Genomic DNA, 57,671 nt, shown 5'->3' with positions numbered 1-57,671 from the left:
GCTGGCGCCGCTGCTGATGGGCTTCGACCCCAATGTCGCCATCCTGATGAGCGGCATCGGCACGCTGATCTTCTTCCTGATGGTGGGTGGCCGGGTGCCCAGCTATCTGGGATCGAGCTTTGCTTTCATCGGTGTGGTGATCGCCGCCACCGGCTACACCGGCGCGGGACCTAACGCGAATATCGGACTGGCTCTGGGCGGCATCATCGCCTGCGGCGCGGTCTACTTTGCGATCGGCGCTTTGGTGTCCTGGCTGGGCACGGGCTGGATCGAGCGACTGATGCCGCCGGTGGTGACCGGCGCCGTGGTGGCCGTGATCGGCCTGAACCTGGCCGCCATCCCGATCAAGAACATGGCCCCCACCGGCTTCGATGCCTGGATGCAAGGCGCCACCTTTTTGAGCGTGGCCCTGGTCGCGGTGTACAGCCGCGGCATGGCCCAGCGCCTGCTGATCTTGCTGGGCCTGCTGGCCGCCAGCCTGCTCTACGCACTGCTGACCAATGGCCTGGGCCTGGGCAAGCCGATCGACCTTTCGGGTGTGGCCAGCGCTGCCTGGGTGGGCCTGCCGCGTTTTGCCAGCCCGGTCTTCGAGCCCCAGGCTTTGCTGCTGATCGTGCCCGTGGTGGTGGTGCTGGTGGCCGAGAACCTCGGTCACCTGAAAGCTGTCAGCGCCATGACCGGCCGCAACCTCGACGCCGACATGGGCCGTGCCTTCATGGGCGATGGCCTGGCCACCATGGTCAGCGGCGCCGCCGGCGGCACCGGCGTGACCACCTATGCCGAGAACATCGGCGTCATGGCCGCCACCCGCATCTACTCCACCGCCATCTTCGTGATCGCCGGCCTGCTGGGCGTGCTGCTGGGTTTCAGCCCCAAGTTCGGGGCGCTGATCCAGGCGATTCCGCTGGCCGTGATGGGCGGGGTCAGCATCGTGGTCTTCGGCCTGATCACGGTGGCCGGCGCCAAGATCTGGGTGGACAAGCGGGTGGACTTCAGCGACAGCCGCAATCTGCTGGTGGTCGCCATCACGCTGGTGCTGGGCACGGGCGACTACACCTTGAAGCTGGGTAGTTTTGCGCTGGGTGGCATCGGAACGGCCACCTTCGGCGCCATCCTGCTCTATGCACTTCTCTCTTTTGGTCGCAAGGACTGAGTTTCTTCAGGCTGCCGCCGCACGCTTGTCGAGGTAGACGCCCAGGCCCTGGGCGTTGAGCTCGATGTCCATCTCCAGCAAGCCCAGCTGCGCCACCAGGCTTTGCGTGCAGCCATGGGCATGCAGGCGCGGCAGGTAGATGGCCTCCAGCCCGGTTTTCAGAAAAGCGTGGCGCTCGGGGCTGGCGCCGGCCGGGGCGGCATGGGCCAGGGCCACCATCTCGTCGATCTGCTCGCGCAGCAGCTGGCCCAGGCGCTGCACCTCGGCCACGCTGCCGCCGACGCGGCTGTAGTGGGTCAGGAACAGCTGGGTGGGTTGCAAAGCCAGCAGGCGATCCATCGAGGCTTTCAGGGCCTCGGGCTCGAACTGCACCGGCGTGCTGGTCGGCAAGGCCCAGGCGCCTTGCGCGGTGTCGAACTCGCGGTAGCTCAGGCCGAAGGTGTCGCCGGTGAAGCAGCCGCGGCTGTGCGCGTCCCAGATGCAGTGGTGGTGGCGCGCATGGCCAGGGGTGTCCAGCAGCAGCAGGGACCGGCCGGCCAGATGCAGGGTTTCGCCATCGCTGCTGGCCTGGGCTCGCTCGGCCGGCACCGGCACGAGGCGGCCGTAGGAGCGCTGCATCTCGGCCTCGCCGTAGACCGCCTTGGCGCCCATGTAGAGCGCGGTCGGGTCGATCAGATGGCGCAGGCCACGCGGGTGCACGACCAGGCGCGCCTGGGGCAGGGACTGCATCAGCAGGCCCACGCCGCCGGCATGGTCCAGATGCACATGGGTGGGGATCACCCAGTCCACCGCTTCCGGGCCCAAGCCCAAGTCGCCCAGCGCCGCCAGCAGGCGCGGCACGGCGTGGTTGGTGCCGGTGTCGATGAAGGCGGCACGGCCGGCCTCCACCATCAGGTAGGCGGCGTCGAACTGTGGGCGCTGAAAGCCGGTGTCGATGGCATAGATGCCATGGCCGAGGGGCTGGACAAAGTCGTGCATGGCGGGTGTGTCTCCAGGCTCACTTCTAGAATCCGCCCACCTTAACTGATCTCAAACCTGAGCGACGCTGCCATGGCCGTGCATGAAATCCTGAAGATGGGTGACCCGCGCCTGCTGCGCGTGGCCCAGCCGGTCACCAACTTCGGCACGCCCGAGCTGCGCAGCCTGATCGCCGACATGTTTGAGACGATGAAGGCGGCCAACGGCGCCGGCCTGGCCGCGCCGCAGATCGGTGTGGACCTGCGCCTGGTGATCTTTGGCTACCAGAGCAATGTGCGCTATCCGGACGCGCCGCCCGTGCCGCCCACCGTGCTGATCAACCCCGAGATCGAGCTGCTCGGCGCGGCCGATGAAGAGGGCTGGGAAGGCTGCCTCTCGGTGCCGGGTCTGCGCGGCGTGGTGCCGCGCCACGCACGCCTGCGCTACCGCGGCTTTGACGCCGAAGGCCAGGCCTTTGAGCGCGAGGCCGAGGGCTTCCATGCCCGCGTGGTCCAGCATGAATGCGACCATCTCGACGGCATCCTCTACCCGATGCGCGTCAAGGATTTCAGCCGCTTTGGCTTCACCTCGGTGCTGTTCCCGGAGCTGGACCCGGCGGCAGACGACTGAGACGCTCCTTTCGGGCGCGTGGCCTGCACCTCGCGCCCGGCGTGGTGATTCTTTGTAAAGACGGTCCTCCGCCGCGCCCGGTGGCGCGTTGAACGCAGGTCACAGGAGCTTGTCATGAGAATCACTGCTGCCCGAAATTTCTCACCCGCCTCTGCGCTGCTCGGGGCCTGGCGCCAGGGTTTGTGTCTGGCCGTGGCGGTGCTGGGCCTGATCGGCGGGCCCGCGGCCCAGGCCGAGCCGGCCAACGCCGGCGATCCGCCCACGCGGGCCGGCCGGGTCTCCGAGGTGATCGGCGAGGCCTGGCTGTTCGATGCCGAGGCCAAGGAATGGACGCGGGTGACGCGCAACCAGACCATTTCCGAGGGCGACCGCCTGCGCACCGACGATCGTTCGCGCGTCAGCCTGCGCGTCGGCTCCACCAGCTTCTGGCTCGATGAACGCAGCGATCTGGAGATCAGCCAGCTCGACGAGGGCCGCGTGCTGCTGCTCCTGGCCAAGGGCGATCTGGGCCTTCGCCTGCGCTCGCAGGAGGCCGTCAACGAGTACAAGGTGCAGACCCGCGAAGGCCTGTTCTTCGCCGAGCGCGAGGGCCTGTACCGCGTCGAGCAGCTGGATCGCGGCAGCCGCGGCTTTGCCCTGCAAGGCCGCTTGCGCTTTGAATCGGGCAAGGGCGAAAACGTGCTGCCGGTCTGGCTGCAAGACGGCGAGCAGGCGGAATTCTGGTGGGCCGGTGGCCCGCGCGCCGAGCGCCAGCGCCTGCAGGGTGATGGCTTCATCGACTGGCTCAGCGCGCAAAGCCGGTCAGAGGGGGACAGCGTCAACCTGGGCCTGAGCCAGCGCTATGTCTCGCCCGAGATGACCGGCGCCGAAGACCTGGACCGCCATGGCCGCTGGGAGCAGTCGCCCGAGCATGGCGCGGTCTGGATTCCCACCGTGGTGGTGGCCGATTGGGCGCCGTACCGCTACGGCCGCTGGGTCTGGACCCGCCACTGGGGCTGGAGCTGGGTCGATGACGCGCCCTGGGGTTTTGCGCCATTCCACTATGGCCGCTGGGTCAGTTGGGGTGGCCGCTGGTGCTGGTCGCCGGGCCGCTATGTCGCGCGCCCGGTCTATGCCCCGGCCCTGGTCGCCTGGGTTGGTGGGCCGGCCGTGTCGGTGGGCATCAGCATCGGCGGCGGCGTGCGCCCGCCGCGCCCGCACTACGGCTGGTACCCCCTGGCCCCGCGAGAGGTCTATGTGCCCGGCTTCCGCCACAGCCCCGGCTATGTGGCGCGGCTGAACAACCATTTCGACCGCGACCCGGTCACGGTGAACAAGCCGCGCAGCAACCGCGAGATCGGCGGCGCCATCAGCTATCTGCCCGGCTCAGGCGGCCCGGTGCGGGCCATGCCGGTGGCCGAGGCCGGCCCGGTGCGCAGCTTGCCGGCACCGCCCGCCCGCCAGGACCTGGCCGCCGTGCTGCCGCAGCGCCCGAACCCGGCACCGGGCCTGGACTCGGCCCAAGGCCGCAACCCGGCCGAGGTGCCCTGGCGCAACGACAACCTCGGCCAGCGCCGCCGCGAGATCCAGCGCGAGGCAGGGGCTGATCTGCCGGCCCGTGAGCCACGTGAGCCCCGTGAAGCAAGGGAAGGGCGTTTCAACGGCCCGCAGCGCAACGAGATGGGCAGCAGCCTGCCCAGCCGCGAGCCGGTGCCTGGTCAGAACGGCCCGGTGCAAGCCAACCCTTCGCCCTCGGCCGCGCCCGAGCTGCCCTGGCGCGGTGGTGCGGCGCGTGTGGAACGTGTGGAGCGTGAACGCGAGCGTGAACGAGCCAACCCCTCGCTTCCTCAGGTTCAGCCCGCTCAGTCGCCGGCCGCGCCCATGCCGCAGGCGCAGGTGCAGGGGCAAAGCGAGCCCGCGCCGCGGCCCTGGGCCGATCGCATCGGTGAGCGCGGGGACCGTGGCGATCGCGGTGAGCGTGCCGGCCCGCCAAGGCCCGAGCGCATGCCCGAGCGCCAGATCGAGCGCCCCCCGGAGCGCCCGATGGAACGCCAGATCGAGCGTCCCCGCTCGGCCGAGCCTGCGGCTCTGCCGCAGCGTGCGCCGCAGGCCGCACCGCCGCAGCCGGCCCCGCGCAGCGAGCCGCAAGGCCCGCAGCGTGGCCATCAGGACGGACCGCCGCGCCGCAACGGCGATCGCCGCGATATGGAGCGCTGAGCGCCACCAACCTCCGCCGTCTCAGCCCAAGCGCTGCCGCCTTCCCGGGCGCAGCGCTTTTTTTCTTCGTTTCAGCGGGCGTTCAGAGCAGGGGCAGCAACACCGGCCAGACCTGGTCCAGCATCAGCGGATGGGCCTTGGCCAGGGGGTGGATGCGGTCGGGCTGGAACCAGCTTTCGGCATCGGCCTTTTCGGCGAAACCGGCCAGCAGGAAGGGCGTCAAGGCGATCTTCTCGGCCTTGGCCACCTCGGGGAACAGGCTCGCAAATTCGCGCGCATAGCTGGCGCCGTAATTGGGCGGCACCTGCATGCCCACCAGCTGCACCTTGGCGCCGGCGGCCTTGCCGGCGCGCACCATGGCCAGCAGGTTCTCGCGGCTGCTGGCCAGGGGCAGTCCGCGCAGGGCGTCGTTGCCGCCCAGCTCGATGATCAGCACGGCCGGCTTGTGCAGCTTGAGCAAGGGCTCCAGGCGCGCGCGGCCGCCGGCCGTGGTTTCGCCGCTGATGCTGGCATTGACGACTTGGTAGCGCCGGCCTTGCGGCAGCTTGTGGCCGGCCAGCTTCTGCTCCAGCAGGGCCACCCAGCCCTGACCGCGGGCCAGGCCGTATTCGGCCGAGAGGCTGTCGCCCAGCACCAGCAGCTTGCGCTCGGAAGTCGCCGTGGCTTGGGTCTGGGCGATCGCCGACCCTGCGAAAGCCAGGCCAAGGATGCAGGCGCTACAGTGCAGGGCTTGCTTCAGCACGCTGCGCCGTGCGGGGGCCGCGGGCGTCTTCGTCCAGTCCTTTGTCATTCCTTGGGGTTCTTCCGTCATGTCCGAAATTCTTGTGGAAGTCGATCACATCAACAAACGGGTGCGTGATGCGACCGGTGAGCTGGGCATTCTGCATGACATCAGCTTTTCGCTCCGGGCGAGGGAATCGGTGGCCATCGTCGGTGCCTCGGGCTCAGGCAAGAGCACCTTGCTGGCCATCCTGGCCGGCCTGGACACGCCCAGCAGCGGCACGGTGCGTTTGCGTGGCCAGGACCTGTTTGTGCTGGACGAAGACCAGCGCGCCGCGGTGCGCGGCGCCGAGCTCGGCTTTGTGTTCCAGAGCTTCCAGCTCCTGCCGAACCTGACGGCGCTGGAGAACGTGATGCTGCCGCTGGAGCTGCGGGGCGATCCGCAGGCGCGCAGTCTGGCCACGCAGATGCTGGGTCGGGTGGGGCTGTCCGAGCGATTGGGGCATTACCCGCGCGTGCTCTCGGGCGGTGAGCAGCAGCGCGTGGCGCTGGCGCGCGCCTTTGTGCAGCGGCCAGCCCTGCTGCTGGCCGACGAGCCCACCGGCAGCCTCGATTTCGCGACCGGCGCGGCGGTGATGGAGCTGATGTTCGAGCTGAACCGGGAAGCCGGCACCACCCTGGTGCTCGTCACCCACGATCTGGCGATTGCGCAGCGCTGCCAGCGGCAGTTGCGCATCGAAGCCGGCCGCTTGCTCGAGCAGACCGGTCAGCATGCGGCAGAACCTGCAGCAGCAGCCGTTTAGCGGCGGTTGCGCGCACGCTGGCGCAGCCGCCGCCAGCGTTCGCCGCGGATCACGGCCCACCAGCCGATGTACACGATGAAATAGGCCGCAGCTCCGAGCGTGAGTCCGGCCAGGGGCAGGCCGATCAGCAGCGGCTCTCCCAGGGCCTGCACCCAGGCCCAAGCCGAGGGCAGCCAGCTGGAAGGCTCGCTCCAGGTGATGGCCAGCATCTCCGGCGTGGCGATCGGCCCGTTGTGCCCCGAGGCCAGGCGGCCCAGCGCGATGGCCAGGCTCCAGATCGGCACCAAGGTGAAGGGATTGGTCAGCCAGGTGGCCGCAATGGCTGCGGCCACATTGGCGCGGCAGATGATGGCCAGCACAGCCGCGAGCACCATCTGGGTTGGCAAGGGGATGACGCCGATGGCCAGGCCCACGGCCACGCCGAGGGCCACGCGGCGTCGGTGTGCGACCCACAGCCAGGGACGTGGTGCTAGGTAGTGGCCCAGCCAGCGCAGACCCGGCGTGTCGGCCAGGGTGTCCGGGTGGGGCAGGATGCGGCGGGCGAGGCGGGAGGCAGGCAAGCGAGAACCTCGGCGGGCGGGCAGGGTGGGTGGCGTCTTTCGCTCATGAAAAACCCGCGGACGCCGAAGGGCGTTGCGCGGGTTCTGATCCTGCAGGTCTTGGTGCGGACCTCAGGCGCTGCGGGCCGAGAAGCCGCCGCCCAAACTCAGGGTTTGAGCGCGCGGCCGCGGGCGCGCAGCGCAATGGCACATCAGTTGGCGAACTTGTAGTCGGTCTTGGCCTTGCTCTTCAGCTCTTGCTGGAAGGCGCCGACCTTCTGCTGTTGCAGGCGCTGCAGGATCTGAGCCTTGACGTCGTCGAAGGCCGGGAACTGGGCTTCGCGGGTGTCTTCGACCTTGATGATGTGGAAACCGTACTGGGTCTTGACCGGCGCGTCGGTCATTTCGCCCTTCTTCAGCTTGGTGATGGCTTCGGCGAACTCAGGGACATAGCTGCTGGGCTTGGCGAAGTCCAGGTCGCCACCATTGGCGGCCGAGCCGGTGTCCTTGGAGTTCTTGCTGGCCAGCTCTTCGAACTTGGCGCCACCCTTGATCTGGGCGATCAGGGCCTTGGCGTCGTCTTCCTTCTCGACCAGGATGTGGCGGGCGCGCACTTCTTCGCCGCTGTTCTGGGCCTTGAACTTCTCGTACTCGGCCTTGGCGTCGGCTTCGGTGACGGGGTTCTTCTTGGCGTAGTCGGCGAACAGTTCGCGGATCAGGATGCTCTGACGGGCCAGTTCCATCTGGGCCTTGTAGTCGGCGCTGGCCGGGATGCCGCGCTTCTCGGCTTCCTGCATGAAGATCTCGCGCAGCACGACTTCATCCTTGACCTGGGTTTCCAGCTCCGGCGTGCGGGGCTGTTGGCCGCTCTTGGTGACTTGGCCGATCAGCTGCTCGGCGCGTGCCTTGGGCACGGCTTTGCCGTTCACGATGGCGAGGTTCTGCGCGCTGGCCGACATGGGCAGGAGCGCAGCGGACAGGGCCGCGACGGAGGCGGCAAGCACAAACTTCTTCATGGGTAGGGCTTTAGGCTAAAAAAATGCGCCGTATCGGCGCTGATCGATTGTGTGAAGAATCAGTTTTCTTGGGGTGTGCTGGCGTCGATCGCCAGCGCATGGATGCCTTGCTGCATCAACTCACCCAACGAATGATATACGAGCCGATGGCGCGCCACGCGGCCCAGGCCGGCGAAGCGGCTGCTGCAGATGCGCACGGAGTAATGCCCACCTTCCCGGGCACCGGCGTGGCCGGCATGGAGGTGGCTGTCATCTTGCACCTCGAGCGATTCGGGACTGAGGGCGGCTTGCAGCCGGGCATGGATTTCCTGGCTCAGGGCGGGGTGACTCATGCCTGGGGTCCTTGGGCTTCCTGGGCCGTGGGCTTCTCGTCGGCCTTGTCTTCGGCCGGCGGCTCGGGCAGGTGGCGGCTCAGATAGACGCCCTGGGCGACGGTGAACACCAGGATCAATCCGGTGACGCCGAAGACCTTGAAGTCGGCCCAGGTCGAGGTCGAGAAGTTGTAGGCCACGTAGAGATTGGCAATACCGAGGGTGGCGAAGAACAGCACCCAGGCACGGTTCAGGTTCTGCCAGACAAAGGCGGGCAGCTCCAGCTCGGCGCCCAGCATCTTCTGGATCAGGTTCTTCTTGAAGAACTGGGCCGAGCCCCAGAACACCAGGGCCATGCCCCAGTACAGGCCGGTGGGCTTCCACTTGATGAAGGTTTCGTTGTGGAACCAGATGGTCGCCCCGCCCAAAATCACGACCAGGGCCAGGCTGATCCAGAGCATCAGGTCGATCTTCTTGCCGCGCAGCTTGAGCAGCAGGGCCTGGGTCAGCGTGGCCACCATCACCACCAGGGTGGCCAGCAGCACGGCGGCCTCTTCGGTGCCGACCTTGCCGCCCGACACCATGAAACCGAAATGCTCGGTGGCAAAGGCCGCGGCCCAGTCCTTGTGGGCCTCTGCGTATTTGAAGGTGGCAAAGAACAGGATCAGCGGCAGAAAGTCGAGCAGGAGCTTCATGTGCAAGAGCGGCGGGGCGGTGGGCCTCGCGGGGAATTCGTCAACAGGCAGCCGCGAAGGGAGTCCTCAAGGCTTGGGCGCGAAGTCTATCGCGGCCGAGTTGATGCAGAAGCGCTCGCCCGTGGGCTCGGGGCCGTCCGGGAAGACATGGCCCAGGTGGGAGCCGCAGTTGTTGCAGCGCACTTCGATGCGCACCATGCCGTGGCTTTCATCGACGATGCGCTCGATCAGCTCCGAACTGACCGGCGCCCAGTAGCTGGGCCAGCCACAACCGGCATCGAACTTGGTCTCGGGCGCGAACAGCGCTTCGCCGCAGCCGACGCAGCGGTAGAGGCCGTTCTTTTCGAAATGGTCCCAGTACTTGCCGGTGAAAGCGCGTTCGGTGCCGGCCTGGCGGGCCACCTGGTATTGCATCGGGTCGAGTTGGGCGCGCCATTCGGCCTCGCTCTTCTGCACCGGGTACTGTTTTTTGGGGTCGCTCATGATGAACAGGACACTTCCAGGGTGTAGGCCCAATCGGGCGGGAAGGCCGCATCGCTGGCCTGCGTGGGCTCGTCAAACGGCCGCTGCAGCACTTGCAGCAGGCGCTGGGTCTCGGAGAAATTGCCGACCTGGGCGGCGCGGATGGCGCCCTCGGCCAGATGGTTGCGCAGCACCACGGCCGGGTTGACGGCGCGCATGGCCGCCTGACGCGCGCCATCCTGGCTGGCCTCGGCCTGCAGGCGGCTGCGGTAGCGCTGGGCCCAGGCGTAGAAGGCCTCGCGGTCCAGGAACAGGTCACGCAAGGCGCCGGGGTCATCGTGCAGGCCGAACTGGCTGAGCCGGCGGTGCGCGATGGTGTAGTCCACCTGGGTGGCGGCCAGCAGGCGCAGCCAGTCGTCGATCAGGGCGGTGTCTTCGGCCTGCGCGCTGTGCAGGCCCAGCTTGGCCCGCATCAGGGCGATGAAGCGCTCGCTGAAGGCTAGCTTGTAGGGCTCGATCGCATCGAGTGCGCGCTCGCTGGCGGCCTCGGGGGCTTCGCCCTCGTTCTGGATCAAGGGCAGCAGGGCCTGGGCCAGGGCATGCAGGTTCCAGAAGGCCACGCTGGGCTGGCGGGCAAAGGCATAACGGCCTTGGTGGTCGGAGTGATTGCAGATGTGGCCGGGGTTGAAGCCGTCGAGGAAGCCGAAGGGGCCGTAGTCGATGGTCAGGCCCAGCATGGACATATTGTCCGTGTTCATCACCCCGTGGCAGAAGCCTACGGCCTGCCAATGGGCGAGCAGGCTGCCGGTCTGGCGCGCCACCTGCTCCAGCAGGGCGATGTAGGGCGCGCCCGATTCGAGGCAGGCCGGCGCGTGCTCGGCGATGAAGTGATCGGCCAGCTGGCGCAGCTGCACCGGCTTCTGGTGGTGAGCAAAGTGCTCGAAATGGCCAAAGCGCAGAAAACTCGGTGCCACTCGGGTGACGATGGCGGCAGTCTCCAGGCTCTCGCGCCGCACCGGCAGGGCCGAGGCACTCAGCGCCAGGGCGCGGGTGCTGGGGATGCCCAGCGCGTGCATGGCCTCGGAGCAGAGGAACTCGCGGATCGAGGAGCGCAGCACAGCGCGGCCGTCACCGCGGCGCGAGTAGGGCGTGAGGCCGGCGCCCTTGAGCTGCAGCTCCAGGCTGCCGCTGGGCGTGGTGATCTCGCCCAGCAGGTGCGCGCGTCCATCGCCGAGCTGGCCGGCCCAGACACCGAACTGGTGGCCGCTGTAGACGCTGGCCAGGCTGCGCATGCCGGGCCAGGCGGCATTGCCGCTGAGCACCTGCAAGGCGTTCCAGTCTTCGCGCTGCCACCAGTTCTCGGGCCAGCCGAGCTCGGTCGCGCAGCTGGCGCTGTGCGCCACCCAGACCGGTTGCGGCATGCCTTGCGGCGGCAGCTCGGTGAAGAAGGCCGGGCCCAGGCTGGCAAAACGGTTCCGCCAGTGTTCGGCCTGGGGCGGCGAGGCGCTTGGAAAACTCATGAGCTCAGTGTAGCCAGCCACCCCTGGCCTCAGGGTCTGTGGGGCTGCTGGAGCGGCGCTGCCAGCGGCCGCTCGGCCCTCGCACAGCCAGCCCCCTGGCCGAGGGGCTGGCGCTTCCTGTCCACGCCTGGGTGGACCCTATACTTTGCCGGCTTTGCCCATCCCGCCCGGCCCAGCTTGTCGCCCCGGGTGATCGCCTTTGTTCTCTGACCGCGCTCTTGCCGCCACTGCCCATGTCCACGCCCAAGCTGATTGCCACCAGTCTGTTGACCGCTTGCCTGCTCGCAGCCTGTGGTGGAGAGAGTTATGACAGCCTGATGGCCTCGGCCAAGACCTCGATCGGCAAGGGCGACAGCAAGACCGCCATCATCCAGCTCAAAAACGCCTTGCAGAAGTCGCCCGAGTCTGGTGAGGCTCGTTTCATGCTGGGCAAGGCCTTCCTCGATGTCGGCGACAGCCGCTCGGCCGAGGTCGAGCTGGGTAAGGCGATCGCGTTGAAGTTCGCGGCCGACCAGGTCGTTCCCCTGATGGCCCGCGCCCAGGTGGCCAATGAAGCGTTCAAGGCGTTGATCGAACAGCAGGGCAGCACCAAGCTCGGCGATCCCAAGTCGCAAGCCGATCTGCTGACCTCGCTGGCCATCGCTTTTGAGTCGACCGGTGCTTCGGACAAGGCTCATGCGGCCATTGCCGAAGCTCTGCAGCTGCAGCCCGAGTACCCGCCCACGCAGACCCTGCAAGTGCGCATGAAGGCGCGCGATGGCGACTTCACCGGGGCCCTGCAGATGATCGACAGCCTTTTGCAGCGCGACCCCAAGCTGGCCGAGGTCTGGCGCCTCAAGGGTGACATCCTGATGGTCAACCGGCGGGTCGAGGGCGCCCAGGCGCTCGCCGCGGCGGCCAGTGCCGGCGTGGCCGGCGCCAGTTCGGCGCCGGAGGCTGGCAGCGCGTTGACCGGCACGGCCAAGACTGCAGTCGAGGCCTACCGCGAGGCCATCAAATTGCAGCCCGGCGATGCCGCGGCCCATACCGGCCTGCTCAACTTCTGGCTGGACAACGGCGACCTGCCGGCCGCCACCGAGCAGCTGGCTGCACTCAAGAAGGTGCTGCCCAGCCACCCGCAAACCGTGTATTTCGAAGCCCTGCTGACCTTCCGCCAGCGCGATTTCAACCGCGCCCGCGAGCTCAGCCAGCAGCTGCTCAAGCAGGCGCCCGAGAACCCCCTGGCCCTGCAGCTGGCCGGCGCGGTCGAGTTTGAGCTCAAGGGCTATGTGCAGGCCGAAGAGCATCTGGGCAAGGCCCTCAAGCTGGCGCCCAATCTGGGCATCGCCCGCCGCATGCTGACCCAGGTCTACCTGCTGACCGGCCGGCCCGCGCGCGCCGTGGCCGTGATCTCGCCGCTGCTGCAAAACGGCAATGTGGTGGACGCCCAGCTCTTCTCCCTGGCCGGCGAGGCCTACCGCCAGAACGGCGATGACAAGAAGGCTGCGGCCTTCTTTGCCCAGGCCGCCAAGCTCAACCCCGGAGATATGCGCAGCCGCACCCAGCTCGCCCTGGGCAAGGCCGGCACGGCCTCGCCCGAAGAGGTGCTGGCCGAGCTCAAGACCATTTCCGATGCCGACCCCAGCACCGTGGCCGATGTGGCCTTGATCCGTGCGCATCTGCAGCGCCGCGATCTCGACAAGGCCCTGTCCGCGATCGAGGTGCTGGAGCGCAAGCAGCCCAACAAACCCATGGCTCACAATCTGCGCGGCCTGGTCTACCTGGCCCGCCGCGATGTGCCGGCCGCGCGCAAGAGCCTTGAACAAGCCCTGAAGGTGGACGCCACCTTCTACCCGGCCGCCGCCTTGCTGGCTTCGCTGGATCTGAACGACAAGCAGCCCGCGGCGGCCAAGAAGCGCTTCGAGGCCTTGCTGGTGGCCCAGCCCGACAACGTCAACGCCCAACTGGCCCTGGCCGAGCTGCATGAGCAGGCCGGCGGTACCAAGGCCGAGGTCGAGGCCATGATCACCAAGGCCATCACCACCAAGCCCAATGCCCCCGCAGCGCGCGTGGCACTGATCGATTTCCAGCTGAAGTCGCAGAACCTCAAGGCCGCGTTGAGCGCTGCCGAGCAGGGCGTGGCTGCCTTGCCGGAGAGCCCCGAGCTGATGGAGGCTCAAGGTCGCGCGCGTGCCCTGGCTGGCGAATACCAGCAGGCGCTGGAGTCCTTCAATGCCCTGGCCCGTGCCCAGCCGCGCTCGCCGCTGCCGTCCCTTCGTCTGGCCGAGGTCTATGTGGCCTTGAAGAAATACCCCACGGCCATCGGCCACCTCAAGCGTGCGCTGGAGCTGGCCCCCGACAACCTGGTCGTGCAACGCCGTCTGGGCGAGGTGCAGCTGAGCAATGGCGAAGTCAAGGAGGCGCTTGCCACCGCCGCCGCCCTGCAAAAGCGCGCGCCGGGCTCGCCCCTGGGCTACAGCCTGGAAGGCGATGTCCAGGCCCAGCAGAAAGCCTGGGCGCCAGCCGCCGCCGCCATGCGCCGCAGCCTGGACAAGGCGCCCGACAGCACCATCGCCAGCAAGCTGCACTACGTGCTAAGCGCTGCCGGCAACAAGGCTGAGGCCGACAAGCACACGGCCGACTGGATCAAGGCCCATCCGGACGATGCCGAGTTTCTGTTCTACATCGGTGGTGTCGAGCTGACCCAGGGCCAGCTGCAGGCGGCCGAAGCGCGCTTTGCCGCCGTGCAGAAGCTGCAGCCCGAAAACCCGGCCGTGCTCAACAACCTGGCCTGGCTGGGTATGAAGCTCAACAAGCCCGGCGCCTTGGCCCTGGCCGAGAAGGCGGTGCAGCTGGCGCCCAAGCAGGCGCCTTTCCTGGACACCCTGTCCTCGGTGCTGGAGGCGGAGAACAAGCTGCAGCGCGCCATCGAGGTGCAGACCCAGGCCCTGGAGCTGCAGCCGCAGAACCACGAACTGCGCCTGCGTCTGGCCAAGCTCTACCTCAAGTCCGGCGACAAGCGCCTGGCCGCGGCCGAGCTGAACCGACTGGCCACCGTGGGCAAGCAGTACGGCAACCAGGCTGAAGTGCAGCAGCTGCTGCGCGGGCTCTGAAGCGCTTTATTTGGAGTTGCCTGGCGACGGTGCCAGCCAGGCCAGCAGCTGCCGGCTGACCGCCGGGCTGCTGAGCAGCTGCAGGTGACCGGTGCGGTAGGCGATGTGGCGCGCCTCGGGCGCGAAGTCCAGGCGCAGGGTGGGGTCCTCATGCTCGCCCAGGGCGCTGCGCAGAGGCACCAGGCCATCGCCGAGCAGGCGGTCGGCCATAGGGCTGCGCTTGGTGGCCGTGGTGCCGGCCAGTGCGTAGCAGGCGATGCCCGCCGGCAAGGGCAGGGCTTGCTGCGGCACAGGGCCCGCGGCAAAGCGGTCGCGGCCCTGCCAGTCGGCGTCCTGCACCAGGCCGTGGCGCAGGTCGGTGATGCCGGCGCTGCGCAACTGGCCCAGGCGGGCCAGCGGGGCGCTGTGGCGGTTGCTGCCCAGCAGCAGGTCCACCCAGTGCCCGGCCCGCTCCATCGGCGCGCCCTGGTGCGGCGAGCCCAGGCAGACCAGGCTGTGAACACGCTCGCGCCATCCCAGACCTTGGTCTTGTGCCAGCTTCACCGCGCTGCGCGCCACCAGGCCGCCCATGCTGTGGCCGACGAGGGTGATGCGTTTGACCGGCACCGGCCAGGCGTCCACGGTCTGCTGCAGCAGCTGTGCCAGGTCGCGGCCGTTCTCCGAGATATGGCGGCCCGAGTTGTAGCGCAGGTAGAGCCGGTTTGCGCCCAGGGAGCGGGCCAGGATCTCGCCGTGGTCATGGGCTTGGCCGGCCTTGTTCTCGCTGCGCCATTGCAGATCGTTCATGCACAGGCCGTGGATCAGCAGCAGCAGGTGGCCCGTGGGCGCCGCGCTGAGCGCATCGGGGTTCTGCACCGTCATGGCCAGGGCCAGCGGGTTGCCACTCTCGGCCAGATGGTCGCCCATCACGCCGTTGAGTGCGGCCAGCAGGGCCAGGCGCTGGGGCGAGGGCTCGCCGGCCTCCTGCGATTCATCGGCCGGCCAGGCGGCCAGCAGCTGGTCGACACCCCGGCCCAGCAGGCGTGTGCTGCCGCGGATGCTGCGGTAGACCAGGCCGGTCAGGCCGGCGCTGCGGGTTTTTTCCTCCTCGCGGCGGCCCTGAAGTCCCAGCCGTGACCAGACGGCCTGATGCATGCCTTCGACGATGTCGGTCACGCCCAGCGTGCCTTGGGTGGCCAGCTGGGCCAGGCCGCGCAGCTCGCGGGCGCTCAGCAAATGGGTGGCCTTGCGGCGTGTGGGCTTGGGCATGGGCAGCAGGCGGGCGGATGACGAGAGATCGCGCCGCGCCCGCGCATTGTGGGCGGCCCAGCCCGCCCGTGCCTAGGTTCAGCTCACCAGATTGGCCAGGAAGAGTAGGGCCAGGATCAAGGAGGTCACGCACATATTGAGCGTGGCCAGCAGCGAGGACCGCAGCAGCGTGCTCCACCAGCGCGTGCGGTAGACGCGCTGGATGGCGACCAGGGCGTAGCCCATGCTGGCGAATGTGGCGGTCAGTTGCAGTCCCTCCACCGGAACCAGCATCAGCAGCAGCATGGCGAACCAGAAAGCATGCAGATGCAGGGCAAAGACCAGGTGCTCGGTGTAGCGCAGGCGTTTGTCGATGAAGATCAGCTTCAGCCACAGGGCAAAGGCCGGCAGCAGCAGGAACATCGTCAGGCCGAGGTTGTTGAGGCTGCGCGTGACCACATGCAGGATTTCCTGCTTCAGGTGCCCGCGGCCCTGGGCCAGGCGCTTTTCCAGGCGCTTGCACATGGACGCGGGCAGGCCCTCGCAAAAGAACTTCTGGTTCTTGATGCCAAAGCGCAGGCCGGCCAGGCCACCGACCTGGAAGTTCTGGTCGTCGCCCGGGTCCAGCTCCACCACGGCGCCGCGGCTTGCCGAGGCAGGCGCCGATGCTGGAGTGCCTGCCTGCAAGGCCGTGGATGCTGGCGCTGACGCCGTGACAGCGATGGCAGCAGCGGCTTGTGCGTCCTCTTCGGCTTGCGCCTCCAGCTTGGGCGCCGTCACCAGGCGCAGGGCCAGCAAGGCCAGCACGCTGATGGTCAGGTACAGGCGCAGGGGCAGCACATAGCGGCGGCGGCGGCCTTTCAGATACTCCAGCGTCAGCTGTCCGGGCAGGAGCAGCAGACGCCAGAGCGTGCGCCAGAGCGCGCCTTCCATCGAGATGTAGGCACCACCGAGCTGCTGGGTGAACTCGCCCAGGGTCGGGGCGCGCACCCGCGATTCCTGCCCGCATTCACCGCAGTAGTTCGGCCGTGGCTCGGCGAAACGGCTGCCGCAGTTGGGGCAGAGCGCCGGATCGCTGGGGATGTCGGGGTGCAGGACGGCAGCAAAAAAGCGAGGGGGACGCAGTGAAAGACGCATAGGTGTCGATTCTGGAAGGCCGAGCATAGTAGGCGCAAGCCGGCCGACTCGGGCTAACCCTGATCCGGGTGCGACAGCCCTGCCGGGTGCATCTGCCTAGAATCGAACGATCGTTCTTTTTTGGGGTGAACGGGTGAACGGGTGAATTGCGAATCGTGAATCGTGAAACACAGACCTTGTCCACGAGCCGCCGGCCCCTTCACCCGTTCACTTGTTCACCTGTTCACCCACAGGCCACCCACCATTCGCCACGCACGCCCATGTCCACCCTCTACGAAGTCCGCGGCAGCAGCGCTGTCATCACCCTGAACAATCCGCCGGTCAACGGCCTGGGCCTGGCGACACGCCAGGCCATCGTCGCTGCCATCGAGCGGGCCGAGGCCGACCCGGTCGTCACGGCCGTGGTGATGACGGGCGCCGGCGCGGCCTTCTCGGGCGGGGCTGACATCAAGGAGTTCGGCAGCCCCAAGGCCATGAGCGAACCCAATCTGCCCAGCGTGGTGGCCTTGGTCGAAGCCTGCAGCAAGCCGGTGGTGGCGGCCGTGCACAGCGTCTGCATGGGCGGAGGTCTGGAGCTGGCCCTGAGCTGCCACTACCGCGTGGTGGCAGTCGGCACCAAGGTCGCCCTGCCCGAGGTCAAGCTGGGCCTGCTGCCCGGCGCCGGCGGCACGCAGCGCCTGCCGCGCGCCCTCGGTGTCGAGGCGGCGCTGAACCTGATCGTCAGCGGCGAGATCGTGGCGGCCGAACTGCTGGCTCAGGTGCCGGGGCAAAAGCTGTTTGACCGGGTGGTGGCTGGCGAGGTGCTGGAGGCGGCCCTGGCCTTTGCCGGCGAGATCGCCACGCAGCGCCCGCTGCCGCGCGTGCGCGATCTGCCCGCCACACATGCCAACCCTGAGGCCTTCTTCCAGTTCGCTCGAAACATGGTGGCCGCGCAGAGCCGCAACTTCCCAGCGCCGCTGCGCTGCCTGGAGGCGGTGGCTGCGGCCGTGAACCTGCCCTTCGAGCAAGGCTTGCGCGCCGAGCGGGAGGGCTTTGCGGCCTTGATGATCACGCCCGAGTCCAAGGCCTTGCGCCATGCTTTTGTGGCCGAGCGGGCAGCGTCCAAGATCGCCGATCTGCCGCCCGGCACGCCGCTGCGCGAGATCCGCCAGGTGGCCGTGATCGGCGCCGGCACCATGGGCAGCGGCATTGCCATGAATTTCCTCAACGCCGGCCTGCCCGTCGTGCTGCTGGAAAGCCAGGCCGAGGCGCTGGAGCGCGGCCTGGCACGCATCCGCAGCAGCTATGAGGCGCAGCTGAGCAAAGGCAAGCTCAAGCAGGACAAGCTGGACGCGCGCATGGCCCTGCTGCGCGGCAGCCTGAGCTATGCCGACATCGCCGATGCTGACTTGGTGATCGAAGCGGTGTTCGAGGATCTGGACGTCAAGCGCCAGGTCTTCGAGCAGATCGACGCCGCGGCCAAGCCCGGTGCCATCCTGGCCTCCAACACCTCGACCCTGGACATCAACACCATCGCCGGTTTCACCCGCCGCCCGCAGGACGTGCTGGGCCTGCATTTCTTCAGCCCGGCCCAGGTGATGAAGCTGCTGGAGGTGGTGCGCGGCGCGGCTACCGGCCACGATGTGCTGGCCACCGCCATGGCCCTGGCCAAGAAGATCCGCAAGACGGCGGTGGTGGCCGGTGTCTGCGACGGCTTCATCGGCAACCGCATGATCGAGCAGTACGCGCGCCAGGCCGGCTTTTTGCTGGACGAGGGCTGCTCGCCCGAGCAGGTGGACCGCGCGGCCGAGGCCTTTGGCTTCGCCATGGGTCCCTTCCGCATGAACGACCTGGCCGGCAACGACATCAGCTGGGCCATCCGCAAGCGCCGCGCGATCGAGCGGCCCGAGCAGCGCTACTCGCAAAGCGCTGACCGCCTGTGCGAGCGCGGCCGTTTCGGCCAGAAGACCCAAGCCGGCTGGTACGACTACCGGCCCGGCCGGCGTGAGGCCCTGCCTTCGCCCGAAGTGGCGGCCTTGCTGGCCGAGCACCGCGCCGCTCTGGGCCTGCAGCCGCGCCAGATCCGCGATGAGGAGATCGTCGAGCGCCTGGTGCTGGCCCTGGTCAACGAGGGCGCCCGCCTGCTGGAGGAGGGCATCGCCCAGCGCGCCTCGGACATCGACATGGTCTACCTCAGCGGCTACGGCTTTCCGCTCTGGCGCGGCGGCCCCATGTGCTATGCCGACAGCCTCGGCCTCTTCAATGTGCGGCAGGCCATGAAGCGACTGGCACGCAACCCGCGGGACGATGCGGCCTTCTGGGAGCCCGCACCCCTGCTGCAGCGCCTGGTGGCCGAGGGCAAGAGCTTCAACAGCTGATCATCCTTCCCGCCTCGACCCCTCATCTGAAGAATTCGGAGCTGAATCGCCATGAACCACGCCCTGATTGTGTCCACCGCCCGCACCCCTCTGGCCAAGAGCTGGAAGGGCGCTTTCAATATGACCCACGGCGCCACCCTGGGCGGCCATGTGGTGCAGGCCGCGGTGGCCCGCGCCGGTCTCGCGCCCGAGCGGGTCGAGGATGTGCTGATGGGTTGCGCCTTCCCCGAGGGCACGACCGGCGGCAATATCGCCCGCCAGATCGCCCTGCGTGCCGGTCTGCCGGTCAGCGTCAGCGGCATGACGGTCAACCGCTTTTGCTCCAGTGGCCTGCAAAGCATTGCCCTGGCGGCCCAGCGCATCATGGCCGGCGAGGGCGAGGTGTTTGTCGCCGGTGGGGTGGAGAGCATCTCCTGCGTGCAAAACGAGATGAACCGCCACATGGCTCAGGAGCCCTGGCTGCAACAGCACAAGCCCGAGCTCTACTGGAGCATGCTGCAGACGGCCGAAACCGTGGCCCAGCGCTACAGCATCAGCCGCGAGCGCATGGACCAGTACGGCGCGCAAAGCCAGCAGCGCGCCTGCGCCGCCCAGGCGGCCGGGCGCTTTGCCGAGGAAATCGCGCCCATCACCGTGCAGATGGGCGTGGCCGACAAGCTGCGCGGCCTGAGCACGCGGGAAGTGACGGTCAGCCACGACGAAGGCCTGCGCGAAGGCACCACCTATGAGGGCATCAAGGACCTGCGCAGCGCGCTGCCCGGCGGCCTGGTCTCGGCCGGCAATGCCAGCCAGTTCTCGGACGGCGCCGGCGCCTGCGTGCTGGTCAGCGAAGCCCTGGCCGCGCGCGAAGGCCTGCAGCCCCTCGGCCGCTTCCTCGGCTTTGCCGTGGCCGGCTGCGAGCCCGATGAAATGGGCATCGGCCCGGTCTTCGCCGTGCCCAAGGTCTTGCAGCGCCTGGGCCTGACGGTGGACGACATCGACCTCTGGGAGCTGAACGAGGCCTTTGCCGTGCAGGTGCTGTACTGCGCCGATCGGCTGGGCATTCCGCAGGAGCGGCTCAATGTCAATGGCGGCGCGATTGCCCTGGGCCACCCCTACGGTGTCTCGGGCCAGCGCATGACCGGCCATGCGCTGCTGGAAGGCCGGCGCCGTGGCGCCAAGCGCATCTGCGTGACCATGTGCATCGGCGGCGGCATGGGTGCGGCCGGCGTTTTCGAGGTGCTGTGATGGCTTTGCGCGCCACCTTGGACTTTCTGCTGCGCGACTGGCTTCAGGTCCAGTCGCTGAGCGCGCGACCGCGCTTTGCCGAGCATTCGCTGGAGGGCTATGCCGCCGTGCTGGACAGCTGCGAGCGCATCGCCGCCGAGCAGTTCGCGCCGGTCAACCGTGCCTGCGATGCCGAGGAGCCACGCTTCGACGGCGAGCGCGTCATTCTGCCGGCCTCCACCAAGCAGGCGCTGGATGCCTACATCGCCTCCGGCATGCTGGCGGCCTCGCAGGACGAGGCCCAGGGCGGCCTGCAGCTGCCCTGCGTGATCGAGACCGCCGCCAATGCCTTTTTCCAGAAGGCCAGTGTGGGCATCAGCGGCTATGCCTTGCTGACCGTGGGCAATGCCAATCTGCTGCTGGCCCATGGCAGCGAGCGCCAGCGCGCCGTGTTCGCCCAGCCGCAGCTGCAGGGCCGCTGGTTCGGCACCATGTGCTTGAGCGAGCCGCAGGCGGGCTCTTCCTTGTCTGACATCCAGACCCGGGCCGTGCCCGATGGCGAGGGTTTTGAACAGGACCCCCTGGGACCGCGCTACCGCTTGCGCGGCCACAAGATGTGGATCTCGGCCGGCGAGCATGAGCTGAGCGAGAACATCGTCCACCTGGTGCTGGCCAAGATCCCCGATGCCCAGGGCCGCCTGGTGCCGGGCGCGCGCGGCATCTCGCTCTTCATCGTGCCCAAGCATGGCGTCGATGCCGATGGCCGGCTGAACGGCCGGCGCAACGCGGTGGCCCTGGCCGGCCTCAACCACAAGCTGGGTTTCCGCGGCACCAGCAACTGCCTGCTGAACTTTGGCGAGGGCGGAGCAGGGGCCATCGGCTATCTGGTCGGCCAGCCCGGCGAGGGCCTGCGCTGCATGTTCCACATGATGAACGAGGCGCGCATCGCCGTGGGCCTGGCCGCCACCATGCTGGGTTATGCCGGCTTTGAAGCCAGCCTGGCCTATGCCCGCCAGCGGCCGCAGGGACGCAGCCTGGGAATGGGCGTCAAGGACGCAGCCCAGCCGCAGCAGCTGATCATCGAGCATGCCGACGTCAAGCGCATGCTGCTGGCGCAGAAGAGCTATGTCGAGGGCGCGCTGGCGCTGGAGCTGTTCTGCGCGCGCCTGGTCGATGAGCAAAAGACCGGGGCGCCGGAAGCGGCGGCCGAGGCGGCGCAGCTGCTCGAGGTCTTGATTCCCATCGCCAAGAGCTGGCCCAGCGAATGGTGCCTGGAGGCCAACAGCCTGGCCATCCAGGTGCTGGGCGGTGCCGGCTACACGCGCGATTTTCCGGTCGAGCAATATTGGCGCGACAACCGCCTGAACATGATCCACGAGGGCACGCACGGCATCCATGGCCTGGACCTGCTGGGACGCAAGGTGGTGCTGAATGGCGGCCAGGCCTTGCGCGTGCTGGTCGCGCGCATCAACCGCACGGTCGAGGCCGCCCTGCAGCGGCCGGCCCTGGCGGCCCAGGCCAATCAGCTGGCGGCCGCCCTGGCTCAGCTGGGCCGGGCCAGCAAGGCCGCCTGGGCCACGGGCGAGCCCGAGGTGGCTCTGGCCAATGCCACACCGTATCTGCAGGCTTTTGGCCACGGGGTGCTGGCCTGGTTGTGGCTGGATGTCACACTGGCGCTGGACGATGCAGCGGTGAGCTCGGACTTCGCGCAAGGCAAGCGCGCCGCCGCCGCGTATTTCTATCGTTATGAACTGCCCAAGATCGGCGCCTGGCTGGCTGTGGTCGAGAGCCGCGAGCCGCTGTGCCGCGAGATGCAGGACGGGTGGTTCTGAGTCGGGGAGGGCTCGCCCAGATGGAGGAGCACAAAGACCGATCGCAACGCCCGCCGCCACGCTGGCTGGGCCACGTCAAGGCCTTGATCTGGGTCTTGATCTACGGCGGCCTGCTGGCCGTCATCCTGGGGGTGTTTTTGATGAAGCAGGGTCTGAGCGATGCCGAGCTGCTGGGCTGGATCTTGCTGATCAAAGGCGGCGTGGCGGTCGTGATCGGTGCGCTGATGATCTGGATCCGCTCGCGCTTGAAATAGCGCAGAGCCGCGCATTTGCGATGATGGCGGCACTGCCATTTTCGAAATCGCGCCGATGAGCAAATCTACTCTTCAATTCCCTTTCCACATCCCCTTTGTCGAACAGCTGGGCCTGGAGCTGCACAGCATGGGCGACGGCCAGGCCGAGCTGCGGGTGGATCTCTCCGAGGGTCACCTGAACAGCTGGGAGGTGGCCCATGGTGGCGTGCTCATGACCATGTTGGACGTGGCCATGGCCCATGCGGCGCGCAGCATCCATATGAAGGCCGAGGGCATGGGCCCGGGCGTGGTGACGGTGGAGATGAAAACCTCCTTCATGCGCCCCGGCGAGGGCGAGTTGCGCGCCCTGGGCAAGCTGCTGCACCGCTCCACCACCATGGCGTTTTGCGAGGGCTCCATCCTCGGCGAGGACGGCCAGCTGGTGGCCCACGCCACCGCCACCTTCAAATACCTGCGTGCCTTGCCGACCCGCGGCCGCGCGCTCAAGCCCTTGCAACGACGCGAGGCCGACTGAGCCGGGCTCAAGGCGGCAGCCACAGGCGCGAGTCCTCCGGCGGCAGCCCGGGCGGCAAGGGCGCGTCGATTTCCAGAACGGTGCGCGAGCCCAGCTGTGCGCGCCGGGCGATGGCCTGGAAATGCTGGCGGAACAGGGCGGCGAAACTGCCATCAGCCTGAGCCAGGGCCAGGCCGCGCTCCATGCGCTGGCGCAAGGCCGCGCGGTCTTTGCGGAACAGGTAGTAGACCGGGAAACGGTAGTGCAGGGCCAGGTGGGGTTCGACCATCAGCTGGTCCAGCTGCGGGTTGGCCTCCAGCTCGGCCCAGGCCTCGTGCAGCCCGCGGTGGAAATACTGGAAGCGCCCGCTCTGCAACATCGCCAGCAAGGACTGACCGTGGGCCACGCCGACCACCGGCAGCTGGTTGCGCTCGAACAGGGCGAAATCGGCCCACTGACGGCCAAAGCCACCGGTCAGCTGTCGCAGGCCGGCCAGGTCGTGCACGGCGGCGAAACGGGCCTGGTCTTTCTTGTGGATCAGCAGCAGGCGGTAGCCCAGCATGCCTTGGTGCAGGTCAAAAGGAATGGCGCTGAACTCGCGCAGCAGCTCGGCCTGCGGCGGCAGGTAGACCAGATCGACCAGGCCCTGGCGCAGCAGACCCAGGCAGCGCTCCTGGGTCGGGTCCGGGCCTGGGGCGTAGGGGCGCAGCTCGGTGCGCTCGCCGGGCGCGGCGGTGCGCGCCAGCAGCAGGCGTGTCAGGGCCATGCGGTAGGCGTAGCGCTGCGGGTCGGACTGGCAGAGGGTCAGGACTTGCGGCTCGGTGCCGCTTCGGACGCCTGCCTCCGCCGCGCCCAGTGCATGGCCGGGGCCGGCCTGCGCGCAGCCGAGCGCGAGGGCCAGCAGCAAGGCCCTCGTTCCGCCGATCAGCCAGGCCAGGCCGGCAGGCCGGCCCGCCCCGCGTCGCCCACCAGGGGCTGGGCTGAATCTCACGTGTGGGGTGCTTTTCTTCTTCGCAAGGGCCACGCGCGCTGCGTGGCCGCAGGCCTTCAGCGTAGCTTGAACACCGCGACCGCTTGCACCAGCTGGGCGGCCTGCAGGCGCAGGCTCTCGGCCGCAGCGGCCGATTCCTCCACCAGGGCAGCGTTCTGCTGGGTCACCTTGTCCATCTGCGTGACGGCCTCGCCGACCTGGGCGATGCCTGAGCTCTGCTCGCTGCTGGCGGCGCTGATCTCGCCAACGATGTCGCTGACGCGCTTGATGGCGCCGACGATCTCGGTCATGGTGGTGCCGGCGCGGTCCACCAGCACCGTGCCTTGCTCGACGCGCTCGACGCTGGCGCTGATCAGGGTCTTGATTTCCTTGGCCGCATCGGCGCTGCGCTGGGCGAGGTTGCGCACCTCGCTGGCCACCACGGCGAAGCCCCGGCCTTGCTCGCCGGCACGCGCGGCTTCCACAGCGGCGTTCAGGGCCAGGATGTTGGTCTGGAAGGCGATGCCGTCAATGACGCTGATGATGTCGGCGATCTTCTTGGAGCTGTCGTTGATGCCGCGCATGGTCTCCACCACCTCGCCCACCACATCACCACCTCGGGTGGCGATCTGCGAGGCGCCGAGCGCCAGCTGATTGGCCTGCTTGGCGTTGTCGGCGTTGTTGCGCACGGTCGAGCCCAGCTCGTCCATGGTGGCGGCGGTTTCTTCCAGGGCGCTGGCCTGTTCCTCGGTGCGTTGGCTCAGGTCAGCATTGCCTTGGGCGATCTCGCCGGCGCCGGTGGCCACGCTTTCCGAGTTGTCGCGCACATGGGTGACGATCTCCTGCAGGCGGCGGCGCATGGCCTCCAGGGCCTGCACCAGCAGGGCGGTTTCGTCGCGGCCTTCGGCCTGCAGCACCACGGTCATGTCGCCCTCGCTCATGCGTTGGGCTCCATCCATGGCGCGGGCCAGTGGAGCGGTGACATGGCGGCTGATGCCCAGCCCCAAGCCCACCCCGGCCAGCACGCCCAGCACGATCAGCACCACGGTGGTGTTGCGGCTGCTTTGGTAGAGCGAGTCGTTGTCGTCGGACAAGGCCTTGGCTTCTTCTTCCTTGAGTCGGGTCAGGGCGGTCAGGGTTTGGTCGACCAAGCTGCCCTGGGGGGTGAGGTCGGATTTGACGAACTTGATGGCTTCGTTGGAGCCGGCCAGCTCGGTCACGCTGATGCGTTTGATCATCTCCTGGGCCACCTGCTGGTCTTTCTCCCACTGGCTGCGCAAGGTGGCCAGGCCGGCCTTGCCCTTGTCGCTGGTGTAGAGCTTGCCGGCTTGTTCCAGCAGATCGTTGGTTTGCTTGCGCGATTCGTTCATCAGGCCGATGGCGCGTTCGCGCTCGGCGGCGTCGGTGGCCAGGATGGCGTCGCGCACGGCCACCACGGCCTGCAGGCGGCGCACATTGGCCTCCTTGGTCAGCGACAGGCCGAGCAGCTCGCGCTCGTAGAGCGCGGTGTCGGCGTCGTTGATGCGTTTCATATTGCCGATGGCCACCGTGCCGATGACGGCACCGATCAGGGCAACCGCCGTGAAGGCGCTCACCAGCTTGGTGGAAATCTTGTAGTCGGACAGCTGCATGATGAGTGGTTCTCCATGGCCCAGCGCCGCGACATGCGGGGCTGAACCGGGTTGGACGTGTTGACGGGAAACGGGCTTGATCTGGCCTCTTGAGTTCCACCCTGGATCTACCTGGCGCCCGAGTCCTAGCGGGGACAAGGACGCATCGTTCGTTTATCGGCCCGTGCCCGAGGAGCTTGAGCGGCTTTTGCGTCGGCGCCGGGCAGGGCAGGGCGCCTCGTGGTCGAATGCGGTCCTAGAACCTGTGACACAAGCCAATCGGAGTCCTTCCCCATGATTCGCAACCGCCAAATCCTTCTGGCCTCCCGCCCCCAGGGCGAGGCCGGCCCGGACAACTTCAGCCTCGTCGAGCAGGACCTACCCGGCCCCGAGGAGCTGGCCGAAGGCCAGGTGCTGGTGCGCAACCATTTCCTGAGCCTGGATCCGTATATGCGCGGCCGCATGAACGACAGCAAGAGCTATGCAGCCCCTCAGCCCCTGGGCGCGGTGATGCTGGGCGGCACGGCCGGCGAGGTGATTGCTTCGCGCAACCCGGCCTTCCAGGCCGGGGATTCGGTGGTGGGCATGGGTGGCTGGCAGGAGCATTTCGTGGTCGACGCCAGCCAGCGCGGCGTGCTCAACAAGGTCGACACCCGCCACATCCCGCTTTCGGCCTACCTCGGTGCCGTGGGCATGCCGGGCGTGACCGCCTGGTACGGCCTGACGCAGATCATTCGCCCCAAGGCCGGTGAAACCGTGGTGGTCAGCGCGGCCAGCGGCGCCGTGGGCTCGGTGGTGGGCCAGCTGGCCATGGCGCGTGGCGCGCGGGCCGTGGGCCTGGCCGGCGGGGCGGAGAAATGCCGCTACGTGGTCGAGGAACTGGGCTTTGATGCCTGCATCGATTACCGCCAGCACCCCGACCTGGCCTCGCTCTCGCAAGCGCTCAAGGCCGCCTGCCCGGACGGCATCGACGGTCATTTCGAGAACGTCGGCGGCCTCATCCTCGACGCCGTGCTGCTGCGCGCCAATGCCTTCAGCCGCGTCGCCATGTGCGGCATGATTTCCGGCTACAACGGCGAGCCCATCCCGCTGCAGTACCCGCAGCTCATCCTGACCAACCGCATGAAGGTCGAGGGGTTCATCGTCAGCGAGCACATGGAGCTCTGGCCCGAGGCGCTCAAGGAACTGGGCGGCCTGGTCGCCACTGGCCGGCTCAAGTTCCGCGAGTCCGTGGCGCAGGGCCTGGAGGCGGCGCCCGAGGCCTTCCTCGGCCTGCTCAAAGGCCGCAACTTCGGCAAACAGCTGGTGAAGTTGGTCTGATGGCGGGCGGTACGCAATTGCGCTGGCGCTGCCTGCCCTTCGAGGGCTTGAGCGTCCACGAGCTCTACGCCGCCCTGGCCCTGCGCGCCCAGGTCTTTGTTTTGGAGCAGAACTGCGTCTACCTGGATCTGGACGGCCATGACCCGGCGGTCTTGCACCTGCTGGGCCAGGCAGCCCACAGCGATGCGGTGCTGGCCTATGCCCGCCTGGTGCCGCCCGGCACCAAGGGCCCGAGCCAGACCCAGCCCATGATCGGCCGGGTGGTCACGGCGCCGACGGCGCGTGGCCGTGGCGCCGGCCGGGCGCTGATGGAGCAGGCCTTGCGGGCCTGCGCCGAGCACTGGCCCGGCCAGGCGGTGGAGATTCAGGCGCAGAGCTATTTGCGCGCCTTCTATGCCAGCCTGGGCTTTGTCGCCACCTCGACGCCCTACCTGGACGACGACATCGAGCACATCGATATGCGGCGGGAATTCAAGGCCGATTTCACGGTGGATTGAGGGAAAACCCGAGGTTGGAGCCGCGCAATCTGGCACACTCCCGCCCCAGCTCCGAATTTGCCCGTTCAACCGTTCATTCATGTCAGCCGTCCCTCTCGCCATCGATTCCCGCCACGCCGTTGTCATCGGTGGCGGTCCTGCCGGGCTCATGGCCGCCGAGCGTCTGCGTGCCGCGGGCATGGAGGTCGATGTCTACGACGCCATGGCCTCGGTGGGGCGCAAGTTCCTGCTGGCCGGCAAGGGCGGGCTCAATCTCACCCACTCGGAAGACAGCCTCAGCTTCCGCAGCCGCTTTGCCGAGCGTTGCGAAGAGGTCGGCGCCTGGCTGGCCCATTTCGACGGCCCGGCCCTGCGCGATTGGGCGGCCGAGCTGGGCGTAGACACCTTTGTCGGCAGCTCCGGCCGGGTCTTCCCGGTCGACATGAAATCGGCGCCCCTGCTGCGCGCCTGGCTGGCCCGGCTGCGCAACAGCGGCGTGCGCTTCCACATGCGCCACCGCTGGCTGGGCTGGGACGAAGAGGGCTGCTTGCGTTTCGCCCATGGCGATGCGCAGCTGACCCTGCCGCACACCGGCGCCGTGGTGCTGGCCCTGGGTGGCGCGTCCTGGCCTCAGCTTGGGTCCAACGCCGGCTGGGTGCCGCTGCTGACGGCCCAGGGCGTGGACATCGCCGGCCTGCGTGCGGCCAACTGCGGCTTCAATCTCGGCCTGGCCCGCGAAGGCCGGCCACAGCCGGGTTGGTCGCCGCTGTTTGCTGATCGCTTCGCCGGCCAGCCGGTCAAGCCGGTGGTGCTGCATTTCGAAGGCCGCAGCGGCCGCCGCTTCGACCGCCAGGGCGAGTTCGTCATCACCTCCAGCGGGGTGGAGGGCTCCTTGATCTATGCCGCGTCCAGCCTGCTGCGCGAAGAGATCGCCGAGTTCGGCGAGGCGGTGATGCACCTGGACCTGCTGCCCGATCGCAGCGACAGCTTTGTCATGGATGAAGTGGCCCGCCCGCGTGGCTCGCGTTCCATGTCCACCCACCTCAAGAGCCGCCTGGGCCTGGAAGGGCTCAAGGCCGGTTTGCTGTTCGAAGTGCTGAGCAAGGACGAGTACGCCGACCTGCCTACCCTGGCCCGCACCATCAAGCGCCTGCCGCTGCGCCTGGCCTCCACCCGCCCGGTGGCCGAGGCCATCAGCACGGCCGGCGGCGTGCGCCTGGAAGAGCTGGACGAACAGCTGATGATCAAGCGCCTGCCGGGCCTGTTCTGCGCCGGCGAGATGCTGGACTGGGAAGCGCCCACCGGCGGTTATCTGCTCACCGCCAGCATGGCCAGCGGCTGGGTGGCGGGCGAGGGCGCGGCGCGCCATCTGCAGCGCGGCGCCGGCATGGCGGTCTGACAGTCGCACAGGGTCGCATGCGCATGGTCTGAACAGCTCATGCCGCGTTGGATCGCCTGACATCGCGGGTTCTCAGAATCGGCGGTTTTGATTTCCGGCTGTGCGCGCTTTTTGGCTTGTGCGGTCGGTTCGGAGACCGCCATGAGCAGCAGAACAATTCAAAACCCCTCCCGCCGCGGCTTTCTGGCCGCCGCCGCCGGTACTGCCGGCCTGGCCAGCACCCCCAGCTTTGCCCAGACCATCGCCCGCGCCCTGGCCACACCGGCCAGCCAGGTCAGCGGCGGCCTCGGCGACATCGAGCATGTGGTTTTCCTGATGCAGGAAAACCGCTCCTTCGACCATTACTTCGGCTGCCTGGCGGGCGTGCGCGGCTTCAGCGATCCGCGTGCCATCACCTTGCCCTCGGGCAAGCCGGTCTGGTTCCAGCCCAGCGGCAGCAGCCATGTGCTGCCCTACCACTACGACGTCAAGAACACCAACGCCCTGCACGTCGGCCTGGACCACCACTGGAAGGGCACGGAAGCGGCCTGGAAGGACTGGAACGCCTGGGTGCCCAAGAAGACCTCGATGTCCCTGGGCTACTTCGATCGTGGCGATCTGCCTTTCTACTACGCCCTGGCCGACGCCTTCACCACCTGTGATGCCTACCACTGCTCGGTCTTCGGCCCCACCGACCCGAACCGTTTCTATGCCCTGAGCGGCCACACGGCCGGCTACGTCACCGGCATCCCCGACAGCCGGCTCTACAACGTCAACAACGGCACCTACAACGCCGACATCGCCAACGACAACCCGGCCGCTCAGGGCATCACCTGGCAAAGCTATGCCGAGGTGCTGGAAGCGCAAGGCGTGAGCTGGAAGGTCTACCAGGAATGGGACAACTACGGCGACAACTACCTGCAGTACTTCAAGAACTTCCGTGTCGACGCGGCCGGCCGCAAGCTGACGCCCGAATCGCCGCTGTACCAGAAGTGCCGCGCCATGGCCCCGGGCTCGAACGCCGCGAACGCCGCGCAAACCACCGGCCAGTGGCTGATCGATGACTTCGCCGCCGATGTGCGCGCCGGCCGCCTGCCGGCCGTGTCCTGGATTTGCGCGCCGACCGAGTACTGCGAGCATCCCTCGCCCACGCCCAATGCCGGCGAGAACTTCAGCGCCCGCCTGCTGGCCGCCCTGGTCGACAACCCTGAGGTCTGGGCCAAGACCGTGCTCATCATCACCTACGACGAGAACGACGGCTTCTTCGACCACATGCCCTCGAACGTGCCGCCCATGGACGCCGGCCGTGGCCGCAGCACGGTGGCCAACAGCTTGCAGGGCGAGGTCTACAAGGGCAGCGAACCGATCGGCCTGGGCCCGCGCGTGCCGACCCTGGTGATCTCGCCCTGGAGCAAGGGCGGGCGCGTCAACTCCCAGCTCTTCGACCACACCTCGCAGATCCGTTTCCTCGAAGAGTGGCTGGTGCAGGGCAAGGGCTTGCCGCGTGCGGCCGTGCACTGCCCCAATATCTCGCCCTGGCGTCGCGCGGTCTGCGGCGATCTGCTCAGCGTCTTCAACTTCGACGAGCCGAACAAGACCTGGCCCGCCGGCGTGCCGCGCACGGCCGAGTACCCCAAGTACGACGCCACGGCGCCGGCCTGGCCGCCCGCCACCCAGGCGCTGCCGCGCCAGGAGCAGGTCAGCACCGGCCAGCCGCGCCCGGCCTGCCCCATGCCCTACCGTGCCGAGGTGGATGGCGCCGTGCAGGGCACGGCCCGCCAGTTCGCGCTGAGCTTCGGCAATGGCGGCTCGGTGGCCGAGCCCTTCATCGTCTACTCCGCCCTGCGCAGCGACGGCCCCTGGCACTACACCCTGGCCGCCGGCACCCGCGTCGAGCGCGAGGTCTGGAACTGGAGCGGCGACAGCTACCAGCTCAAGGTCCATGGCCAGAACGGTTTTGTGCGCGAGTTCAGCGGTGCTCTCGGCAACGCAGCGCGCCAACTGGAAGTGAGCCTGCGTGAAGAGCCCGCCAACCGCAGCGTGCGCCTGCAGTTCAGCAACAGCAGCAGCCAGGTCCTGCGCCTGCAGCTGGCGGATCTGGCCTACGGCCAAGGCCGCCTGCTGACTCTGAGCCTGCAGCCGGGCCAGAACCACAGCGAGACCCTGAGCGTGGAAGCCAGCCGCGGCTGGTACGACCTGGGCGTGACGCTGGAAGGCGAGAGCCTGTACTGGCGCCGCCTGGCCGGCCATGTCGAGGGGGCAGGCCTGGACTACACCGACCCCGTGCTCAACGGCCTGGCCCTGGCCCAGGATTCGCCGCCGGTGCTGGTGCCGACGCCGCCGCCGGTCAATCCGGTGCGCTTCAGCGCATCGGCCAGCGTCTCCCGCATCGGCGACAGCATCAATCTGAGCTGGCAAGGCCTGCCGGCCGGCAACAAGCATTGGCTGGGCTTCTACCGCAAGGGCATGGTGCCCGGCGGCCCGGGCTCGCTGAAATGGAACTATGTGGCCGCGCCGGCCGGCGGCCAGAGCTTCAGCCTGGCCAGCTTCCCGGAGGGCGAGTACTTCTTCGGCCTGTTCCTGAACGATGGCTACGAAGAGGCGGCCCCGCGCCTGGCCCTGCGTTTGCTCAAGCGCGGCGACATCAACGGCGACGGCCGCATCGACGCCGCCGACCGCGAGGCCCAGCGCGCCGCCATGGGCGCCTGCGCCGGCGACAGCCGCTACCAGCCCCTGGCCAATTTCGATGCCGATGCCTGCATCACCCAGGCCGACTACCGCGCCTGGTTCGACATCTTCCGCCAGCAAAAGCCCTGATCACCCAACCCAGGAACACGAGCATGACACGCACACCGAGCACCTTCTTGAAATTCGGCGCCCCGAGCCTGGCGGCCGCCTTGCTGGGCGCCGCTGGCCTCCTGGCTTCGACACTGGCTTCAGCCCAGACGTTCTCTTTCAGTGACGTCACGCCCACCGGCGTGCCACTGGAGCCACGCATGCGCCTGGAGCTGCCCGTGGCGGCGCAGCTGGGCCAGACCCTGAACGTGGCGATCCGCCTGGACCAGCCCTTCGCTGGCCGCGCGGCCGACGATGTGTTCTTGTTCTACGGCTTCAAGCTCGACTTCGACCCCAGCCAGCTGCGCTTCAAGGGATTTGCCGCAGCCCAAGGTTGGAGCGATGACAGCGGCTACCTGCGCCCCGGTGAAATCGGCGCTTCGAACTTCCCGGGCGTCGCGGCGGCCGGCCAATCCGGGCTGAACCTGGGCGCGCTGCAATTCGAGCTGCTGAACCCGGGCGAAGCCTGGCTGCAGATCAGCAGCCCCGAGGGCGATCTCAACCTCGGCCTGGGCTACGCCCAGGGCTCGGCCAATCTGCCCATCGACTGGCGCGGCAGCCTGCAGGTCAGCGCTGTGCCCGAGCCCGGCGCGCTGGCGATGACGCTGGCGGGGCTGTTGGGCCTGGGGCTGGTACAGCGCCGCCGCCTGGGTCAGAACAAGTAGCCGAAAGCAACCAGTCCGTTGACGCTGGTTTTCTGGTGCGTCAGCGGGCTGTTCTTGGCATCGCCCTGCAGGGCGCTGACCGAGATGCCGGCCGTCACGCTGCTGCGCGGGCTGAGGATGTGGGTCAGCGAGGCATTGGCCCGCACATCACGCAGGCCTGCGCCGACGCGGTAGGGCGCATAGCCGCTGCTGGCTGCCTGGGCCGCGCTGACGCCGAAATAGGACTGCAGCGCCTCGCGGTTGGCCAGGGTCAGGGCGGCGCCCACGCCCAAACGCCAGCTCGCATCCAGCGGGATCTGCTGGGCCACGCCCAGGTCGATCAGCAGGCCCTTGCGGTCCTGGCCGGAGCCATAGCGCAGCGAGCTGGTCAGGGCCAAGCTTTGGCTGGGGCTGTAATTGAAGAAGCCACCGATCTCGGGGCGGAATTCGATGTCGCCCATGCCGCGCAGGGCCGGCGAGCGGTCTTCATCGCGGCCGAAATCGGCCGTCAGGCGCAGGCCATAGCTGAACTGCGCTTGCTTGGAGAAGTTCAGGCCCAGGCCATTGCTGGTGCCGGCAAACCAGCCATTGCTCCATTGGTAGTCGAGGCTGGGCACCAGCATGGCGCGGCTTTTCTTCGAGCCTTGGTAGGCATGGCCGGCCAGCGCGACCACGCCGACGCGGCCGCCATCGCGCTCCGGGGCGGCACCGTAGATGCGGGCGGTGTCGAAGGCTTGGGCTTGGGCCAGGGAGCTGCTGAACAGGCCGATGCAGGCGGTCAGGCTGGCTGCGGACAGATGGCGGAGGGTGTGGGTCATGGTGGCGTGCCGTTGCTGGGTTGATGAGCGGAGAGGCGGGTTGCATGAACAGGCGTGCGGCCTGGATCTGAAGTCGGCGGCCCGGCGTGCGAGGCCGGGCCGCTTGAATCGCCCCGCAATATGGCGGAAAACTGTGACTTTTGCTGGCGCCTGACTTTTGGCGGCCCGATCTGGGCTTGCACTCGGCCGCGCTCCGGAGCGTCGCGAGCCCCTGTGGCACACTCCGCCGCTTCCTGTTTTGACTGCCTCGCCGACGTTTTGGACAAGATCCTGCTTCAAATTGCCGCCGAACTGAGCGTTCGCCCGGCCCAGATCAACGCCGCCGTGGAGCTGCTTGATGGCGGCGCCACCGTGCCCTTCATCGCCCGCTACCGCAAGGAAGTGACCGACGGGCTGGACGACAGCCAGTTGCGCGAGATCGAGGCCCGCCTGGCCTATCTGCGCGAGCTGGAAGACCGCCGCGCCGCCGTGCTCAAGAGCATCGAGGAGCAAGGCAAGCTCACGCCCGAGCTGCAAGCCGCGATCCTCGCTGCGCCGACCAAGCAGGAGCTGGAAGACCTCTACCTGCCCTACAAGCAAAAGCGCCGCACCAAGGGCATGATCGCCCGCGAAGCTGGCCTGGAGCCCCTGGCCGACAAGCTGTTCGCCGACCCCAGCCTGGACCCGATGGCGGAAGCTGTGGCCTTCATCAACGCCGAAGCCGGCTTTGCCGATGCCTTCGCGGTGCTGGACGGCGTGCGCGACCTGCTCTCCGAGCGCTGGGCCGAGGATGCCGTGCTGATCGGCAAGCTGCGCGAGTGGCTGTGGGAGGAGGGCTTGTTCAAGTCCAAGCTGATGGACGGCAAGGACGAGAACAATCCCGATGTCGCCAAGTTCCGCGACTATTTCGATTACGACGAGCCGATCAAGACCGTGCCTTCGCACCGTGCGCTGGCCGTGTTCCGCGGCCGCACGCAGGAAATCCTCGACGCCAAGCTGGCGCTGGACGAAGAAGTGGTGGCCGGCCAACCGGGTTTGGCCGAAGGCCGCATCGCCCGCCATCTGGGCTGGACCATGGGCACACGCCCGGGCGACGCCCTGATTCGCAAGACCATCTCATGGACCTGGAAGGTCAAGCTCTCCATGAGCCTGGAGCGCGATCTGTTCGCCCGCCTGCGCGAAGATGCCGAGGCCGTGGCCATCAAGGTGTTTGCCGAAAACCTGCGCGATCTGTTGCTGGCCGCGCCGGCCGGCAAGCGTGTGGTCATGGGCCTGGACCCGGGCATCCGCACCGGGGTCAAGGTGGCCGTGGTCAGCGACACCGGCCGGGTGCTGGACACCTGCGCCGTGTTTCCGCACGAGCCGCGCAAGGACTGGGAAGGCGCCCTGCACACCCTGGGTCGCCTCTGCGCCACCCACGGCGTCAACCTGATCGCCATCGGCAATGGCACGGCCAGCCGCGAAACCGACAAGCTGGCCGGTGACCTGATCAAGCGCATCCAGCAGCTGGCCCCCGGCACCCAGATCGACAAGGTGGTGGTCAGCGAGGCCGGCGCCTCGATCTATTCGGCCTCCGAGTTCGCCTCCAAGGAACTGCCCGATCTGGACGTGACCCTGCGCGGCGCCGTGTCCATCGCCCGCCGCCTGCAGGACCCGCTGGCCGAGTTGGTCAAGATCGACCCCAAGAGCATCGGCGTCGGCCAGTACCAGCACGATGTCAACCAAAGCGCCATGGCCAAGACCCTGGACGCGGTGGTGGAAGACTGCGTGAACTCGGTCGGCGTGGACCTGAACACCGCCTCGGCGCCGCTGCTGTCGCGCGTGTCGGGCCTGTCCAGCACCGTGGCTGCCTCCATCGTGCGCTGGCGCGATGCCAATGGCGCTTTCAAGAGCCGCAAGCAATTGCTCGACGTGGCCGGCCTGGGCCCCAAGACCTTCGAGCAATCGGCCGGCTTCCTGCGCATCCGTGACGGCGACAACCCGCTGGACTTCTCGGGCGTGCACCCGGAAACCTACCCGGTGGTGGAGCGCATCCTCAAGGCGGTCAACAAGCCTGCGGCCGAGGTCATGGGCAAGAGCGATGTCATTCGCGCGCTGAAGCCTGAGGCCTTTGCCGACGAGAAATTCGGCGCCATCACGGTCAAGGACATCCTGTCTGAGCTGGAAAAGCCCGGCCGCGACCCGCGCCCGGACTTCAAGGTGGCCCGCTTCAACGAAGGCGTGGACGACATCAAGGACCTGGTCGAGGGCATGGTGCTCGAGGGCACGGTGTCCAACGTTGCCCAGTTCGGCGCCTTCGTGGACCTGGGTGTGCATCAGGACGGCCTGGTTCATGTGAGCCAGCTGTCCAACAAGTTCGTGACCGACGCCCGTGAGGTGGTCAAGACCGGCGACATCGTCAAGGTGCGCGTGCTGGAGGTGGACCTGGCCCGCAAGCGCATCTCCCTGACCATGAAGCTGGATGCACCGGTGCAGCGCGGCGGCGCCAAGGCCGACAACAGCTTCCGTCCGGCCGGTCGCCAGGAGCGGGCCGGTGGTGGCGCGGCTCGCGGCGGTTTTGCCGGCGCCCGGGCACCCGAGCCGGCCGCTGGCGGCGCCATGGCGGCGGCGTTTGCCAAGTTCAAGAAACAGGGCTGAGCCCGGTGATTCAGGGCGGCCGCGTCGCCATTGGCGCGCTGCCGCCGCAGATCAGCCCCCGCAAGCCGCGATTGGTCGCCAGCCGGCAGACGCGGCGCGCAGCGCTCGCTAAGCTGCGCGCCTTGTTGTCCTGGATTGTTTTGGAGCCTCGCTTGAACCGTTGTCTGCCCCGCACTTCCGTGAACCTGGCCTGCCGCGTGCTGCTGGCCGGTTCGGCCCTGTCGCTTGCCCACCTCGGCGCCCACGCGCAGGACGGGGTGCCCGGCCTGGGCGACAACCGCCCGGCCGTGGGCAACAAGCTGGAGCGCGTGGAGCTGACCTCACGCCCCCAGAGCGACACCGATCTGCGCCGCAAATCGCCGGTGGCCAAGCAGGTCTACGGCCGCGAGGAGATGGACAAGTTCGGTGACAGCAATGTGGCCGATGTGCTCAAGCGCCTGCCTGGTGTGAACATGCAGGGCGGTGCGCCGCGCATGCGCGGCCTGGGTTCGGGCTACACCCTGATCTTGATCAACGGTGATCCGGCGCCTCCGGGCTTCGACATGAGCCAGCTCAGCCCTTCGCAGGTCGAGCGCATCGAAGTGACCAAGGCGCCCACTGCCGACCAGAGCGCCCAGGCCGTGGCCGGTGCCATCAACATCATCCTGAAGGACGCGCCTCGCATCTCGCAGCGCGATCTGCGCTTGGGGCTGGGCTACAACGCCGTGCGCCCCACGCCCTCGGCCACCTTCACCCTGGGCGAGAAGATCGGTTCGGCCGCCTTGTCGGTGCCGCTGTCCTTTTTCCAGTGGCGCGGCCAGAACGATGTCACCAGCAGCCGCCAGATGCCGGGCAGCGATGGCAAGGATTCCAACAGCGTGCAGCAAGGCGAACAGGCCAACTGGGGCCATGGCTTCAACTCAGCGCCGCGCCTGAACTGGAAGATCAGCGATGAAGAGACGCTGACCCTGCAGGCCTTTTTGCAAAAAGGCTTCTGGAACAACCGCAACAGCTACGACACCTTGTCCAGCAACGGCGCTGCCGTGCTTGATGACGACAGCCTGAATCACGGCACCTGGCAGAACTTGCGCGGCAATGCCGTCTGGTCCAAGCGCTTCAACGACGAGCAAAAGCTCGAGCTCAAGGCTGGCGTGCAGCGTTCGCGCGGCACCTTCGACAACCAGACCTATCTGCCCGCCAATCAGCTGCGCCGCGCGGTCGGCGACAACACCGATCGCGGTTTCACCCAGGCCGGCAAGTTTGGCCAGCTGCTGGGTGAGGACCACAGCCTGACCGTGGGTTGGGATCTGGAATGGCGCCGCCGTGAGGAAGACCGCACGGTCACCGAAGCTGGCAATCTCCAGCTACCGGACTTCGACGGCCAGCCCTTTGGCGCTCGCATCACCCGCCAGGCCTTGTTTGTGCAGGACGAGTGGGAGCTGTCCCCGCAATGGTCCACCTATCTGGGCCTGCGCAGCGAGCGCATCATCACCGAGAGCCGCGGCCTGGCCGCGCCGGTGCGCAACACCAGCACCGTGCTGACCCCCCTCTGGCACCTGAACTACAAGTTCGACCCCAAGGGCAAAGACCTGGTCCGCGCCAGCCTGACGCGCAGCTACAAGGCGCCGGACCTCAATGCCTTGCTGGCCCGCCCCAGCCTGAGCAGCCTGTTCACCAACACCGACAAGCCCAATACCAAAGTCTCGCCAGACCGTGAAGGCAACCCCTTGCTCAAGCCCGAGCTGGCCACCGGCCTGGACGTGGCCTACGAGAAATACCTGACCGGCGGGGGTATGGTCAGCGTGGGTGTGTTCCATCGCAAGGTCAATGATCTGATTCGCAATGACACCAGCCTGTCGACCGTGGCCTGGGCCAGCGTGCCGCGCTATGTCTCGCGCCCGACCAATTTCTCGCGCGCCCAGACCACCGGCCTGGAGCTGGAAATCAAGGGCCGCGCCGGTGAGCTGATGCCGCAATGGTTCGATGCCAAGACCGCGCTCAATCTGCGTGCCTCGCTGAGCTACTACAAGTCCAAGGTCGACGCGCTGCCCGGCCCTAACAACCGCCTGGACGGTCAGCAACCCTGGTCCGGCAATCTCGGCTTTGACTACCGCTTCAGCGATCTGCCCCTGGTCACGGGCGCCAGCCTGGCCTACACGCCCGGCTACACCACCCAGCAGACCCTGAGCCAGACGGTCGAGCAGTCGCGCTCGCGCGCGCTGGACATGTTTGCCCAGTGGACCTTCAGCAAGACCTTGTCCATGCGCGTGTCCGCCAACAATCTGGCGCCGCTGGATGCCCAGTCGCAGACCCTGCTCAGCAACGGCGAGGGCAGCGGCAGTCTGCGCAAGGGCCGCAGCTTCTTCGGCCTGAATGTGGAGATGAAGCTCTGATGCAGGAGTTGTGCGGCCGATGAGCGCCCCAGCGCTGCAGATCTTCGCCGGCCCGCGGGCCCGCGCGCGCTTGGCCGAGCGGGGCATGCGGCCCGAGGATGTGCGCGTGGTGCCGGCCGCGGCCGGTGGCCCCAAAGGCTTGATCCTCGGGCCGCTGGATCAGTTCATCTTTGGCGACTGGCTGCTGCGCAGCACGCAGGAGGTGCACCTGATCGGTGCCTCCATCGGCGCCTGGCGCATGGCCACGGCCTGCCTCAGCGCCGACGCGGCCGCCACGCAGGCCGAGTTCGCCCGCCTGTCCTACGAGTATGTGCACCAGCACTACGACAGTGAGCCGGGCAAACCGCCCAGCGCCGCCTCGGTGTCGGCCGCGTTTGCGGCCAAGCTCGATGAGGTCTTTGGCGGGCGCGAGGCGGCCGTGCTCGGCCATCCGCGCTGGCGCCTGCACATCCTGACCTCGCGCGGCCGCGGCTTGTTGCTGGGTCGGGAAGGGCGGCTGCGCACACCGCTGGGCTATGCCGGCGCTTTCGCGGCCAATGCGCTGGCGCGGCCGGCTCTTGGGCGCTGGCTGGAGCGGGTGCTGTTCTCCGATGCCCGCACGCCGCTGCCGGTACCGCTGCAGGACTTCCGCAGCCAGCAGGTGGCGCTCGAGGCGCGCAACTTCCAGCCCAGCTTGCTGGCCAGCTGCTCGATTCCCTTCTGGCTCAAGGCCGTGCAAGACATCCCCGGCGCGCCGCGGGGCGCGTACTGGGACGGCGGCATCACCGACTACCACCTGCACCTGAACTACGCCGCCATGGCGGGCGAAGGCCTGGTGCTGTACCCGCATTTCCAGCGCCAGGTGGTGCCGGGCTGGCTGGACAAAGCCTGGAAGCGCCGCCATGGCGCGACGCCCTTTCTCGACAATGTGGTGGTCTTGGCGCCCCACCCCGATTGGGTGCGCAGCCTGCCGCGCGCCAAGCTGCCGGACCGGGCCGACTTCCAGCACTTTGGCGACGATGCGGCGGGTCGCGCGCGCGTCTGGTTGCAGGCCATTGCCGAGAGCCAGCGTTTGCGTGACGAGTTTGCCGCCGCCTGCGCCGCGCCCAGCGTGCAGGCGCTGCCGCTGTGAGGTTGAGATCAGCCTGTCCATAGACCTTGGACATGTAAGCATTCGCAAGCGTGGCCAACCGCGCTCGTGCTGTCGGCGTTGCAAGTGAACTCAATCCATCTGGAGAGATTCATATGTCGCCTCGCTTTGTGTTTCGTCCGATGTTGCGCAGCGCGCTCGTGCTGGGGCTGGCATTCAGCCTGAGTGCCTGCATCGTGCTGCCGCCGCGCCACGGGCACCATCACCGGCATCATGGCTACGACGGGCGCGGATACGGCCCGGCGCGTGGCGTCGGCCTGGTGACGGGAGGCGTGGTGGGAGGGGTGATTGGTCATGAGCTGGCGCGCGATGGCGATCCCGCTTTGGGCACGGCCGTGGGTGCCGTGGCCGGTGCCGTCATCGGCCACGAGATCGAACGGTCACAGCGCCGTCGCTGAAGCGGGGCTACAATCGGTGCCTCTTCAACGAACAAGGGCGAGAAAGGCACGATGGTTATGACACCGCGAACTACGACCACCTCTTCACAGGTTTAGTCGGCCGCGGCTTTCACACGTCCTTACTCAGCTGCCCTCAGTGCAGCACCCCAAGAAAAGCGCGGCTCCGACAGCCGCGCTTTTTTGTTTTCTGGCCACCTTTTCCGGCCACCGTTTTTTCGGAGCAGCTCAGATGATCTCGATTCAATTGCCGGACGGTTCCAAACGTGAGTTTCCCCAGGCTGTGACCGTGGCCGAGGTGGCCGCCTCCATCGGCACCGGCCTGGCCAAGGCCGCCCTGGCCGGCCGCGTGGGGCAGGGCGATGCGGCGCAGCTGGTCGACACCAGCCACCTGATCGAGGCCGATACGCAGCTGGCCATCATCACCGACAAGGATGCCGATGGCCTGGAGGTGATCCGTCACTCGACCGCCCACTTGCTGGCTTATGCCGTCAAGGAGCTGTTCCCCGAGGCGCAGGTCACCATCGGCCCGGTGATCGAGAACGGCTTCTACTACGACTTCAGCTACAAGCGCCCTTTCACGCCCGAAGACCTGGCTGCCATCGAGTCGAAGATGAGCGAGCTGGCCAAGAAGGACGAGAAGGTCACCCGCTCGGTGCTGCCGCGCGATGAGGCCGTGGCCTATTTCAAGAGCATCGGCGAGGCCTACAAGGCCGAGATCATCGAGAGCATCCCGGCCGACCAGGCCGTGTCGCTCTATGCCGAAGGCAAGTTCACCGATCTGTGCCGCGGCCCGCATGTGCCCTCCACCGGCAAGCTCAAGCACTTCAAGCTGATGAAGGTCGCCGGTGCCTACTGGCGCGGGGATCACCGTAACGAGCAATTGCAGCGCATCTACGGTACGGCCTGGGCCAGCAAGGACGATCTGCAAAAGTACCTGATGCTGCTGGAAGAGGCCGAAAAGCGCGACCACCGCAAGCTGGGTCGCGAGCTGGACCTGTTCCACATCGACGAGCATTCGCCGGGCACGGTGTTCTGGCACCCCAAGGGCTGGACGGTCTGGCAGGAGGTGGAGCAGTACATGCGCCGCGTCTACCGCGAGAACGGCTATCTGGAGGTCAAGGGCCCGCAGATCCTGGACAAGGGCTTGTGGGAGAAGACCGGCCACTGGGACAAGTACCGCGAGAACATGTTCACGACCGAATCGGAAAAGCGCGACTACGCACTCAAGCCGATGAACTGCCCGGGTCACATCCTGATCTACAAGCAAGGCATCAAGAGCTACCGAGATCTGCCACTGCGCTACGGTGAATTCGGCCAATGCCATCGCAACGAACCGACGGGTGGCCTGCACGGCATCATGCGCGTGCGAGGCTTCACGCAGGACGACGGGCACATCTTCTGCACCGAGGACATGATTCAGGGTGAGGTCATGGCCTTCACCACCTTGCTGCAAAAGGTCTACAAGGACTTCGGCTTCAGCAACATCATCTACAAGCTCTCCACCCGCCCCGAACAACGCATCGGCAGCGATGAAAGCTGGGACAAGGCCGAGGCGGCGCTGGCCGAAGGCCTGCGTGCTTCGGGCTGCGAGTTCGAGTACCTGCCGGGCGAGGGCGCCTTCTACGGCCCCAAGATCGAGTACACGCTGAAGGATGCGCTGGGCCGGCCCTGGCAGTGCGGCACCATCCAGGTTGACCCCAATCTGCCCGAGCGTCTGGATGCGGAGTTCGTCGGTGAAGATGGCTCGCGCCACCGCCCGGTGATGCTGCACCGTGCCATCGTCGGCAGCCTGGAGCGTTTCATTGGCATCCTGATCGAGCAGCATGCCGGCGCCTTGCCAGCATGGCTGGCGCCGACCCAGGTGGTGGTGGCCAATATCACGGATGCGCAGGCCGATTACGTCGCTGAAATCGTGAAATCGCTGCAAAAACAAGGGCTTAGAGTCCAGTCCGATTTGCGGAACGAGAAAATCACGTATAAAATCCGCGAGCATTCTTTGCAAAAGGTTCCGTACATCCTCGTCGTCGGTGACAAGGAAAAGGCAAACGGAGCTGTTGCGGTGCGCGCCCGTGGCAACCAAGACTTGGGTGTGATGCCCCTGAATGACTTCATTGCGAAGGTCACCCAGGACATCGCCAACAAGGTCTGACGGCTGTCAGACCGGCGCGCTTTTGCTTTGTTTGAGCCTCCCGCCTTGAGGCTCGTTGAAGGGTATGCACCATCGCTACATTTGCTGACCGTCGAGCCATTCCTGAGCGTAAGCATCGGCTGAATCGCGAAATCATGGCTCCTGAAGTCCGTCTCAACGGGCCTGATAACGAGCCGCTCGGAATTGTGAGCATCCACGAAGCCCTGCGCATGGCAGGCGAACTGGATGTGGACGTTGTCGAAATCTCCGCCACCGCGACGCCGCCTGTGTGCCGCCTGATGGACTACGGCAAGTTCAAGTACATCGAGCAAAAGCGCGCTGCCGAGGCGAAGTCCAAGCAGAAAGTCATCGAAATCAAGGAAGTCAAGTTCCGCCCGGGTACGGACGAAGGCGACTACCAGATCAAGATGCGCAATCTGCGCCGCTTCATCGCCGAGGATGGTGACAAGGGCAAGGTCACGCTGCGCTATCGCGGTCGTGAAATCACCCACCAGGACATCGGCATGCGCTTGCTGGAACGCATCCGCGATGAGCTGTCGGATGTGGCCGTGGTGGAAAACATGCCCAAGCTGGAAGGCCGGCAGATGATCATGGTGCTGGCGCCGAAAAAGCGCTGATCACCCAGGCCCGCGGCAAGGCGGGCCCTGTCGCCTCGCAAGGGGCGCAATTGAAAGCGGGCCGTGGCCCGTTTTCAATTGATGGTTTGGTTTGACAAGCGGTCTGAAGAGATCGTTTGCACATAGTCTGGCCCGCTGATTTGGTCGTCGGCGGGCTTATTAGTCTCCTGGGGGCTGGCAAGTGTCACGAGGCCCGTGACCGCCTTCAGGGACGCACTTAAAAGGAGCACTCAAATGCCCAAAATGAAGACCAAGAGCAGCGCCAAGAAGCGCTTCCGCGTCCGCCCGGGCGGTACCGTCAAGCGCGGTCAGGCGTTCAAGCGCCACATCCTCACGAAGAAGTCCACGAAGAACAAGCGCCACCTCCGTGGCTCTGCGGCCGTGCACGAAACCAACATGGGCCACATGGCTCAAATGTTGCCCTTCGCTGGCCTCTGATCGACTTCTGAAGGAGAAATACTATGCCTCGCGTTAAACGTGGTGTTACCGCTCGTGCCCGTCACAAGAAGGTCTTGGCTCTGGCCAAGGGTTTCCGTGGTCGTCGTAAGAATGTCTTCCGCATCGCCAAACAGGCGGTGATGAAGGCAGGCCAATACGCCTACCGTGACCGTCGCGCCAAGAAGCGTGTGTTCCGTGCCCTGTGGATTGCTCGTATCAACGCAGCAAGCCGCGGTCTGGGCCTGACATACAGCAAGTTTGTGGCTGGCCTGAAGAAGGCTCAGATCGACATCGACCGCAAGGTTCTGGCTGATCTGGCTGTCAACGATCCTGCTGGTTTTGCCAGCATCTTCGCCAAGGTGAAGGCCGCTCTCGCTTAATTGCCCCCTCAGCTGCAAGCCTTGGCTTGTGGTGGCGGCAGCCCCGGCCCCTGGGTTACCAGGCCGGTCGGGGTGAGCACCCTCGAGGCCGACACCAGGGTGTCGGCCTTTTTTATTTGTTGCCCGAATTTTTCTGACAGTCCGCCCGACTGGCACCGCGATGAACGAGCTTGATCAACTGCTGCAGACGGCCCAAGGCGAATTCGCCGCCGCCGCCACTCCCGCCGACCTCGAGAACGCCAAAGCGCGTTTTCTGGGCAAGTCCGGTCGTGTGACCGAGTTGCTCAAGAGCCTGGCCGCTTTGCCGGTCGAGGAGAAGAAGGCCCGCGGTGCCGAGATCAATGTGCTGAAGTCCAGCATCGAGGCCGCGCTGACGGCGCGCCGCCAGGCTCTGGCCGATGCCGAGCTGGAGTTGCAACTGAAGGCCGAGGCGCTCGATGTGAGCCTGCCCGGTCGTGCCCGTGGCACCGGCGGCCTGCACCCCATCACCCGTGCCATGGAGCGCATCGAGTCCATCTTCGGCTCCATGGGTTTTGATGTGGCCGACGGCCCCGAGATCGAGAACGACTGGTTCAACTTCACCGCGCTGAACACGCCGGAGGATCACCCGGCCCGGTCCATGCATGACACCTTCTACATCGAAGGCGGCCATGTGCTGCGCACCCACACCAGTCCCATGCAGATCCGCTATGCGGTTCAGCATGTCAAGAAGCACAAGGCCCTGATCGACGCCGGCCAGCCCATGCCCGAGATCCGCGTGATCGCGCCGGGCCGCACCTACCGTGTCGACAGCGATGCCACCCACTCGCCGATGTTCCACCAGGTCGAAGGCCTGTGGGTGGGCGAGAACATCAGCTTCAAGGACCTGAAGTCGGTCTACCTGAACTTCATCACCTCCTTCTTCGAAACCGATCAGCTGGAGTTGCGTTTCCGCCCCAGCTATTTCCCCTTCACCGAGCCCAGCGCCGAGATCGACATCATGTTCGGCTCAGGTCCGCTGAAAGGCCGCTGGCTCGAGGTCTCGGGTTCCGGCCAGGTGCATCCGCAAGTGATCCGCAATATGGGCCTGGACCCCGAGCGCTACATTGGTTTTGCCTTCGGCTCGGGCATCGACCGCCTGGCCATGTTGCGCTACGGCGTGAATGATCTGCGCCTGTTCTTTGATGGCGATCTGCGCTTCTTGAGCCAATTCAAGTAAGCCCCGCGCGCCGCCATCCACCAGAACACGCTCGAGAGAGCAGAGAAGAAGAGATTTCACATGCAATTCCCTGAATCCTGGCTGCGGTCCTTCTGCAACCCGCCGCTGAATACGCAAGAGCTGGCCGACCTGCTGACCATGTCGGGCCTGGAAGTCGAAGAGCTGCGCCCGGTGGCGCCGCCTTTCCATGGCATCGTGGTCGCCGAGATCCTGGAGGCCGAGCAGCACCCCAACGCCGACAAGCTGCGCGTCTGCAAGGTCAATGCCGGTGCGGCGTTCAATAACGGTGAGCCTCTGCAGATCGTGTGTGGCGCGCCCAATGCGCGCGCAGGCATCAAGGTGCCGCTGGCCACGGTGGGCGCTGAGCTGCCGCCGGGCGAAGACGGCAAGGCCTTCAAGATCGGCGTGGGCAAGCTGCGCGGCGTGGAGAGCTTCGGCATGCTGTGCTCGGCGCGTGAGCTCAAGCTCAGCGAGGAGCATGGTGGCCTGTTCGAGCTGGCGTTGGACGCGCCCGTCGGCCAGAACATCCGCGAGCATCTGAACCTGGACGACACCTTGTTCACCCTCAAGCTGACGCCCAATCTGGCGCATTGCCTGAGCGTGTACGGCGTCGCTCGTGAGGTGTCCGCGCTGACTGGCACGCCGCTGCAGGCACCGGCCATCAGCCCGGTGCAGCCGCAGCACGATGCCAAGCTGCCGGTGCGCATCGAGGCCGCCGATCTCTGCGGCCGCTTCTCCGGTCGCATCGTGCGTGGTGTCAACACGCAGGCCAAGACCCCTGCCTGGATGGTGGACCGTCTGGCCCGTTGCGGCCAGCGCAGCGTCGCGCCCCTGGTGGACATCTCCAACTACGTGATGTTCGAGCTGGGCCGCCCCTCGCACATCTTCGACCTCGACAAGATTGACCGTGAGCTGGTGATCCGCTGGGCCAAGAAGGGCGAGAGCCTCAAGCTGCTCAATGGCAACACCGTCGAGCTGGACGAGACCGTGGGCGTGGTGGCCGATGCCTCGGCGCCCGAGTCTCTGGCCGGCATCATGGGCGGCGACGCCACTGCCGTGTCGGACGACACCCGCAATGTCTACGTCGAAGCCGCCTTCTGGTGGCCCAAGGCCGTGGCCGGCCGTTCGCGCCGCTACAACTTCTCGACCGACGCCGGCCACCGCTTCGAGCGCGGTGTGGACCCGGCCGACACGGCCCTGCATATCGAGCGCATCACCCAGCTGATTCTCGAGATCTGCGGCGGCGAAGCCGGCCCCCTGGACGACCAGATCAGCGCCTTGCCCGAGCGCAAGCCGGTGGCTCTGCGTGTCGCTCGCGCCGCCAAGGTGATCGGCATGCCGGTGACGCAGGAAGACTGCGCCCGCGTTTTCAGCCGTCTGGGCCTGCAGTTCAGCGAGGCGCCGGGCGTGCTGACCGTGACGCCGCCGAGCTGGCGCTTCGATCTGCAGATCGAGGAAGACCTGATCGAAGAAATCATCCGCGTGCAGGGCTACCCCAGCCTGCCCAACACCCCGCCGCTGGCGCCGGTGGTGGCCAAGGTGGCCTCGGAATCGCGCCGCGCCATCCATGCGCTGCGCCATGCCGTGGCAGCTCGGGACTATTTCGAGACCATCAACTTCAGCTTCGTGGAATCCCGCTGGGAGGCCGAGCTGGCCGGCAACAGCCACCCGATCCAGCTGCTCAACCCCATCGCCGCCCCCCTGGCCGTGATGCGCAGCAGCCTGATCGGCAGTTTGATCCAGGCCCTGCGCCACAACCTGAGCCGCCGTGCCAGCCGCGTGCGCCTGTTCGAGATCGGCCGTGTGTTCCTGCGCGACGCCTCGGTGCAGGAGAGCGACAGCAGCATCGCCGGCGTGGCCCAGCCCATGCGTCTGGCGGGTCTCGCATTCGGCCCGGCGGACCAGCCGCAGTGGAGCCAGCGCGATCGCCAGGTCGACTTCTTCGATGTGAAGGGCGACCTAGAAGCCTTGTTCGCGCCGCGCCAGCTGCAGTTCAAGCCGGCCCAACATCCGGCCCTGCACCCGGGCCGCAGCGCCCGCGTCGAACTGGATGGCCGTGACATCGGCGTGATCGGCGAGCTGCACCCCAAGTGGCGCCAGGGCTACGAGCTGCCCAGCGCGCCGGTGCTGTTCGAGCTGGACCTGCCGGCCGTGCTGGAGCGCCAGCTGCCGGCGGCACAGGCGATTCCGCGCCAGCAGTCGGTGCTGCGTGACCTGGCCGTCATCGTCGGCGAACAGGTCAGCCACGATGCGCTGATGCAGACCATTGCAAGCGCCCACGCCGGCCTGATCCGCTCGGCCCGCTTGTTCGACGTCTTCAAGCCCACGCAGGCCAATGCCGAGCTGAAGGACGGCGAGCGCAGCATGGCCGTGCGCTTGGAGCTGCTGGACGACGAGGCCACCTTGACCGATGAGCGCATCGAGCAGACGGTGGCGGCCGTGGTGGCAGCCCTGGCTGAACAACTGGGCGCCCGCCTGCGCGGCTGAGTGCCGCAACGACTGCAAGCAAGGCAAGACGCTGATGACTGCACACGACACCCGGGACGATGACGCGCTCGACGATCAGGCTCTGATCGCCGCGGCCCGCGTTCTGCTGCCCACGCTGGAAACCCCGACCTTGACCAAGGCCGAGCTGGCCGAACTGCTGTTCGACAAGCTGGGCTTGAACAAGCGCGAGTCCAAGGACATGGTCGAGGCCTTTTTCGACATCATCCACAGCACTTTGGTGCGCGGACAGGATGTGAAGCTGTCCGGTTTTGGCAATTTCAACATCCGCCGCAAGGCGCCGCGCCCGGGCCGCAACCCGCGCACGGGTGAAGCCATCCCCATCAAGGCCCGCGATGTGGTCACTTTCCATGCCAGCCACAAGCTCAAGGACGTGGTCCAGGGCGAGGTAGGCGGGGAAGATGACTTCGAGTAGAGTCTGACCTCCCCACCGAAAGCCCTTGATTTGCATGGAAAACGCGCTGCCCGCCATCCCTGCCAAACGTTACTTCACCATCGGTGAGGTCAGCGATTTGTGCGGCGTGAAGCCCTATGTGCTGCGCTACTGGGAGCAGGAGTTCATCCAGCTCAAGCCCATGAAGCGGCGCGGCAACCGGCGCTACTACCAGCACCACGAGGTGCTGCTGATCCGCCGCATCCGCGGCCTGCTCTACGACCAGGGCTTCACCATCAGCGGTGCTCGTAACCAGCTGATGGAAGGCGGCGCTGCCCGCAGCGACGCTGCGGCTTTGGTGTTCAAGCAGGAAGCCGACGAAGCCCAGCGCCTCGAGGACGAAGCCGGCTTCGACGATGGCGACATCGTCGTGCGCGCCACGGCCTTGCCCGGCGGCGCGGGCGCCAGCGCTGGCGTGGCGGCCCTGGCCGCGCAACCGTCGGCCGCCCGCAGCACCGCGGGTCTGGACGAGTTGGCCGGCATGTCGCTGCGTCTCGGCGGCGTGTTGGGTGGGGTTGAACCCCTGACGCTGGCCCAGGTCAAAGAAGAATTATTGGCAATTCGACAAACTCTCTTGCCATGAGCATAAAAATGCTCCTATAATGCAAAGCTCAGTCGGGGCGTAGCGCAGCCTGGTAGCGCACTTGCATGGGGTGCAAGGGGTCGTGAGTTCGAATCCCACCGTTCCGACCATTTAAAATGTGATGACGGGTCAGATGTGAAAACATCTGACCCGTTTTCCATTGGGCTCGGGCATTCGTGTTCAGCGCGGCTACAGCTCCTACTGCCGCTTGGACTCTGCCATCGGCCTGAGCGCTGAGGGCCTGCGGTTCTTGCGCAGTCATTTCCACCCCCATCCCCATCCCCGCATCCTCTCGAGCTCGACTGCTGGTTCTTGTGCCAGCACCGCCAGGGGCTTGTCACGAGCTGTTGCTCAATCCCATTCTTGTTCACCGCCGTGGGTCCGGAGGCGCGGAGTAGAGCGGCTAGACTGCCCCTCGCTTTGATGCAGATCGCCTGGGAGGGTGCATGGGACAACAGAAGAACAGGTTCAGCCGCTACTCGGAGCTGGCTCGCGATCCAGGTACGAGTCGTGCGCCCTGGGCGGCTCCATCGCTGTTCGGTTTGCTTCTGCTGAGCCTGAGCTTGCCGGCGCTGTCCGCGGCCACCGTGAGCGTGTCTCCCAGCGCTGAGGTGGCTGAGTTTCATCAGCTGCGTGTCAGCTTTTCCGAGCCTGTGGTGCCCGCTGGCGATCCGCGCCTGCCTGCGCCGGTGAGTCTGAGTTGCGGCGGCAAAGCCCTGAAGCTGGACGAGGGTCGATGGAACAACGCGCGCGAGTGGGTTTGGCGTGCCGGCAGCCCAGGCTCGGGCGTGGGGCCGGAGCAAAGCTGCGAGGTGCGCGTGCTGGACAGCTTCAAAGCCGTGGGCGGCGCGCTCAGCGGACCGCAGAGCTTCAGCTTTCGCACCGGCCCGGTTCGTTTGCAGCAGGTGCAACCCTGGCCGGGCAGCGAAATTGAGGAAGACCAGCATTTCCTGCTCCGTTTCAACGGCGCCATCAGCGAAACCCAGCTGCGCCAGCGCGCCTGGTGCGAGGTAGAGGGCCTGGGCGAGCGCATCCCCGTGCAGGCGGTGCAGGGTGAGGCGCTGGCTGCCGTGCTCAAGTCGCGCGGTCGCAGCCAGGCGGCGGCACGGCTGCCTGGCAGCCATTGGCTGCTGCACTGCCAGCGGCCGCTGCCGCAGGCCACCAAGATGCGTTTGCTCTGGTCCAACAGCGACGCGGGGCCCCAGGCGGCCGCCAAGCGGCGCGCGGACGAAACCCATGCCTACCAGGTGCGGCGCCCCTTCACAGCGGAGTTCTCCTGCGAGCGCGAACGTGCCAATGTGCCCTGCATGCCGGTGCGGCCGATGCGGGTGCTCTTCAGTGCGCCGGTGCCGCGTGAACAGGCTCTGCAGCTGACGCTGAAATCGGCCTCGGGCCAGCTGCTGAAACCGCTCAAGCCCAAGGGTGAGGAGTCGGCCGAGCTGTCGATGCTGGAGTTTCCCTTTCCGCTGGCCGAGAACGCGGCGTTCAGCCTGCAGATGCCGGTCGGCATCAAGGACATGACCGGCCGGCCTCTGGCCAATGCGGCCAGCTTTCCGCTGCAAGTTGCCACGGGCGCATCGCCGCCGCTGGCCAAGTTCGCAGCCGCACCGTTTGGTGTGATCGAGCGCGCGCCCGGGGGCAAAGAGCCGGCCCTGCTGCCCATCACCATGCGCCATGTGCAAAGCGATTGGGGCGGTGGCGGCGCTGCGCAGGCGCCCGGCGAGATTCGCGTCAAGCGATTGAGCAGCCCCGCCGAGGTGCTGGCCTGGTATGCGCGGGTCAGCCGTTATCACGAGAGCCAGCTCAGCGCGCGTGAGGCCGGCCTGCCCGAGGGGCAGTGGTACGAGATCTTGCAAGAGACCGATGGCCGCGGCCAGCCCGTGGCGCGCAAACAGATGCGTCACATCGCCAGCCGCGAGCTGGCCTTGCTGGACAAAGACCGACAGGCGCAAACGCTCAAGCTGCCGCCGCCCCCGACCCCGCCGCAAGGCGCCGAGCCGCGGCCTTTTGAAGTCATCGGCCTGCCTCTGAATGAGCCGGGCTACCACGTGGTGGAACTGCGTTCGCCGCGCCTGGGCCAGGCCTTGCTGGACAAGACCGCGCCCATGTTTGTGCGCACCGGCGTGCTGGTCACCAACCTGGGCGTGCATTTCAAATGGTCGCGCGAGAACAGCCTGGTCTGGGTGACCCGCCTGGATCGCGGCCAGCCCGTCGAGGGGGCCGAGGTGGTGGTGCACGATTGTGCCGGCAAGCCACTCTGGAGCGGCCGCACCGATGCCCAGGGCCGCGCGCTGGTGCAGCAGGCGCTGCAGCCCCCGGGCTGGGACGACAAGCGTTGCGTGGCCGAGCGCGGCTTCTTCGTGACGGCTCAGAAAGCCGATGCGGCCGGTGCTGCCCCCGACATGGCCTTTGTCTTCAGCAACTGGAACCGCGGCATCGAGCCCTGGCGATTCAATCTGCCGACGATCTATGGCGCCGGCAGCCCCGAGGTGCGCGCTCACACGGTGCTGGACCGCAGCCTGCTGCGCGCCGGCGAGACGGTGTCGATGAAGCATTTCTTCCGCCTGGAGACCCGCCAGGGTCTGAAGCTGGCGGCACCCGAGCAACTGCCCACCAAGCTCAAGCTGACCCATCTGGGCAGCGGCAGCGAAGTCGAGCTGCCGATCAGCTGGCCCAGCCCGCGCAGCGCCAGCTCGCAATGGGTGATACCCGCCGGCGCCAAGCTGGGCAGCTACAGCATCGAGCTGCTGCGCGAAAGTCGCGGCGCCGGCGACGGCGAAGCCCGCAGCTGGATGGCCGGCAGCTTCCATGTCGAAGAGTTCCGCGTGCCCCTGATCAGCGCCACCTTGAGCGCGCCCAAGGCGGTGCAGGTGGCGCCCAAGGAGCTGCGCCTGGGGGCACAGCTCAACTACCAGGCCGGCGGCCCCATGGCCCAGGCGCCGCTCAGGTTCAGCGCCTTGCTGCGCCCGCGCAGCCTGCACTTTGCCGGCTACGAGGAGTTCAGCTTCGAGCCGCCGCGCGGCCTCGGTGAGGCCGCGCGTTTCCAGGACGAAGGCGAGGGCGAGGAGGGCGCCAGCCCGGCGCGCGACACCCGCCTGGTGCTGGACAAGCAGCCCGCCGTCACCGACCGCCAGGGCGCAGCCGAGGCCGTCATCAAGAACCTGCCCGCCCTGAGCCGGCCCAGCGAACTGCTGGCCGAGCTCAGCTACAGCGACCCGAACGGCGAGGTGCGCAGCGTCAACCAGACCGTGGCGCTCTGGCCCTCCAAGCTGGTGCTGGGTCTGCGCACGCGCAGCTGGTCCAACAACCGCGGCAGCCTGGCCTTCAGCGCCCTGGCCCTGGACACGGCCGGCAAGCCGGTGGCCGGCCAGCGCCTGGAGGTCAAGGCGCAGCTGCGCCAGACCCTCAGCAGCCGCAAGCGCATGGTGGGCGGCTTCTATGCCTACGACAACCGCACCGAGATCAAGGACCTGGGCACGGTCTGCAGCGGCAGCAGCGATGCCCAGGGCCTGCTGGCCTGCGAGGCCAAGCTCGAGGTCTCGGGCGAGGTGGAGCTGGTGCTCAGCGCCAAGGACAGCGAAGGCCGGCCCAGCCAGGCGGCAGCCAGCGCCTGGATGAGCCAGGAGGGTGAACTCTGGTTTGCGCAGGACAACGACGACCGCATCGATGTGCTCGCCGAAAAGAAGCGTTATGAACCGGGCCAGACTGCACGTTTCCAGGTGCGCATGCCCTTCCGTGAAGCCACGGCCCTGGTGGCGATCGAGCGCGAGGGCGTGATCGACACCCGCGTCGTCAAGCTGACCGGCCGCGACCCCAGTTTTGAGCTCAAGATCGAGCGCGCCTGGGCGCCCAATGTCTACGTCAGCGTGCTGGCCCTGCGTGGGCGCATCCAGCATGTGCCCTGGTACTCTTTCTTCAGCTGGGGCTGGCGTGCGCCGCGCGACTGGTGGGCCGCCTGGCGCGAAAGCCGCAACATGCCCGCGCCCACGGCCCTGGTGGACCTGGCCAAACCCTCCTTCAAGCTCGGCGTGGCCGCCGTGCAAGTGGGCCTGGCCGAGCACCAGCTGCAAGTCGAGGTCAGCCCGGAGCGCAGCCAGTACGGTGTGCGCGAGACCGTACGCACCCGTGTGCAGGTGACGCAAGATGGCCGCCCGGTGCCCGGGGCCGAGCTGGCATTTGCCGCCGTGGACGAAGGTCTGTTGGCCCTGCGCGGCAACAGCAGCTGGGAGCTGCTGCCGGCCATGATCCAGCAGCGCAGCTGGGGCGTGGACACGGCCACGGCGCAGAGCGAAATCATCGGCCGGCGCCACTACGGCCGCAAGGCGGTGGCGGCCGGCGGCGGCGGGGGCCGCGCGCCCACCCGTGAGCTTTTCGACACGCTTTTGCTCTGGCGCAGCACGGTCAAGCTCGATGCGCGCGGCGAAGCGCTGATCGAGGTGCCGCTCAACGACTCGCTGACCAGCTTCCGCCTGGTCGCCGTGGCCGATGCCGGCAGCCACCAGTTCGGCACGGGCCAGGCCACGGTGAGGGTGACGCAGGACCTGCAAGTGCTGTCCGGCTTGCCGCCGCTGGTGCGCGAGGGCGATGAATTCCAGGCCAATCTGACCCTGCGCAACAGCAGTGCGCGGGCCATGAATCTGCGGGCCGAACTGCAGGCGCAGCCGCAGGTGGCGGCCGGTGCGGCCGCGCTGCCCGTGACGACGCTGCCGGCCCAGACCTTGAAGCTGGCCGCCGGTGAGGCCCGAGAGCTGAGCTGGAGTTTCAAGGTGCCCGAAGGCAGCTCCGGGCTGCAGTGGCAGGCCACGGCCAGCGAGCAGGGCAGCGCCAGTGGCGGCCAGGCCCCGGCGCGTGATCAGCTGCGGGTGAGCCAACGGGTCTTGCCTGCCGTGCCAGTGCAGGTCTGGCAAGCCAGCCTGAGCCAGCTCGATGGCCGCCTCAGCCTGCCCGTGGCGCCGCCGGCCGGTGCCTGGCCGGAAACAGGCGCCAAGCGCGGTGGCGTCAACCTGGTGCTGCAGCGCCGCCTGGGCGGCGATCTGCCGGGGCCGCGGCGCTTCTTCGAGACCTATCCCTACAGCTGCCTGGAGCAGCAAACCTCCAAGGCCCTGGGCCTGCACGATGCGGCGTTGTGGCAGTCGGTGCTGGCGGCCATGCCGTCCTATCTGGACAGCGACGGCCTGACGCATTACTTCCCGCCGCGGCCGGATGAAGCCTCGCGTGGCAGCGAGCGCCTGACGGCCTATTTGCTGGCCGCTTCGCATGAGGCCGGGCGCGACATCCCGCCGGCCCTGCGCGAGAAGTTGCTGCAAGGCCTGACGGCCTATATCGACGGACGCATCAGCCGCAGCAGCTGGTCACCGCGCAGCGCCGAGATCGATGCCGATGTGCGCCGCCTGGCGGTGCTGGAGGCCTTGTCGCGCTACGGCCGTGCCACGCCGGCGGGGCTCAGCACCGTCAATGCCAAGGCTTTGGCGTCCTGGCCGACGGCCGCCGTGATCGACTGGCTCAACATCCACAAGCGCATGGCGCAGGCGCCGCAGCGCGCCCAGCGCCTGGCCGAAGCCCAGGCTTTGCTGCGCAGCCGCCTGAGCTACCAGGGCACGGTGCTGCGCTTCAGCACCGAGGACAGTGATGCCTGGTGGTGGTTGATGGACAACGCCGATGCCAATGCTTCGCGCCTGATGCTGGCCGTGCTGGACGAAGCCGGCTGGGCCGAGGAGCTGCCGCGCCTGCTGCAAGGCAGCCTGGGCCGTCAGACGCGCGGGGCCTGGAGCAGCACCACGGCCAATCTCTGGGGCGTGCTGGCGCTGGACAAGTTCGCGGCGCGTTTCGAAAGCGTCAAGCCCGGTGGCAAGACCGAGGCGACGCTGAGCCCGGCGCCGCTGCAAGCGCTGGACTGGTCGCGCCAGCCCGAGGGCGGCAGCCTGCTGCTGCCCTGGAACAGCGGCAATCTGAACGTGGAGCACAAGGGCGCGGGCAAGCCCTGGCTGACCGTGCAGTCGCTGGCGGCCGTGCCGCTCAAGCAGGCGGCCAGCGCGGGCTACCGCCTGCAACGCACGGTGCAGGCTGTGGAGCAGAAGGTGGCCGGGCGCTGGAGCCGGGGCGATGTGCTGCGCGTGCGCCTGGAGCTGGAGGCGGGCAGCGATATGGCCTGGGTGGTGCTCGCCGATCCGCTGCCCGGCGGCGCAGCCGTGCTGGGCGCCGAACGGGTGGCCGAGCTCAGCCGCAATGCCAAGCCGGGCGATGAAGCGCGCGTGCCGCCCACGTTTGAGGAGCGCAGCCACGAGGCCTGGCGCGCCTATTTCGAGCGCCTGCCGCGCGGCAAGCATGTGCTGGAGTACACCGTGCGCCTGAACAACGCCGGCCGCTTCCAAATGCCGGGCACCCGGGTCGAGGCCATGTACGCGCCCGAGAACTTCGCCGAGCTGCCCCAGGCCTCGCTGGAGGTGGCGCCTTGAGGGGATGCGTTCGCAGGGCCTGGCTGCTGGCCGGCCTGCTGCTCGCCGCGAGCGCGCCGGCCCTGGCGCAGCCCAGCTTTCAGGAGATCAAGGCCGCACATCGGGTGTCGGATCTCACCTTGCTGGACCGGCGCGGCGAGCCGCTGCAGACCCTGCGCCTGGACCCGCAGCGGCGCGCGCTCGACTGGCTGCCATTGAGCCAACTCTCGCCGGCCTTGCTGCAGGCGATCTTGCTGGGCGAGGATCGGCGCTTTTACGAGCACAGCGGTGTCGACTGGAGTGCCGTGGCCAGCAGCGCCTGGGCCAATTTGTGGAACCAGCGCACGCGCGGCGCGTCTACCGTAACCATGCAGCTGGCCGGCTTGATCGACGCCGGCCTGGCCCGCCCGGCGGGCGGCCGCAGCGCGGGCCAGAAGCTGGGCCAGGTCTGGCTGGCGGCCCAGCTGGAACGGCGCTGGAGCAAGGCGCAGATCCTGGAGGCCTACCTCAACAGCGTGCCCTTCCGGGGTGAGCTGGTCGGCATCCATGCGCTCTCGCAAGTGCTGTTCGGCAAACACCCCTCGGGCCTGACGGCGGTCGAGGGCGCCCTGGCCGCCGCCCTGCTCCGCGCGCCCAATGCCGGCGTGGCGGCCTGGAGCCAGCGCGCCTGCGGCCTGCTCAAGCTGCAGGGCCTGGGCTGCGAAGCCGTGGCGGGCCAGGCCGAGGCGGCCTTGCTGCGCCCGGCCGGCATGCCGCTGGGTGAACAGCTGGCGCCCCATTTCGCCCGCCAGGTCTTGCGAGCGGAGGGGCCTGCCCATCAGCGCAGCAGCCTGGATGCGGGCTTGCAGCGCCAGGCGGCCCGCCTGCTCAAGAACCAGCTGGCCGAGCTGGGCGGGCGCAATGTGGAGGACGGCGCCGTGGTCGTGCTGGACAACGCCAGCGGCCAGGTGCGCGCCTGGGTGGGCAGCAGCGGCGCCTTCTCGGCCGCGGCCCAGGTGGACGGCGTGCTGGCGCGGCGCCAGCCGGGCTCCACGCTCAAGCCCTTCATCTACCAGCTGGCGCTGGAGCGGCGCCTGATCACGGCGGCCAGCCTGCTGGAGGACTCCCCGGCGCAGATCAACACCCCGGCGGGCCTCTACATCCCGCAGAACTACGACCGGCAGTTCAAGGGCTTCGTCTCGGCGCGCAGCGCCCTGGGCAGCAGCCTCAATGTGCCGGCCGTGCGCCTGATGGCCATGCTGGGCAGCGATGCCGTGTTCGAGCGCCTGAACCAGCTCGGCCTGCAGCTCAGCGAGACGGCCGGCTTTTACGGCCTCTCGTTGGCCTTGGGCAGCGCCGATGTGACGCTGCTCAACCTGGCCAATGCCTACCGCAGCCTGGCCAATGGCGGCGTGCTGGGGCCGGTTCAGCTGCAGGCGCAGGCGCCGACAGCGCAGTCGGGCCGCCGCCGTGTGGCCGACGCCGGGGCCAGCTTCATCGTCGCCGACATGCTGGCCGACAACAACGCCCGCGCCATCGGTTTCGGCCTGGACAGCCCGCTGGCGCTGGCCAGCTATGCGGCGGTCAAGACCGGCACCAGCAAGGACATGCGCGACAACTGGTGCCTGGGTTTCAGTGATCGTTACACGGTGGGCGTCTGGGTCGGCAATGCCAGCGGTGCGCCCATGCACGGGGTCAGTGGCATCAGCGGGGCGGCGCCGGTCTGGGCCGGCTTGATGCGTTATCTGCACCAAGGGCGGCCCTCGCGTGCGCCGGCGGCGCCGGCCAGCGTGCTGCCGCTGACGGTTCAGTTCGACGGGGTGCCCGAGCCGGCGCGGCGCGAGTGGTTTGTGCGCGGCACCGAGCAGGTGCGCTGGGGCGCGGGCAGCCAATTGCATGCTTCAGCTGAGGTGCAGGGCATTCGCAGCCCGGTGGATGGCAGTGTCTTCGCGCTCGACCCCGACATGCCGCCCCAGGCGCAAAAAATCCGTTTCGAAGGCCAGTCCGGTCAGTGGGAGCTGGACGGCAGGATCCTCGGTCGCGGGCGCCAGCTGAACTGGGCGCCCTGGCCCGGCCGCCATCAGCTGCGCCTGCTGGATTCGCGCGGGCGCGAGCTGCAGCGCCTCAGTTTCGAGGTGCGCGGCGCCCAGCTGAAGCCGGGCGTGCCGCCGCAGCCCGCTCGCGCAGCGCCTCGGCCTTCGCCGGCAGGCCTTCGCTGACCCAGGCTTCCAGCAAGGTGTAGGTCACGGCCAGCACCACCGGGCCGATGAACAGGCCCACCAGGCCGAAGGCCAGGAGGCCGCCGATCACTCCGGCGAAGATCAGCAGCAGGGGCAGGTCGGCGCCTTTCTTGATCAGCCAGGGGCGCAGGAAGTTGTCCAGCGTGGTCACCAACAAAGTCCAGACCAGCAGCACTGTGGCCCAGACGTTGTCGCCGCTCCAGAACAACCAGGCCACAGCCGGCGCCAGCACCAGGGCCGGGCCGATCTGGGCCAGGCAGGCCATCAGCATCACGGCGCTGAGCAGGCCGGCGAAGGGCACGCCGCTGATCCACAGGCCCAGGCCACCGAGCGCGGTCTGCACCAGGGCGGTGACCACAATGCCCAGGGCCACGCCGCGGATGGCTTGGCCGGCCAGGGTGATGACGGCGTCGCCTTGCTCGCCGGCCAGGCGCCGGGCGAAGCGGCGCACATGGAGCACAGCGCTCTCGCCCTCGCTGTAGAGGATGGCCGCGATGGCCACGGTGAGAAGGAATTGCAGTCCGATCATGCCCAGATTGCCGGCCTGGGCGGCCGTCCATTTGAGGCTGCTGCCCACATAGGGCTTGATCATGGCCAGCAGCGAGCTCAAGCCCTCCTGCGCCACCTTGTGCCAGAAGGCTGCCAGGTTCTCGCCGATCACCGGCAGGCTGGCCAACCAGGCCGGCGGTTCGGGGATTTGCGCATCCAGCAGCTTGGGCGCCCAGGCCATGACCTGATCGGCATGGGTCACGACGGTGGACAGCGCAATCGACAAGGGCACAAACAGCAGCAGCAGCAGGCCCAGCACCATCACGCCCGTGGCCAGGCTGCGCCGGCCCCAGAGCCGGGCCTGCAAGCTCTCCATCAGCGGCCAGGTGGCCACCACCACCATGGTCGCCCAGACGCTAGCGCCCAGAAAGGGCTGCAAGACCCACAAGGACGCAAAGATCAGCAAGGCCACGGCCAGCACGGCCAGCAAGATGCGAGTGATGTCCTGGCGCGGCGCGTCGGGCGGGGGCGAGGAAGGCTGGGGCGAAGAAGGCTTCATGGTCGACAGGTTCGGCACTTAGGCCGGCAGCAGCGTTGGGCCCGATTCTCGGGCCAGAACGCTGCCGCGCCTTCGACCTCAGCTCAAGCGGCTGCGCAGGCCGCAGGCTCAGGGGTGCTCATTGCGCGCGCGGATCACCAGGTCCACCAGGTCCGAGCCGCCGCTGGCGAAGTTGTTGCTGGCGTTGTGCGCGCTCTGCACGGCGACGGCATAGGGCTGGCCGTCCCAGTAGCCCCAGAAAGCGCCGCCGCTTTGGCCGGGCCAGACATCGCCACGATGGCTCATGCTTTCATGTGAATCCGGGCTCCAGAAGTCACCGTCCAGGGCGATGCCGTCCTGCCAGATCGGGCGCTGGCCGCCCGTCAGGTCGCCGGGATAGCCGACATGGGTCCAGTAAGCGCCGCCGTCCCAGCTGTCGCTGTAGGACTTGGTGCCCAGCCAGCCGGTGGCATTGCCGACATTGCGATCCAGCACCACCACGACATAGTCGAACTTCGCCTC

General features: G+C 67.6%; 43 protein-coding genes, 1 tRNA gene and 1 pseudogene (2 of these 45 running past the window's edge). 30 read left to right on the top strand and 15 right to left on the bottom strand.

What is annotated here, in order from left to right; all coding sequences use genetic code 11:
- A protein-coding gene (locus OOB33_RS21710) for a solute carrier family 23 protein (RefSeq protein WP_271010187.1) crosses the window boundary here: on the top strand, positions 1-1,153 show its 3' portion. The gene continues 134 nt to the left of window position 1, outside the view; the window shows 1,153 of its 1,287 coding nt (coding positions 135-1,287); its start codon lies off the left edge, out of view; it ends in the stop codon at positions 1,151-1,153.
- A 6-nt stretch (positions 1,154-1,159) separates the two neighbouring features.
- Here the strand turns inward: OOB33_RS21710 and OOB33_RS21705 are convergent, their stop codons facing one another.
- Positions 1,160-2,131 carry an MBL fold metallo-hydrolase gene (locus OOB33_RS21705; protein ID WP_271010186.1) on the bottom strand — a complete coding sequence of 324 codons (972 nt, stop codon included), beginning with the start codon at positions 2,129-2,131 and terminating at the stop codon, positions 1,160-1,162.
- Positions 2,132-2,203: 72 nt separating this feature from the next.
- On the opposite strand from OOB33_RS21705, the gene def reads away from it, so the two are divergent.
- Positions 2,204-2,740, top strand: coding sequence for a peptide deformylase (gene def / locus OOB33_RS21700; protein ID WP_171826953.1), 537 nt, complete (start codon positions 2,204-2,206; stop codon positions 2,738-2,740).
- A 114-nt stretch (positions 2,741-2,854) separates the two neighbouring features.
- Complete coding sequence (locus OOB33_RS21695) at positions 2,855-4,936, top strand: DUF6600 domain-containing protein (RefSeq protein ID WP_271010185.1); 2,082 nt, start codon at positions 2,855-2,857, stop codon at positions 4,934-4,936.
- An 82-nt stretch (positions 4,937-5,018) separates the two neighbouring features.
- On the opposite strand, the gene OOB33_RS21690 is transcribed toward OOB33_RS21695, so the two are convergent.
- Positions 5,019-5,726: an arylesterase gene (locus OOB33_RS21690; protein WP_271010184.1), complete on the bottom strand. Its 708-nt coding sequence runs from the start codon at positions 5,724-5,726 to the stop codon at positions 5,019-5,021.
- Between the two features lie 19 nt (positions 5,727-5,745).
- Between OOB33_RS21690 and OOB33_RS21685 the strand changes: the two genes are divergently transcribed.
- Positions 5,746-6,459 carry an ABC transporter ATP-binding protein gene (locus OOB33_RS21685; RefSeq protein WP_102766442.1) on the top strand — a complete coding sequence of 238 codons (714 nt, stop codon included), beginning with the start codon at positions 5,746-5,748 and terminating at the stop codon, positions 6,457-6,459.
- Here OOB33_RS21685 and OOB33_RS21680 read toward each other — a convergent pair.
- The 6 genes from OOB33_RS21680 to OOB33_RS21655 form a co-directional block, all read right to left on the bottom strand.
- Positions 6,456-7,019 carry a DUF2062 domain-containing protein gene (locus tag OOB33_RS21680; RefSeq protein ID WP_165794434.1) on the bottom strand — a complete coding sequence of 188 codons (564 nt, stop codon included), beginning with the start codon at positions 7,017-7,019 and terminating at the stop codon, positions 6,456-6,458. The genes OOB33_RS21685 and OOB33_RS21680 overlap by 4 nt on opposite strands.
- Positions 7,020-7,210: 191 nt before the next feature.
- Positions 7,211-8,014: a peptidylprolyl isomerase gene (locus OOB33_RS21675; RefSeq protein WP_102766444.1), complete on the bottom strand. Its 804-nt coding sequence runs from the start codon at positions 8,012-8,014 to the stop codon at positions 7,211-7,213.
- A 59-nt stretch (positions 8,015-8,073) separates the two neighbouring features.
- On the bottom strand, positions 8,074-8,346 hold the full coding sequence (locus tag OOB33_RS21670; RefSeq protein ID WP_102766445.1) for a BolA family protein: 273 nt from the start codon (positions 8,344-8,346) through the stop codon (positions 8,074-8,076).
- On the bottom strand, positions 8,343-9,020 hold the full coding sequence (locus tag OOB33_RS21665) for a septation protein A (RefSeq protein WP_271010183.1): 678 nt from the start codon (positions 9,018-9,020) through the stop codon (positions 8,343-8,345). The genes OOB33_RS21670 and OOB33_RS21665 overlap by 4 nt, the downstream gene beginning before the upstream one ends.
- 66 nt (positions 9,021-9,086) lie before the next feature.
- A complete protein-coding gene (gene msrB / locus OOB33_RS21660) occupies positions 9,087-9,503 on the bottom strand; it encodes a peptide-methionine (R)-S-oxide reductase MsrB (RefSeq protein WP_271010182.1) in 417 nt (138 codons plus the stop codon).
- Positions 9,500-11,002, bottom strand: coding sequence for a protein adenylyltransferase SelO (locus tag OOB33_RS21655; RefSeq protein ID WP_271010181.1), 1,503 nt, complete (start codon positions 11,000-11,002; stop codon positions 9,500-9,502). The genes msrB and OOB33_RS21655 overlap by 4 nt, the downstream gene beginning before the upstream one ends.
- Positions 11,003-11,235: 233 nt before the next feature.
- Here OOB33_RS21655 and prsT point away from each other — a divergent pair, with 233 nt between their 5' ends.
- Positions 11,236-14,094 (top strand): XrtA/PEP-CTERM system TPR-repeat protein PrsT, encoded by a 2,859-nt coding sequence (gene prsT, locus OOB33_RS21650; protein WP_271010180.1) that lies wholly within the window; start codon positions 11,236-11,238, stop codon positions 14,092-14,094.
- Between the two features lie 6 nt (positions 14,095-14,100).
- Here prsT and OOB33_RS21645 read toward each other — a convergent pair whose 3' ends face one another.
- Complete coding sequence (locus OOB33_RS21645; protein WP_271010179.1) at positions 14,101-15,342, bottom strand: lipase family alpha/beta hydrolase; 1,242 nt, start codon at positions 15,340-15,342, stop codon at positions 14,101-14,103.
- A 78-nt stretch (positions 15,343-15,420) separates the two neighbouring features.
- On the bottom strand, positions 15,421-16,458 hold the full coding sequence (locus OOB33_RS21640; RefSeq protein ID WP_271010178.1) for a DUF3667 domain-containing protein: 1,038 nt from the start codon (positions 16,456-16,458) through the stop codon (positions 15,421-15,423).
- A gap of 260 nt (positions 16,459-16,718) precedes the next feature.
- Here OOB33_RS21640 and OOB33_RS21635 point away from each other — a divergent pair, with 260 nt between their 5' ends.
- Genes OOB33_RS21635 through OOB33_RS21615 form a run of 5 tightly spaced genes read left to right on the top strand, consistent with a single transcriptional unit; the run spans position 16,719 to position 22,621 of the window.
- A complete protein-coding gene (locus OOB33_RS21635) occupies positions 16,719-18,815 on the top strand; it encodes a 3-hydroxyacyl-CoA dehydrogenase NAD-binding domain-containing protein (RefSeq protein ID WP_271010177.1) in 2,097 nt (698 codons plus the stop codon).
- A 51-nt stretch (positions 18,816-18,866) separates the two neighbouring features.
- On the top strand, positions 18,867-20,042 hold the full coding sequence (locus OOB33_RS21630) for an acetyl-CoA C-acyltransferase (protein WP_271010176.1): 1,176 nt from the start codon (positions 18,867-18,869) through the stop codon (positions 20,040-20,042).
- Positions 20,042-21,853, top strand: coding sequence for an acyl-CoA dehydrogenase (locus tag OOB33_RS21625; RefSeq protein ID WP_271010175.1), 1,812 nt, complete (start codon positions 20,042-20,044; stop codon positions 21,851-21,853). The genes OOB33_RS21630 and OOB33_RS21625 overlap by 1 nt, the downstream gene beginning before the upstream one ends.
- Positions 21,854-21,873: 20 nt before the next feature.
- Positions 21,874-22,107 carry a hypothetical protein gene (locus OOB33_RS21620; RefSeq protein WP_271010174.1) on the top strand — a complete coding sequence of 78 codons (234 nt, stop codon included), beginning with the start codon at positions 21,874-21,876 and terminating at the stop codon, positions 22,105-22,107.
- A gap of 55 nt (positions 22,108-22,162) precedes the next feature.
- Positions 22,163-22,621, top strand: a complete 459-nt coding sequence (locus tag OOB33_RS21615) for a PaaI family thioesterase (protein ID WP_271010173.1) — start codon at positions 22,163-22,165, stop codon at positions 22,619-22,621.
- 7 nt (positions 22,622-22,628) lie between these two features.
- Here OOB33_RS21615 and OOB33_RS21610 read toward each other — a convergent pair whose 3' ends face one another.
- Together OOB33_RS21610 and OOB33_RS21605 are read right to left on the bottom strand one after the other, a co-directional pair.
- Entirely contained in the window at positions 22,629-23,591 is a 963-nt protein-coding gene (locus tag OOB33_RS21610; protein ID WP_271010172.1) for a transporter substrate-binding domain-containing protein, read from the bottom strand.
- A 56-nt stretch (positions 23,592-23,647) separates the two neighbouring features.
- On the bottom strand, positions 23,648-25,201 hold the full coding sequence (locus OOB33_RS21605) for a methyl-accepting chemotaxis protein (protein ID WP_271010171.1): 1,554 nt from the start codon (positions 25,199-25,201) through the stop codon (positions 23,648-23,650).
- A 273-nt stretch (positions 25,202-25,474) separates the two neighbouring features.
- Here OOB33_RS21605 and OOB33_RS21600 point away from each other — a divergent pair, with 273 nt between their 5' ends.
- The 5 genes from OOB33_RS21600 (at position 25,475) to OOB33_RS21580 (ending at position 31,854) form a co-directional block, all read left to right on the top strand.
- On the top strand, positions 25,475-26,500 hold the full coding sequence (locus OOB33_RS21600; protein ID WP_271010170.1) for an NADP-dependent oxidoreductase: 1,026 nt from the start codon (positions 25,475-25,477) through the stop codon (positions 26,498-26,500).
- Positions 26,500-26,997, top strand: coding sequence for a GNAT family N-acetyltransferase (locus tag OOB33_RS21595; protein WP_271010169.1), 498 nt, complete (start codon positions 26,500-26,502; stop codon positions 26,995-26,997). Before OOB33_RS21600 ends, OOB33_RS21595 begins: the two co-directional genes overlap by 1 nt.
- Positions 26,998-27,076: 79 nt before the next feature.
- Positions 27,077-28,375: an NAD(P)/FAD-dependent oxidoreductase gene (locus OOB33_RS21590; protein ID WP_102766461.1), complete on the top strand. Its 1,299-nt coding sequence runs from the start codon at positions 27,077-27,079 to the stop codon at positions 28,373-28,375.
- Positions 28,376-28,516: 141 nt separating this feature from the next.
- Positions 28,517-31,171, top strand: a complete 2,655-nt coding sequence (locus OOB33_RS21585; protein ID WP_271010168.1) for a phosphocholine-specific phospholipase C — start codon at positions 28,517-28,519, stop codon at positions 31,169-31,171.
- 23 nt (positions 31,172-31,194) lie between these two features.
- The gene (locus tag OOB33_RS21580) at positions 31,195-31,854 is read left to right on the top strand and encodes a cohesin domain-containing protein (RefSeq protein WP_271010167.1); all 660 of its coding nucleotides are present in this window, start codon (positions 31,195-31,197) and stop codon (positions 31,852-31,854) included.
- Here OOB33_RS21580 and OOB33_RS21575 read toward each other — a convergent pair.
- Positions 31,842-32,651 carry a MipA/OmpV family protein gene (locus tag OOB33_RS21575; protein ID WP_271010166.1) on the bottom strand — a complete coding sequence of 270 codons (810 nt, stop codon included), beginning with the start codon at positions 32,649-32,651 and terminating at the stop codon, positions 31,842-31,844. The two genes, OOB33_RS21580 and OOB33_RS21575, sit on opposite strands and share 13 nt — an antisense overlap.
- 258 nt (positions 32,652-32,909) lie before the next feature.
- On the opposite strand from OOB33_RS21575, the gene OOB33_RS21570 reads away from it, so the two are divergent.
- From OOB33_RS21570 to pbpC, 15 genes and pseudogenes are all read left to right on the top strand, one after another.
- Entirely contained in the window at positions 32,910-35,267 is a 2,358-nt protein-coding gene (locus OOB33_RS21570) for a Tex family protein (protein WP_271010165.1), read from the top strand.
- A 179-nt stretch (positions 35,268-35,446) separates the two neighbouring features.
- A complete protein-coding gene (locus tag OOB33_RS21565; RefSeq protein ID WP_271010164.1) occupies positions 35,447-37,639 on the top strand; it encodes a TonB-dependent receptor plug domain-containing protein in 2,193 nt (730 codons plus the stop codon).
- Positions 37,640-37,658: 19 nt separating this feature from the next.
- The gene (locus tag OOB33_RS21560; protein WP_271010163.1) at positions 37,659-38,750 is read left to right on the top strand and encodes a phospholipase; all 1,092 of its coding nucleotides are present in this window, start codon (positions 37,659-37,661) and stop codon (positions 38,748-38,750) included.
- A gap of 113 nt (positions 38,751-38,863) precedes the next feature.
- Complete coding sequence (locus OOB33_RS21555; RefSeq protein ID WP_102766468.1) at positions 38,864-39,166, top strand: glycine zipper 2TM domain-containing protein; 303 nt, start codon at positions 38,864-38,866, stop codon at positions 39,164-39,166.
- Between the two features lie 229 nt (positions 39,167-39,395).
- Positions 39,396-41,315, top strand: a complete 1,920-nt coding sequence (gene thrS, locus OOB33_RS21550) for a threonine--tRNA ligase (protein WP_102766469.1) — start codon at positions 39,396-39,398, stop codon at positions 41,313-41,315.
- A 71-nt stretch (positions 41,316-41,386) separates the two neighbouring features.
- Positions 41,387-41,932 (top strand): translation initiation factor IF-3, encoded by a 546-nt coding sequence (gene infC, locus OOB33_RS21545; RefSeq protein WP_102766470.1) that lies wholly within the window; start codon positions 41,387-41,389, stop codon positions 41,930-41,932.
- Positions 41,933-42,166: 234 nt separating this feature from the next.
- On the top strand, positions 42,167-42,370 hold the full coding sequence (gene rpmI, locus OOB33_RS21540; RefSeq protein ID WP_102766471.1) for a 50S ribosomal protein L35: 204 nt from the start codon (positions 42,167-42,169) through the stop codon (positions 42,368-42,370).
- A 23-nt stretch (positions 42,371-42,393) separates the two neighbouring features.
- Positions 42,394-42,750, top strand: coding sequence for a 50S ribosomal protein L20 (rplT, locus tag OOB33_RS21535; RefSeq protein WP_102766472.1), 357 nt, complete (start codon positions 42,394-42,396; stop codon positions 42,748-42,750).
- A 160-nt stretch (positions 42,751-42,910) separates the two neighbouring features.
- A complete protein-coding gene (gene pheS, locus OOB33_RS21530) occupies positions 42,911-43,948 on the top strand; it encodes a phenylalanine--tRNA ligase subunit alpha (protein ID WP_271010162.1) in 1,038 nt (345 codons plus the stop codon).
- A 60-nt stretch (positions 43,949-44,008) separates the two neighbouring features.
- On the top strand, positions 44,009-46,435 hold the full coding sequence (gene pheT / locus OOB33_RS21525; RefSeq protein ID WP_271010161.1) for a phenylalanine--tRNA ligase subunit beta: 2,427 nt from the start codon (positions 44,009-44,011) through the stop codon (positions 46,433-46,435).
- A gap of 34 nt (positions 46,436-46,469) precedes the next feature.
- Positions 46,470-46,868, top strand: a complete 399-nt coding sequence (locus OOB33_RS21520; RefSeq protein ID WP_102766625.1) for an integration host factor subunit alpha — start codon at positions 46,470-46,472, stop codon at positions 46,866-46,868.
- Positions 46,869-46,902: 34 nt separating this feature from the next.
- Positions 46,903-47,235: pseudogene (locus tag OOB33_RS21515) on the top strand (MerR family transcriptional regulator); the annotation flags it as partial.
- Between the two features lie 267 nt (positions 47,236-47,502).
- Positions 47,503-47,579: transfer RNA gene (locus tag OOB33_RS21510), tRNA-Pro, on the top strand.
- Between the two features lie 336 nt (positions 47,580-47,915).
- Positions 47,916-53,924, top strand: coding sequence for an alpha-2-macroglobulin family protein (locus OOB33_RS21505; protein WP_271010160.1), 6,009 nt, complete (start codon positions 47,916-47,918; stop codon positions 53,922-53,924).
- Positions 53,921-56,101: a penicillin-binding protein 1C gene (gene pbpC, locus OOB33_RS21500; protein ID WP_271010159.1), complete on the top strand. Its 2,181-nt coding sequence runs from the start codon at positions 53,921-53,923 to the stop codon at positions 56,099-56,101. The genes OOB33_RS21505 and pbpC overlap by 4 nt, the downstream gene beginning before the upstream one ends.
- Here pbpC and ydiK read toward each other — a convergent pair.
- Both ydiK and OOB33_RS21490 read right to left on the bottom strand, forming a co-directional pair.
- Complete coding sequence (ydiK, locus tag OOB33_RS21495) at positions 56,007-57,170, bottom strand: AI-2E family transporter YdiK (RefSeq protein WP_271010158.1); 1,164 nt, start codon at positions 57,168-57,170, stop codon at positions 56,007-56,009. The two genes, pbpC and ydiK, sit on opposite strands and share 95 nt — an antisense overlap.
- Positions 57,171-57,278: 108 nt before the next feature.
- A protein-coding gene (locus tag OOB33_RS21490; RefSeq protein ID WP_271010157.1) for a trypsin-like serine peptidase crosses the window boundary here: on the bottom strand, positions 57,279-57,671 show its 3' portion. It continues 651 nt past the right edge of the window; the window shows 393 of its 1,044 coding nt (coding positions 652-1,044); its start codon lies beyond the right edge, outside the window — the gene reads right to left on this strand; it ends in the stop codon at positions 57,279-57,281.

The organism is Paucibacter sp. B51 (assembly GCF_027863535.1).
Taxonomy (GTDB): Bacteria; Pseudomonadota; Gammaproteobacteria; order Burkholderiales; family Burkholderiaceae_C; genus Paucibacter_A; species Paucibacter_A aquatilis.
The sequence above is the reverse complement of the archived record's forward strand: the minus strand, read 5'-3'. Positions and strand labels throughout refer to the sequence as shown.

Excerpts from the sequence above, each read along its gene's own strand:
- OOB33_RS21705 (WP_271010186.1), bottom strand. The coding sequence starts at position 2,131 with ATGCACGACTTTGTCCAGCCCCTCGGCCATGGCATCTATGCCATCGAC.
- def (WP_171826953.1), top strand. The coding sequence starts at position 2,204 with ATGGCCGTGCATGAAATCCTGAAGATGGGTGACCCGCGCCTGCTGCGC.
- OOB33_RS21695 (WP_271010185.1), top strand. The coding sequence starts at position 2,855 with ATGAGAATCACTGCTGCCCGAAATTTCTCACCCGCCTCTGCGCTGCTC.
- OOB33_RS21690 (WP_271010184.1), bottom strand. The coding sequence starts at position 5,726 with ATGACAAAGGACTGGACGAAGACGCCCGCGGCCCCCGCACGGCGCAGC.
- OOB33_RS21685 (WP_102766442.1), top strand. The coding sequence starts at position 5,746 with ATGTCCGAAATTCTTGTGGAAGTCGATCACATCAACAAACGGGTGCGT.
- OOB33_RS21675 (WP_102766444.1), bottom strand. The coding sequence starts at position 8,014 with ATGAAGAAGTTTGTGCTTGCCGCCTCCGTCGCGGCCCTGTCCGCTGCG.
- OOB33_RS21670 (WP_102766445.1), bottom strand. The coding sequence starts at position 8,346 with ATGAGTCACCCCGCCCTGAGCCAGGAAATCCATGCCCGGCTGCAAGCC.
- OOB33_RS21665 (WP_271010183.1), bottom strand. The coding sequence starts at position 9,020 with ATGAAGCTCCTGCTCGACTTTCTGCCGCTGATCCTGTTCTTTGCCACC.
- msrB (WP_271010182.1), bottom strand. The coding sequence starts at position 9,503 with ATGAGCGACCCCAAAAAACAGTACCCGGTGCAGAAGAGCGAGGCCGAA.
- OOB33_RS21655 (WP_271010181.1), bottom strand. The coding sequence starts at position 11,002 with ATGAGTTTTCCAAGCGCCTCGCCGCCCCAGGCCGAACACTGGCGGAAC.
- prsT (WP_271010180.1), top strand. The coding sequence starts at position 11,236 with ATGTCCACGCCCAAGCTGATTGCCACCAGTCTGTTGACCGCTTGCCTG.
- OOB33_RS21645 (WP_271010179.1), bottom strand. The coding sequence starts at position 15,342 with ATGCCCAAGCCCACACGCCGCAAGGCCACCCATTTGCTGAGCGCCCGC.
- OOB33_RS21640 (WP_271010178.1), bottom strand. The coding sequence starts at position 16,458 with ATGCGTCTTTCACTGCGTCCCCCTCGCTTTTTTGCTGCCGTCCTGCAC.
- OOB33_RS21635 (WP_271010177.1), top strand. The coding sequence starts at position 16,719 with ATGTCCACCCTCTACGAAGTCCGCGGCAGCAGCGCTGTCATCACCCTG.
- OOB33_RS21630 (WP_271010176.1), top strand. The coding sequence starts at position 18,867 with ATGAACCACGCCCTGATTGTGTCCACCGCCCGCACCCCTCTGGCCAAG.
- OOB33_RS21625 (WP_271010175.1), top strand. The coding sequence starts at position 20,042 with ATGGCTTTGCGCGCCACCTTGGACTTTCTGCTGCGCGACTGGCTTCAG.
- OOB33_RS21620 (WP_271010174.1), top strand. The coding sequence starts at position 21,874 with ATGGAGGAGCACAAAGACCGATCGCAACGCCCGCCGCCACGCTGGCTG.
- OOB33_RS21615 (WP_271010173.1), top strand. The coding sequence starts at position 22,163 with ATGAGCAAATCTACTCTTCAATTCCCTTTCCACATCCCCTTTGTCGAA.
- OOB33_RS21605 (WP_271010171.1), bottom strand. The coding sequence starts at position 25,201 with ATGCAGCTGTCCGACTACAAGATTTCCACCAAGCTGGTGAGCGCCTTC.
- OOB33_RS21600 (WP_271010170.1), top strand. The coding sequence starts at position 25,475 with ATGATTCGCAACCGCCAAATCCTTCTGGCCTCCCGCCCCCAGGGCGAG.
- OOB33_RS21595 (WP_271010169.1), top strand. The coding sequence starts at position 26,500 with ATGGCGGGCGGTACGCAATTGCGCTGGCGCTGCCTGCCCTTCGAGGGC.
- OOB33_RS21590 (WP_102766461.1), top strand. The coding sequence starts at position 27,077 with ATGTCAGCCGTCCCTCTCGCCATCGATTCCCGCCACGCCGTTGTCATC.
- OOB33_RS21585 (WP_271010168.1), top strand. The coding sequence starts at position 28,517 with ATGAGCAGCAGAACAATTCAAAACCCCTCCCGCCGCGGCTTTCTGGCC.
- OOB33_RS21580 (WP_271010167.1), top strand. The coding sequence starts at position 31,195 with ATGACACGCACACCGAGCACCTTCTTGAAATTCGGCGCCCCGAGCCTG.
- OOB33_RS21575 (WP_271010166.1), bottom strand. The coding sequence starts at position 32,651 with ATGACCCACACCCTCCGCCATCTGTCCGCAGCCAGCCTGACCGCCTGC.
- OOB33_RS21560 (WP_271010163.1), top strand. The coding sequence starts at position 37,659 with ATGAGCGCCCCAGCGCTGCAGATCTTCGCCGGCCCGCGGGCCCGCGCG.
- OOB33_RS21555 (WP_102766468.1), top strand. The coding sequence starts at position 38,864 with ATGTCGCCTCGCTTTGTGTTTCGTCCGATGTTGCGCAGCGCGCTCGTG.
- thrS (WP_102766469.1), top strand. The coding sequence starts at position 39,396 with ATGATCTCGATTCAATTGCCGGACGGTTCCAAACGTGAGTTTCCCCAG.
- rpmI (WP_102766471.1), top strand. The coding sequence starts at position 42,167 with ATGCCCAAAATGAAGACCAAGAGCAGCGCCAAGAAGCGCTTCCGCGTC.
- rplT (WP_102766472.1), top strand. The coding sequence starts at position 42,394 with ATGCCTCGCGTTAAACGTGGTGTTACCGCTCGTGCCCGTCACAAGAAG.
- pheS (WP_271010162.1), top strand. The coding sequence starts at position 42,911 with ATGAACGAGCTTGATCAACTGCTGCAGACGGCCCAAGGCGAATTCGCC.
- pheT (WP_271010161.1), top strand. The coding sequence starts at position 44,009 with ATGCAATTCCCTGAATCCTGGCTGCGGTCCTTCTGCAACCCGCCGCTG.
- OOB33_RS21520 (WP_102766625.1), top strand. The coding sequence starts at position 46,470 with ATGACTGCACACGACACCCGGGACGATGACGCGCTCGACGATCAGGCT.
- OOB33_RS21505 (WP_271010160.1), top strand. The coding sequence starts at position 47,916 with ATGGGACAACAGAAGAACAGGTTCAGCCGCTACTCGGAGCTGGCTCGC.
- ydiK (WP_271010158.1), bottom strand. The coding sequence starts at position 57,170 with ATGAAGCCTTCTTCGCCCCAGCCTTCCTCGCCCCCGCCCGACGCGCCG.